At 40.9% G+C, this 57,671-nt stretch carries 40 protein-coding genes (2 of these 40 only partly in view); 16 read left to right on the top strand and 24 right to left on the bottom strand.

Translation table 11 applies throughout. The features are described from left to right. From HQN86_RS05910 to HQN86_RS05890, 5 genes are all read right to left on the bottom strand, one after another. Positions 1 to 1,441 carry the start of a SusC/RagA family TonB-linked outer membrane protein gene (locus tag HQN86_RS05910; protein WP_172660073.1) on the bottom strand. It extends 1,715 nt beyond the left edge of the window, so the window shows 1,441 of its 3,156 coding nt (coding positions 1–1,441); the start codon lies at positions 1,439 to 1,441; its stop codon lies off the left edge, out of view. Between the two features lie 194 nt (positions 1,442 to 1,635). Beyond that, a complete protein-coding gene (locus HQN86_RS05905; protein WP_172660072.1) occupies positions 1,636 to 2,388 on the bottom strand; it encodes an SDR family NAD(P)-dependent oxidoreductase in 753 nt (250 codons plus the stop codon). Positions 2,389 to 2,402: 14 nt separating this feature from the next. Then, positions 2,403 to 3,665, bottom strand: a complete 1,263-nt coding sequence (locus HQN86_RS05900) for an MFS transporter (RefSeq protein WP_172660071.1) — start codon at positions 3,663 to 3,665, stop codon at positions 2,403 to 2,405. A 19-nt stretch (positions 3,666 to 3,684) separates the two neighbouring features. Then, complete coding sequence (dgoD, locus tag HQN86_RS05895; protein ID WP_172660070.1) at positions 3,685 to 4,848, bottom strand: galactonate dehydratase; 1,164 nt, start codon at positions 4,846 to 4,848, stop codon at positions 3,685 to 3,687. Positions 4,849 to 5,010: 162 nt separating this feature from the next. After that, positions 5,011 to 5,694, bottom strand: coding sequence for a GntR family transcriptional regulator (locus tag HQN86_RS05890; RefSeq protein WP_172660069.1), 684 nt, complete (start codon positions 5,692 to 5,694; stop codon positions 5,011 to 5,013). Between the two features lie 243 nt (positions 5,695 to 5,937). Here HQN86_RS05890 and HQN86_RS05885 point away from each other — a divergent pair, with 243 nt between their 5' ends. Next, the gene (locus HQN86_RS05885; RefSeq protein WP_246269445.1) at positions 5,938 to 8,295 is read left to right on the top strand and encodes a mechanosensitive ion channel family protein; all 2,358 of its coding nucleotides are present in this window, start codon (positions 5,938 to 5,940) and stop codon (positions 8,293 to 8,295) included. A 12-nt stretch (positions 8,296 to 8,307) separates the two neighbouring features. On the opposite strand, the gene HQN86_RS05880 is transcribed toward HQN86_RS05885, so the two are convergent. Beyond that, positions 8,308 to 8,781, bottom strand: a complete 474-nt coding sequence (locus HQN86_RS05880; RefSeq protein ID WP_172660068.1) for a hypothetical protein — start codon at positions 8,779 to 8,781, stop codon at positions 8,308 to 8,310. Positions 8,782 to 8,787: 6 nt separating this feature from the next. Beyond that, a complete protein-coding gene (locus HQN86_RS05875) occupies positions 8,788 to 9,738 on the bottom strand; it encodes a cytochrome P460 family protein (RefSeq protein WP_172660067.1) in 951 nt (316 codons plus the stop codon). 203 nt (positions 9,739 to 9,941) lie between these two features. Between HQN86_RS05875 and HQN86_RS05870 the strand changes: the two genes are divergently transcribed. After that, positions 9,942 to 11,057: a LytR/AlgR family response regulator transcription factor gene (locus HQN86_RS05870; RefSeq protein ID WP_172660066.1), complete on the top strand. Its 1,116-nt coding sequence runs from the start codon at positions 9,942 to 9,944 to the stop codon at positions 11,055 to 11,057. A gap of 75 nt (positions 11,058 to 11,132) precedes the next feature. Here the strand turns inward: HQN86_RS05870 and HQN86_RS05865 are convergent, their stop codons facing one another. From HQN86_RS05865 to HQN86_RS05850, 4 genes are all read right to left on the bottom strand, one after another. Then, positions 11,133 to 12,482, bottom strand: a complete 1,350-nt coding sequence (locus HQN86_RS05865; protein WP_172660065.1) for a DUF3863 domain-containing protein — start codon at positions 12,480 to 12,482, stop codon at positions 11,133 to 11,135. Positions 12,483 to 12,565: 83 nt separating this feature from the next. Continuing rightward, entirely contained in the window at positions 12,566 to 14,257 is a 1,692-nt protein-coding gene (locus tag HQN86_RS05860; RefSeq protein ID WP_172660064.1) for a RagB/SusD family nutrient uptake outer membrane protein, read from the bottom strand. Between the two features lie 11 nt (positions 14,258 to 14,268). Continuing rightward, positions 14,269 to 17,652: a TonB-dependent receptor gene (locus HQN86_RS05855; protein WP_172660063.1), complete on the bottom strand. Its 3,384-nt coding sequence runs from the start codon at positions 17,650 to 17,652 to the stop codon at positions 14,269 to 14,271. A 234-nt stretch (positions 17,653 to 17,886) separates the two neighbouring features. After that, entirely contained in the window at positions 17,887 to 19,050 is a 1,164-nt protein-coding gene (locus HQN86_RS05850) for a FecR family protein (RefSeq protein ID WP_172660062.1), read from the bottom strand. A 240-nt stretch (positions 19,051 to 19,290) separates the two neighbouring features. Between HQN86_RS05850 and HQN86_RS05845 the strand changes: the two genes are divergently transcribed. After that, positions 19,291 to 19,881: an RNA polymerase sigma factor gene (locus HQN86_RS05845; protein WP_172660061.1), complete on the top strand. Its 591-nt coding sequence runs from the start codon at positions 19,291 to 19,293 to the stop codon at positions 19,879 to 19,881. A 184-nt stretch (positions 19,882 to 20,065) separates the two neighbouring features. Here HQN86_RS05845 and HQN86_RS05840 read toward each other — a convergent pair whose 3' ends face one another. After that, positions 20,066 to 21,574 carry a sulfatase family protein gene (locus HQN86_RS05840; RefSeq protein WP_172660060.1) on the bottom strand — a complete coding sequence of 503 codons (1,509 nt, stop codon included), beginning with the start codon at positions 21,572 to 21,574 and terminating at the stop codon, positions 20,066 to 20,068. 455 nt (positions 21,575 to 22,029) lie between these two features. Between HQN86_RS05840 and HQN86_RS05835 the strand changes: the two genes are divergently transcribed. From HQN86_RS05835 to HQN86_RS05820, 4 genes are read left to right on the top strand one after another with little or no spacing between them, the layout of a single operon-like run. Continuing rightward, on the top strand, positions 22,030 to 22,629 hold the full coding sequence (locus HQN86_RS05835) for a methyltransferase domain-containing protein (protein ID WP_172660059.1): 600 nt from the start codon (positions 22,030 to 22,032) through the stop codon (positions 22,627 to 22,629). Beyond that, complete coding sequence (locus tag HQN86_RS05830; protein ID WP_172660058.1) at positions 22,626 to 22,916, top strand: hypothetical protein; 291 nt, start codon at positions 22,626 to 22,628, stop codon at positions 22,914 to 22,916. The genes HQN86_RS05835 and HQN86_RS05830 overlap by 4 nt, the downstream gene beginning before the upstream one ends. 29 nt (positions 22,917 to 22,945) lie before the next feature. After that, entirely contained in the window at positions 22,946 to 23,653 is a 708-nt protein-coding gene (locus HQN86_RS05825; protein WP_172660057.1) for a Crp/Fnr family transcriptional regulator, read from the top strand. A 45-nt stretch (positions 23,654 to 23,698) separates the two neighbouring features. Next, positions 23,699 to 24,418, top strand: a complete 720-nt coding sequence (locus HQN86_RS05820) for a YoaK family protein (protein ID WP_172660056.1) — start codon at positions 23,699 to 23,701, stop codon at positions 24,416 to 24,418. A 171-nt stretch (positions 24,419 to 24,589) separates the two neighbouring features. Here the strand turns inward: HQN86_RS05820 and HQN86_RS05815 are convergent, their stop codons facing one another. From HQN86_RS05815 to HQN86_RS05765, 11 genes are all read right to left on the bottom strand, one after another. Then, positions 24,590 to 26,869, bottom strand: coding sequence for a S9 family peptidase (locus HQN86_RS05815; RefSeq protein ID WP_172660055.1), 2,280 nt, complete (start codon positions 26,867 to 26,869; stop codon positions 24,590 to 24,592). After that, entirely contained in the window at positions 26,859 to 28,277 is a 1,419-nt protein-coding gene (locus tag HQN86_RS05810; RefSeq protein WP_172660054.1) for an APC family permease, read from the bottom strand. The genes HQN86_RS05815 and HQN86_RS05810 overlap by 11 nt, the downstream gene beginning before the upstream one ends. Beyond that, complete coding sequence (locus HQN86_RS05805) at positions 28,274 to 30,040, bottom strand: DUF885 family protein (RefSeq protein ID WP_172660053.1); 1,767 nt, start codon at positions 30,038 to 30,040, stop codon at positions 28,274 to 28,276. The genes HQN86_RS05810 and HQN86_RS05805 overlap by 4 nt, the downstream gene beginning before the upstream one ends. A gap of 22 nt (positions 30,041 to 30,062) precedes the next feature. After that, the gene (locus tag HQN86_RS05800) at positions 30,063 to 30,965 is read right to left on the bottom strand and encodes an AraC family transcriptional regulator (protein ID WP_172660052.1); all 903 of its coding nucleotides are present in this window, start codon (positions 30,963 to 30,965) and stop codon (positions 30,063 to 30,065) included. Between the two features lie 189 nt (positions 30,966 to 31,154). After that, the gene (locus tag HQN86_RS05795) at positions 31,155 to 32,756 is read right to left on the bottom strand and encodes a RagB/SusD family nutrient uptake outer membrane protein (RefSeq protein WP_172660051.1); all 1,602 of its coding nucleotides are present in this window, start codon (positions 32,754 to 32,756) and stop codon (positions 31,155 to 31,157) included. Positions 32,757 to 32,768: 12 nt separating this feature from the next. Next, a complete protein-coding gene (locus HQN86_RS05790; protein WP_172660050.1) occupies positions 32,769 to 35,744 on the bottom strand; it encodes a SusC/RagA family TonB-linked outer membrane protein in 2,976 nt (991 codons plus the stop codon). Positions 35,745 to 35,903: 159 nt separating this feature from the next. Next, positions 35,904 to 37,301, bottom strand: coding sequence for an aminopeptidase P family protein (locus HQN86_RS05785; protein ID WP_172660049.1), 1,398 nt, complete (start codon positions 37,299 to 37,301; stop codon positions 35,904 to 35,906). Between the two features lie 29 nt (positions 37,302 to 37,330). Then, on the bottom strand, positions 37,331 to 39,718 hold the full coding sequence (locus HQN86_RS05780; protein ID WP_172660048.1) for a glycoside hydrolase family 127 protein: 2,388 nt from the start codon (positions 39,716 to 39,718) through the stop codon (positions 37,331 to 37,333). A gap of 115 nt (positions 39,719 to 39,833) precedes the next feature. Continuing rightward, a complete protein-coding gene (locus HQN86_RS05775; RefSeq protein WP_172660047.1) occupies positions 39,834 to 41,990 on the bottom strand; it encodes a family 43 glycosylhydrolase in 2,157 nt (718 codons plus the stop codon). A 19-nt stretch (positions 41,991 to 42,009) separates the two neighbouring features. Continuing rightward, positions 42,010 to 44,403, bottom strand: coding sequence for a glycoside hydrolase family 127 protein (locus tag HQN86_RS05770; RefSeq protein WP_172660046.1), 2,394 nt, complete (start codon positions 44,401 to 44,403; stop codon positions 42,010 to 42,012). A gap of 1 nt (position 44,404) precedes the next feature. After that, positions 44,405 to 46,387 carry an alpha-L-arabinofuranosidase C-terminal domain-containing protein gene (locus HQN86_RS05765; protein ID WP_172660045.1) on the bottom strand — a complete coding sequence of 661 codons (1,983 nt, stop codon included), beginning with the start codon at positions 46,385 to 46,387 and terminating at the stop codon, positions 44,405 to 44,407. 232 nt (positions 46,388 to 46,619) lie between these two features. On the opposite strand from HQN86_RS05765, the gene HQN86_RS05760 reads away from it, so the two are divergent. The 9 genes from HQN86_RS05760 to bla all read left to right on the top strand — a co-directional run bounded on the left by HQN86_RS05760 (position 46,620) and on the right by bla (position 57,222). Then, positions 46,620 to 47,327: an NUDIX hydrolase gene (locus HQN86_RS05760; RefSeq protein ID WP_172660044.1), complete on the top strand. Its 708-nt coding sequence runs from the start codon at positions 46,620 to 46,622 to the stop codon at positions 47,325 to 47,327. Between the two features lie 85 nt (positions 47,328 to 47,412). Then, positions 47,413 to 49,113: a ribulokinase gene (locus HQN86_RS05755; protein WP_172660043.1), complete on the top strand. Its 1,701-nt coding sequence runs from the start codon at positions 47,413 to 47,415 to the stop codon at positions 49,111 to 49,113. Continuing rightward, positions 49,110 to 49,808 (top strand): L-ribulose-5-phosphate 4-epimerase, encoded by a 699-nt coding sequence (locus HQN86_RS05750; RefSeq protein WP_172660042.1) that lies wholly within the window; start codon positions 49,110 to 49,112, stop codon positions 49,806 to 49,808. The genes HQN86_RS05755 and HQN86_RS05750 overlap by 4 nt, the downstream gene beginning before the upstream one ends. Beyond that, a complete protein-coding gene (locus HQN86_RS05745; RefSeq protein ID WP_172660041.1) occupies positions 49,798 to 51,153 on the top strand; it encodes a glycoside hydrolase family 27 protein in 1,356 nt (451 codons plus the stop codon). The genes HQN86_RS05750 and HQN86_RS05745 overlap by 11 nt, the downstream gene beginning before the upstream one ends. A gap of 16 nt (positions 51,154 to 51,169) precedes the next feature. After that, on the top strand, positions 51,170 to 52,660 hold the full coding sequence (araA, locus tag HQN86_RS05740; RefSeq protein ID WP_172660040.1) for an L-arabinose isomerase: 1,491 nt from the start codon (positions 51,170 to 51,172) through the stop codon (positions 52,658 to 52,660). A gap of 72 nt (positions 52,661 to 52,732) precedes the next feature. Beyond that, complete coding sequence (locus tag HQN86_RS05735) at positions 52,733 to 54,418, top strand: sodium/sugar symporter (protein WP_172660039.1); 1,686 nt, start codon at positions 52,733 to 52,735, stop codon at positions 54,416 to 54,418. Positions 54,419 to 54,552: 134 nt separating this feature from the next. Next, positions 54,553 to 55,320: a helix-turn-helix domain-containing protein gene (locus HQN86_RS05730; RefSeq protein WP_172660038.1), complete on the top strand. Its 768-nt coding sequence runs from the start codon at positions 54,553 to 54,555 to the stop codon at positions 55,318 to 55,320. Between the two features lie 83 nt (positions 55,321 to 55,403). Then, positions 55,404 to 56,312: a haloalkane dehalogenase gene (locus HQN86_RS05725; RefSeq protein WP_172660037.1), complete on the top strand. Its 909-nt coding sequence runs from the start codon at positions 55,404 to 55,406 to the stop codon at positions 56,310 to 56,312. Between the two features lie 46 nt (positions 56,313 to 56,358). Further along, positions 56,359 to 57,222, top strand: coding sequence for a subclass B3 metallo-beta-lactamase (bla, locus tag HQN86_RS05720; protein ID WP_172660036.1), 864 nt, complete (start codon positions 56,359 to 56,361; stop codon positions 57,220 to 57,222). Positions 57,223 to 57,249: 27 nt separating this feature from the next. Here bla and HQN86_RS05715 read toward each other — a convergent pair whose 3' ends face one another. Continuing rightward, positions 57,250 to 57,671 carry the end of an outer membrane beta-barrel family protein gene (locus HQN86_RS05715; protein WP_172660035.1) on the bottom strand. It continues 2,011 nt past the right edge of the window, so only the last 422 of its 2,433 coding nucleotides appear in the window; its start codon lies beyond the right edge, outside the window — the gene reads right to left on this strand; its stop codon occupies positions 57,250 to 57,252.

Here is a 57,671-nt window from a genome sequence, read left to right as displayed (position 1 = left end):
CTCTCTGCATATTATTGGTGATGCCGCCTGTAACTCTTAGGGTAAGAGATGGAATAATTTTGTATTCCGCATAGCCGTTCGCGATTAATCCTGTGATCAACCGGCGCCGAAGTTCATTTTTAGCAGAAATCACCGGATTAACCCTGTAATCAGCAATTACATTATAGTCGAAGCCCGGATCAAATAGTTCATCATCAAGATTGTTATCGTTACCACTTACAGGACGATAGCCCCATACTGCATAAAGCAGATTGGTACTGGCAGATTGGATTGGCGAGGCAGCATTAACTATACTTCCGTTAGATGCACTATAACTATAATTTAGGTTAACCCCAATTTTTAATTTTTGATTTACATTCTGATCAAGTGTAATTCGTCCCTGGTAACGTTTGAAATCGGAGTTTAAAACCACCCCATCCTGGCCAATGATGTTTCCTGAGATCGAATAACGTGTTTTATCAGACCCACCCCTTATTGAGATATCATGACTTTGCATGGGGGCATTCCGATAAATTTGGTCCTGAAAATTAATTCCCGTTACATTTTTATAGTCGTCAAGTGTTTTCCCATCGGCTAGATAGGTTGTGTTCGTATTTGCCGGATCAAGCTCTAACTGGTATTTTACAAATTCATAGGGACTCATTAAATCGATGGTTTTTGTATTTTTCTGAAAACCATAGTACCCATTGTAAGCAATCACCGGATCACCTATATTTCCTCTTTTGGTGGTAATAATGATTACTCCGTTTGCTCCTCTTGCCCCGTAGATGGCTGTGGCCGATGCATCTTTTAAAATATCGATAGCCGCAATATCTGCTGGATTTATGGAGTTATTGTTCGCATCTTCTAATGGAAAACCATCTACAACATATAATGGTGAGGTGTCTTGTGTGATTGAACCTGCTCCCCTTATCACAATATTATTTATTGACCCAGGCTGCCCATCGGCGCCTGAAACCTGAACACCAGCTACTCTTCCGGCCAGGGCCTCGTCAAATGATTTTACCGGTGCCTTCTCAAATTCATCCATTTTCACTTGCCCGACAGATCCGGTCAGGTCTTTTCGTGCGGTTGCACCATAGCCAATCACTACAATCTCATTCAATGCATTATCAAGACTTTTAAGAGCAAGGTTGATGATGTTCTTGCCGTTTAAAGGGATATCCCTTGATTGGTAACCAACGTACCTGAATGATAAAGTGGCATTTGCATTTGAAACTGTAATCACAAATTTGCCATCAGCATCGGTAGTGGCTCCGGTTTTAGTGTTTTTTTCAAATATGGTGACACCGAAGAGCGGTTCATTGTCAGACGAGGTTACTTTACCTGAAATGTTTTTGCTTTGCGCATTTCCAGCCGATGGTAAAGCCATTACCAATATCCAGGTAAAAATCACGCTGAAAGTAATGGTCCCACAAAGATTTAGTGGTTTGGTTAACATATTATATTTGGTTAGTGTAAAATCAATCCTATGTCTGATCCGGCAACAATTACAGACTCATATACAAACTTAATATAATTATATATTGTATACAATATATAATTATATTAATACAAATACTGCAATAAAACCACTAAAAAAAGATGATTATATTAATAATCAAATCGATATAGCACCATTTAGATAAAAAACCCTCAACGAAAATAAAGTCCCCCATTAATATCAATGGTTGCTCCCGTAATATAATTACCACCCTCACCTGCCAGGAAAGCGACTGCCAGGCCAATATCACGTGGCTGTCCAATACCCAAAGGTACATTCTCAGCAATTCTTACAATTCCTTCATTTCCATGTGTTTGGGTAAGTAAATCGGTTTCAATAATACCCGGGGCAATGCAATTTACTCTGATCCCTAATGGGGCACCAGTTCTGGCAAGTGTTTTTGTTAGTCCTAAAATTGCACTTTTACTGGCTGAATAATGTACATGGCCATATAGTGCCCCCTGTTGCCCAACCACTGAGCTAATATTAATGATCCTACCATCTTTCTGTTCTCTCATGATTTGCATAGCATACTTGGCGCACAAAAAACAACTCGTGAGATTGGTTCCTAAAACATGTTCCCAATCATCAAGACTGGTGTCAAAAATATCTTGGGCTTGAGATGTTCCTGCATTATTGACCAGGATATCTAGTTTGCCCGTGCTGTTTTTAGCAAATGAAAAGAGTGCTTCCACATCTTTTTCTCTACTTACATCCGCAGCTTTAAAGAATACCTTGCGGTTAAAAGCCCTTACCCCGTTCACTATTTCTTCAAGGTCTTCACTTTCAGCCAGGTCGTTAAGTATAATATCTGCTCCCTTTTCTGCCAGGGTTAGGGCTATACTTTTGCCAATCCCCCTTAAAGAACCTGTTATTAATGCAGTTTTTCCAGTTAATTCACTCATGATACTAATTAAATTTATTTTGCCTCTGCATCCACATGTATTTCTTTGGCAAGGGTAAATCTTAATGCAATAAAAATAAAAATGCTCCCCAGTAAATAAACAACGGAGAGCGCTGATAGACCACTTGACAATCCTAATGTAGGCTTTATCGTCCCTAAGATCCATGGTGCAAAAGCGCCTATTAAAAAAGCAAACATAATCATTGCGCCAGAAACAGATGCCCTTACTCCAGGTGCCGTGACCAAAAATAAAGATGCGTAAATATTGGAGTCATAAATGCCTCTGAAAAAACCAAAAAGACCCATACCTGTATACACCCAAATCAGCTCATTTGCTGATCCCAGCAGATAAATAAAAGGACTGCCCAACAATAATCCAAATGCTTGCAATTTTAATCTTGAACCAATATTGGTCTTCGCCAGGTAGTCAGAAAAGCGCCCGCCGGCCAGCACCCCCAAAAATGCAAAAACATGATGATAAAACATGGAGGAAAAGCCGGCGTTTGCTAGAGAGAGCTTGTATTTTTCATGTAAAAATGTTGGCGCCCAGGTTAGGTAGCCCACATTCACGAATATCATACAGGCAAATGCCATAGTCAGCAATACTGCTGTTTTCTTTTGAAATAATCCTTTTAAGCCGTCAAACACGGTCACCTTTTTCTTGATTACTAACGAATCAGTATCAGGTAAAATGTCTTTTTTAAACCTTACAACAAGTACAATGGAGAGTACAATTCCTATTCCTCCAAAAATGTAAAAAGCCACACTCCACCCAAACCTTTCTGCTATCAATGCGCCAATCAGTCCGCTCATGATAATCCCCGCATAAAGTGCAGTCTGATGTATGGCCATTGCAAACCCTGTTTTATCCTTATATGTATCACCTATAAGCGCGTTGGCCGCCGGAGCATAAAAAGATTCACTGCTTCCCACAATTCCTCTAAGTATTACCAGATGGATCAATCCTGCACTGAATCCGGTAAAAAAAGTGGCAACACTCCATAATAGCAGACTAAAAATGATCACTTTTTTCTTACTAAAAACATCACCAATATATCCGCTTAAAGGCACACATAATCCTATCGCCCAAATGAATACAGAAGCGATCATACCCAATTCAGCGTCTGTAAGCTGCAGACTTATTTTAATTTGCGGCAGGATCACATTAAATACCTGTCGGTCTGCCTGATTAAAGAAAAAGACCAGCCACAGCAGAATAATCAACTCCCAATTAAAGGATTTCAATTTTAAGTTACGTGGAGCGTTATATCTGATCATTTTTCATTTTAGAAAATTATTAAGCAAAATAGCCAATGGCATCTTGCGGTCTGATTTCAGTAAGCTTACCATTGTAATGCCTTAAGTCTCTTGGTTCATATGTATGCTCCTTGATTGCCTCTTCATTGATGTCTATTCCAAGACCTGGCAAATCGTTAATTTGCATCATTCCATTGGTAAATTCAATTTTTTCAGTACTTATTTTGTTTCGATAAGGTACATCACTGCTCATCGTTTCCAAAAAATGAAAGTTAGGTGTGGAAGCTGCAATATGCAAGGTTGCTGCATTTGCTACTGGTCCGCTAGGATTGTGAGGACAAAGCGGAATATAATAGCACTCAGCCATCGCAGCAATCTTTTTTAGTTCGGAGATACCCCCAGCATGGCTCACATCAGGTTGAATGAAATCTGCACAATCCTGATTTAGAAAACTTCGATAATCCCACCTGCTATATAGACGTTCCCCTGCTGCAATCGGAACTTTAGTTTTCTTTCTTAATTGTGCCAATCCTTCCATGTGGTCTGGTGGAATAGGCTCTTCGAACCAGGTAATGTCAAAATCTTCCAGGGCATGAGCTACCCTAATGGCTGTCGGCATGTTAAATCGTCCATGACCTTCAATTAAAATATCTATTTCTTTTCCAACAGCATTTGTAACAGCACCAATGCACTTCAAAGCGTAAGCAAATTCCTTTTTGGTCAGGTTCATGTAGGCCGAACCAAAAGGATCCCATTTAAGACCTTTAAAACCCTTTTTAACGGCTTCCTTAGCTTTTGCAGCAAATTCTTCGGGCGTTTTAGCCGGGGCAAACCATCCATTTGCATAACATGGAACAGCATCTCTTACTTTTCCGCCCAGTAACTGATAGACTGGCACCCCCAGATCTTTGCCTTTGATATCCCATAATGCCATATCAACGGCAGCCAGTGCGCTCATTAAAACTACCCCACCCCGCCAATAGGCATCGCGGTAGCAATCGTGCCAGATTGCTTCTATATGATGAGGGTCTTTACCTATTAAATATCTTTTAAGTTCATTTACCGCCTGCACAACAGTTAATTCCCTCATTTCCAGCGTTGCCTCACCTACTCCGTAAAGACCAGAATCTGTGATTACTTTCACAAACACCCAGTTTGTTCTGTAGGAATGGCAAATAAAGGTTTTAATTTCAGTGATCTTCATAATAATGTACTTATAATTTCTACCGGCAGCGTTTCATAATAATTCAAATTTAGTATATTGTATACAATATACAATATGAAAGTAAACATTTATAAATACCACAAAATAGCTGGCGTTTCATTAACAACATCCTAACTATCTTACCTCAGAAATGAATAAATCCTATTTTAATCTATCTCCTATCTGACGTAGAAGGTCGGCTTTGGCGTTAACGCAATGCCTGGCGGCTGCAGCTTCTACTTCTATGGGATTTCTGTTTTCCAAGGCGCTAATTATTGCACGATGTTCCTCTATAACCTCATTTGTCCGCTCTACACCAAAGCCATAAGTCAGGCGTAACGTATTGATCAACTGCCAGTGTTTTTCCAATATCTGCAAACCTTCAGCATTATTGGCCAATTCATAAATTGCAGAATGGAACCGTTTATTGAATTGTAAACAGCCGGTATAATCTTTCTTTGCTGCTGCTGTTTCATATCCTTTTTGCAGTTGATTGAGCTGCTTCAGATCCTTTTCCTTTAAGTTTTCTATACACTTAACCGTAAGATAAACTTCAATTAGCTGTCTGATCTCATAAATATTTTCTAAAAATTGTTGATCAACTTTTCTGACATGGGCTCCTTTATTTGGCTCAATGATCAGCAATCCTTCACCCTGCAATTGTTGCAATGCTTCTCTTATGGGCATCTGGCTTACTTTATACCGCTCAACCAACTCAGCGATCTTTAGCCTTTCTCCCGAAATAAAATAACCAGAAAGAATATCTTCTCTTAATTTTTCCCGTACCCTGGAATATGTCGGATCAGCTAACTGGTTTAATGAGTCGGATTGTATTTTATCTTTCAATGTTGCAAATTTTAAATGATGATCAAATATACAATATATATTATATACAATATACCAACTAACTGCGGCCATACTTGGCTAAAATATTTCTTCAGAAAAGTCTTCGGTAATGGTGCAGGAAACAATGAGGATTTTATATGGAATTCTTTTTTCTAACCTATTATCACAATTGTATTAACTATTTTTGACAATCCAAAGCATTTTTATATTCTGGATACATCTTCAATACTTCCTATGGATCAAATGACAATAAAAAATCCTTTTTCAATAGCAATTCACCTCACAATATCCCTGGTAATGGTCTTGTGCCTTTCCGTCTCTACTTTTGCACAGAAAAATAAGGCAATGGATAAAGGTCAGGACATTTCTATCCTTTCTGACTCTGCAACCTTGACAAAGGGCGATTATCTGATTCATTTAGAGAAGGTATTCGAAACGGTAAACAAAGTTCCCGTTACAGTTGGTTCTTTTAAGAAACTAAATCCCATAACGGCACATTTAACACAAGATGAGGCTGCTCTTGCCTTACTCAAAAATAGGCTTACACAAAGTGAAAGAATGTTGAATTTGCAAAACCTGCAAATGGATCAGACCTTACTTAAAGAACTTCAAACAAACAACAAAGATTGCCTGTCGGATCTGGATGAATACGAAAAAGAGTTAAGGGAATTAAAAACGGAAATTCTTAATCTACGCAAAGACACCGTGCTGATTAAACTTTTTACGCTGCCTTCTATGCGCATTATGTTTAAAGATCAATTTGCAGAGCTCCAGAAAAAACGTGTGGTAATGGACAGTCTGCTAAAGACAACAACATCGTCAATTAATAACCTGCAGGCGCGAACATCGGCCAATCTGATAAACATTAAGGAGTTAATGTATCTTACCGATAACCAACTTGGTGCAGTAAGTATAAAAGCTTTCGGAAAAGAACGACGTTACCTTTGGGAATCAGCAAGTGGTAAGACCAGGGGTGTTGGATTCCGCAAGTTTATTAATGGGGAACAGGAAATATCAGGCTATTATTTTGTATACACCCGCAGCAGCCGTTTTTTACTGTTCCTTACCTGTGCTACTTTCTTCTTCTGGGTATTTTTCAATTTCAGAAGCATGAAACAACGCGACCGGTTGGAAGCAGTTGACGATTTCTCTTTACTCAGTCCGCAACCCTATCTCATTACCTTTATCATGCTTTTTACGCTGGCGCCGATTTTTGACCTCATGGCCCCGGCACTTTATATCGAATCGGTACAGATCTTACTTGCAGTTTTGCTGACAGCATTTTTTCGTAAAAAACTATCGTCAAAATTATTTTACCCTTGGTGCATATTTGTACTGCTTCTTCTTGCACCTGTTTTTCTGCGTCTTTTAGGCATGCCACCAAGATATCAACGCTGGCTCCTTCTTTTCCTTAGTCTCAGTTCTACCATCTACGGCGTCAGTATTTTGAAGAAGATAGATGAGCAGGCAAAAAAATATAGAATGATACTCCTTACGGGATTTATCTATACCATATTTGCAGTCATTGCTACTTTATGCAATATTTTTGGTCGCTTCACACTTACCCAAATTTTTTATTCGACAGGTGTAAACTCCTTGTTAAATGCCATATCCTTAACCATTCTTGCGAAAGTATTGGTGGAGGCTTTTCTGCTTCAAATGAAAAGTAGCAGAATCCGCAAAGGCTATCCTGAGTATTTCGATTGGCACCCTGTTATCGCAGGCCTTAAAAGGCTAACCGGTGTGGGTGCTACAATTATCTGGTTTGTGATATTTACCACCAATCTTAATATTTTTAACGGTCTTTATGAATCTTTAATGGAGATCCTTAATGAAAAAAGAACTATAGGGAACTTCTCTTTTACCTTTGGCGGTATTGTACTCTTTTTAGGCATCATTTGGATTGCCAACTTTTTACAGAAGTACATTGCCTACTTCTTTGGAGATACCGGCGACGATGGAATAGAAGACAATAAAGGAGAGCGCTCGAAATTACTAATTACACGATTGGTACTACTCATTGGAGGATTCCTTATTGCTGTTGCAGCATCTGGATTGCCGATTGACAAAATCACCGTGATTCTTGGCGCCCTTGGTGTAGGTATCGGGCTAGGCTTACAGAATATCGTAAGCAATTTCGTATCGGGGATCATCCTTATTTTTGATAAAACTATCCGCATCGGAGATGTGGTAGAGCTAAGCAATAAAAAAGGAAGGGTTAAGGAAATCGGTGTCCGCGCCAGTACACTGCTTAGTGACGAAGGTGCAGAGATTATTATTCCCAACGGGGCCATTTTGTCGAACAATATCATCAATTGGACCCTTAGCAATAACCAAATGCGTATAGACATTTCTTTAACTATCGCTAAACCTTTCAATTCAACTGAAGTAGTACATCAGATCAGAGATATTATTACTAAAAATGATAACGTCTTTGTAAACAAGGAACCCGTAATTATGATCAGTCCTGTGAGTAAGGTAAACAGCAGCATAAAAATATATTTCTGGTGCAAGGATATTTCAAATGCAGATCTTACAAGAAATATAATCATTGCACAAATATTTGAGACCTTTGAAGAGAAAGAAATAGAAATTTTATAGTTCCTATCTGACCTATGGCGATATTGCCTGTTGAATGGATAAGACTTGCGACAGCCTTTGTATCTGATCCGAAGCCGGCACCAACCTTAGAGGGCTCCCCTTATAGAGTTCATATACCATTTCGCCACTTAGGCCGATCGAAACACGCTCGACCGAAAATACTTTCCCTGGCACACGGGCACCAAACCAGTGAGGATCTGCTTTTTGTTTCCAGGTAACATTGTACAGAATCGTGCCAGCCGGATAGCTATTCTCTTGCGTGTGCGTATGGCGTACGGCTAGCTCATTTCCATAAAGTGTAGACGTGGTACCGTTATCAGGACGAATGCTTGTTGTTAGAGCGGTTAGTAGTAAGGGATTTTCGGGTAGTCCCTGAACAGATCCAACTGAGGCTTCATCATTCAAACTGTCGCTACGTTCCGAACTGCAGCCTAATGCTAGCGCCAAACCGAATAAGATCATTCCTATAATTGATTTCCTTTTCATGATCGTTTAATTTTTAAAATTGAACAGGTCTATTGGCCTGGTAAATACATAATCATTATCTCGCTGAGGTTGATGACAGGAAACGCATTCGGTATCAAAATCCAAAGTCTTTCCGTAAGGCAGCAAATCGTCGCCTTTCCATCTTCCCCAGCCCCATCCTTTTGTTTTGGCATATTTACGGGCATCTTTTATCATGAACTCGACCTGTACAAATTTCCCGGCAGAAATACTTCCATCAGCATTTTGTTGCTGCTTCCAGGCAGTCTTCGCAAAAATACTCCCATCCGGCCATGGATCTGTTTTTTTTGACTGCAAGGCCTTTACGGCGGTTTCATTTGCAAAAATAATACGTAATGTTCCATTGTCGAAACGGTCCGTAGTACTTATTGCCTTCCAATTTCGGTAATCTGGAATATAAGCTATCCCGTTAGGAGATGGTTTAACTTCCCGCTCTGGCTTAACACCCACAGCCGTTATTTCTTTAGGGTTGTTTGGCGCAACTTTACCTTGTTTAGCTCCGTAAGAAATGGAAAGTAGGTAACGTTTTAATGTTTCAATCTCATTTTCATCCACCTTAGCCTGAGGATGAACGGCAGTATAGCTTGGCAGTGGCATCTCTCCGGACAAGATCTTATTGAGCGCATAGTAAAGCGCAGCACTTTGCTGCGCGGTAGCCAGCGAATCCCAATTCGAAAAATCGAGCGCTTTTCTACCGTTTCTGATATGCGAAGCGACCAGAAAATTCACAGGAGTAATCTTGTCATACCAGTGTAGCCGCGTTTCACTAGAATGGCAATCAAAGCAAGCAGTCTGCAAGATTCCGTTTACTTCTCTGGACACACCACCTAGCTGCTTGCCCACGCCATATGCCGAGCCTGTGGTTTCTTTTGGCCTTATAAATTGCAGGCATACTAAGGCAAGTGCGATACAAATAATAATTTTCCATTTACGTTTCATATACTACTTATATTAGATAATGATGAAACAAAACTACTCTCTACGAGCTGATTGAACCAATGTTTTCCTGTTAAAGGGAATTATTAGCCGGTAAAGCCGATTTTTTTTCTTTGAATAAGTCCATATTTTTAGGACATTCGGCTTACACAAATTTATAGTTCACACACCCCTTCTTGTACGTGAACTTTACTCAAGCATCCCAAATGAATAAGACCCGACTGCATATTTACGTTTTCATAACCGTTACTGCCACGGTATTGTTGATCAGTTTTTTCTCTTTCCGCTATCTTTACCAGGTTGCCAGTGAAAAACTTTGGACCAGCAAGATGGAATCTGGGAAACGTGAAAGCAGGGAGATTGGCAGATTACTGGAACAACAGCTGCTCATTGGAATTGAAAAGCCACAAGTGATACGGAACCTGCAGCAGAGTATCGAGAATACCGACGTGCAAAGCGAATTCATCTGTATGTATGATAAGAACTGCATCGAACTTTGCCATCCCAATCCGGCGCTTATAGGGCAAAAAATTGAACAAAACAACTCCCAACTTGATCTGGGTGAAGGAAAAAATTCTATTTCCTTTAGCGAGGTCATCAGTTCTCAGAAAAAGCTCGGTGGTATCAGAAACTTTCCCAAAAGCCAACACAGAAGCTCGGAAATCGTAAATGTGTACCCCGTAAAAGGCAGCGACTGGATTGTAGCTTCCCATGCAAATATCGAGGTAATGCACCAGGAACTTTCCGATCTATATAAGCAGTTTAGCATTGGTTTTCTGCTTAGTACCCTGATCATTATTACGTGTTGCCTATTGCTGATAAGAAGGATTTACAGCAAGCATGAACAGGCCTTGGAAGACGAAATCGCAGGCCTTAATGAAAAGATCAACAGCCTGAGTACACTCGACCTGCAACTCAATACCTTGCAGGAAAAACTGCAGGATCAGATACTGGTTCAGCACCCTGAACGAGAAAAGGAAAACGGTCGGAAAAGGATTATCACCTACCATAAAGATGAACTTATACACCTGGATGTGTCCGAGATCGCCTATTTCTTTTTAGACGGGAGTACCGTTCTTATATTTACTTTCGACAACAAGCAGTTCTCTACCAATATAAGCCTTGACGAACTGATGAAGCAGTTGGACAACGATATCTTCTACCGAGCAAACAGACAGTTCATCATCAACATGAGGTCAATCAAAACTATTTTCGTATACGGTAAAAATCAGTTGCGAATAGTTACAGATCCTAAGACCAGCGAACCGGTCATCATCAGCAAGAACAAAGTTGCAGAATTCAAAAAATGGTTAGATCGCTAGGCTTCTTTTCAGAAGTGTTTACATATCAACACTTCTGAAAATTTAGCTTTCTGTGTATCACCCTGTATGTTTAAATTACAACCCTTTTAATAAATTTGGGTATCGTTTTTTTATAATCAAATTTGATTTTTCCGGCAGCTTATTCAACGGAACGGGCTTATCCTGCGGACGGGTTTGTTTTTGATTAATATCGCCCATTAAGCTCCACTTTCTCGTCATTCCAATTGGCTCCCTTGCATTCAAATCGTAACGGGTAAAGTCAACTACCAACTTCGGGCTATTAAGTTTCCAGTCCCTAAGCAATGCCAGCCTGAAATCCTTGTTCATAAACCAACTAATCTCAAGATTGGCATCCGAACCACCAATTCCTGACCCTTTTTCTACAAAGCGATAGTTGAAATCGTTGCTTTTGTAATGGGATCTCCATAGTAAACCAAACTCTCCCTGGGTAATCACTTTTGTATCCGGCCAGCGTTTTTTTACACTGCTTAGCCAATCCTTCAACCGGGCAGCATCATAAGGAAGAGACAATTCCCAGCAATTAGTAACCCAACCAAACCCATTCAATTCAAAGCCCTTATCAAAATGGATAGCAGTAGCATGAAGCATTTCTTTCAGGCCGATCTCGTTTCCGTGCTTACCTAATGTTTCTATAGGTCCAACTCCCATACGGCTGTTAAAACCTTCTGCAAAACCTTGTCGTCTGGCGGCTAAAAAATCCACAGTCCACCCGTCCAGATTAACTACATCAATAAAATCGCTCTTACCTTGTGCAGGTTTGCAAAAATGCTCTTTTGAAGGATAAAAGGGATAAGAAACAGAACCATCGCCATCCTGGTTATCAATCGCAAACTGACTCCAGATGTTGCCCTGGCAAACATGTATATTTTCTTTTTCAGCTAGGTATTGTTGGTTTTTTGCAGAAAGGAAACCCGCTACTATACTAAGCGGGCGGTAGCTGTTGCCTACCATCCGGCTTACAAGTGCAAGTCCGTCATGCAGGTCCTTATTTACTTGCTCAGTAGTATTATAAGCATTTGCAAAATAAGCACCGGGGATAAACGTTATCTCGTCACCATATTCACGGTGATAGCCAACAACGAGTTTCCGGATTTCTTTATAATTCTCTGTGCTGTCATTCAGCGCCAGCCAGCTAAACGCCCAGGTCATCTTGGCTCCAGGAAAACCCTCTTCCACGGCTTTTCTGAAAGCAATAACTTTTTCAGGTGTATGTAAAGCCCGCTCATCCTCGCCAACACTCCGATCCCGTGATACTTCAATCTGGTTTACCCTTATTATAGTATTAAAAGTTAAAAATCGATGGCCCATAAGCCCTCCAGAAGCTGATTTCTTTGCTTGCTGTCCAAATGCCAAAGACATCAGGCAGATAACCAAGAAGTTTAATAAACTCACTTTTTTGAACATATAATTTATTTTTTAATTCATTTAATCATTATTGTATAAAAAGCCAGCCGACAACAGTCGGCCAGCTCGAGCGTAAAATCATCCTACCAGCCAGGGTTCTGTTCTAATTTGTGGCCATTAGCCTGATAAAAGGCGACCTCTTTAGTCGGAAGCGGCTGAAGATAATCCTTATTTGGATCGAATTTTCGGCTTTTTTCAGCAATCAGAAAACCATTTGCATCTACCTTACTCAGGTAGCTTGGATCGCTGTAAGGTGCTTTCCCAGCCCAGTCAGAACCAGTAATTTTAATTCCTTTAACATCCTGTGGCAATTCAGTCTCAGCAGTTTTCCATCTGCGCAAGTCATCGTACCTGAATCCTTCCAAAGTGAGTTCAACAGTTCTTTCCCTCCTGATCTCATTTCTCATATTAAGGTTATTGGTAGCCACAAAAGTGTTGGTCAAATGCGGCATACCCGCACGATCTCTGAGCTTATTAATCGAAAGATCAAGATCACCGTCGCTTATTGCTCCTGCTTTTTCAAAAACTGCTTCTGCATAAATAAGCAACACTTCTGCATAGCGGATAAGGTGGCGATCAAAGTCAAATATACTGGCATCTCCATTTTGTCCGGAATTATTGGCCACTGGGTCTTCCGACATATATTTATAGAGTATATATCCTGTATTGAAATTACGTTGCGGCTTATCAGGCCAGTTGGCAATCTTATTTACGGGAAAGAAAACCCTGTTGGTTAACGTTCCCGGAATGATCATCGTCATGGTCATCCTGGGATCCCTGTCCTGAAATTCAGAAACAAAAGTGCCGTAACCTTTGAAAACCGTTCCTGGAGCTGTGATGGGCAATCCATTCTTATCTAAATAAAGGTCAACCATCTTTCTGGTCGGGTTATAACCGTTCCCATCATACTGATATGGAATATCATGTCCCAGGATATTTCGGGCATATCTCCTGTCCAAAATCGATTCCCTGGAGTCGTCGCCATCTTCCAAAAATAAGTAACGATAGCTTTGCGCGCCCTTGCCTGTGTACAAACCATATGTACCACTGTTCATGATCTCCCTTGAAGCAGCAATCGCAGCATCAATATATTTTGTAGCATTGCCATCAGCCCTGAATTTCCCCCATGTCCCCTCAAATAATGCCACACGTGCAGTTAAAGCAAGCGTCGCACCTTGGGTAATCCTACCAACATCCACAGAAGCGAGAGCCGATTGCATAGGTAGATCAGCTTTGGCCTCCTGTAAATCTTTAAGAATGAAATCAACAGTTTCCGTTCTGCTTGACCTGGGAGTAAATAAAGCCGGATCATCAGTTGCCAAGACTTTTGTAATTAATGGCACTCCACCATATAGCCTCAGTAACTTCCAGTAGTACCATGCCCTGAAGAATTTGGCTTCTGCCACATATCTTTTTATTTCAGCATCTGTACTTGCCGATCCTTTTTCAATGATGTTGTTCGATGACCGAATATAGCCATAGCTGTCTGTCCAGAGTACCACTGACTCTGCAGGCTGCAGGTTTCCGTTACTTACCGAATTTGGAAAATTAAATGCTATATCTGATTCAGTATCCTCAAAGCCAAAACGGTCAAGTCCGTTATATAGATTATTTGCAGCCAGCTTAAAATCTGCACCCGTTTTCCAGAATGTAGCATCAGTGATACTGTCCTCCGAAACCAGGTTAAGGTCTTTTTTGCATCCGTTTAAAAGCGCAGCAAGGATAAACACACCTGCAATTAATAATTTCCTATGATTAATATATTTAAGTTTCATAAAGCTTGCGTTTAAAATTTAACAGTAAGACCCAGCGAATACACTTTATTGAAAGGATAAGTTCCCTCATTCCTGAAGCCATCCTCCGGATCAAAGTTCCCTCCAAATGTTCCTTTTGAAATGGTAAAAAGATCCTGACCGCTGAAGAATATTCTGGCAGTTTTCATTTTTAAACTGTTGGCAACACTGGCCGGCAGGTTATACCCCAGGGTAATCACCTTAAACCTTAAATAGGCTACATTCTGCATCGTGAGAGATGAAGCGCGATAATCATAACTTCTGATGTCATCATAACCTACACCACCAGGAAGATATCGTGGAAATTTAGCATCCGTTCTCTCTGGCGTCCAGGTCTTTCCATTGTAGTAAGAAAGCGAAGGCCAGTAAAATGTATTTGGGGTAGCAATGTTACCCTCATACCTTACATCTCTCTTTCCTACGCCCTGCAAAAACACCTGAAGGTCTAATTGTTTAAATCCTATGCTAATGTTAGAAGAAAAGGTATACCTGGGAATCAGGTTACCGAGATAAACCATATCACCATTAAGACCCTTTGATTTGTCGCCAAAAGCAGTCAACTTTCCATCCCCATCAACATCACGATACATTACATCACCAATGGCTACGCGGGCAGGAACACCCGTAAGCTTTTTGTAGTTATCCAGCTGTTCCTGATTTTGAATGATACCCTCGTACACATAACCAAAATAAGACCAGATGCCATAACCTTGTCTGAATTTATTAAGACCTTCCTGATAATTGTCCAGATTTTTCAGTTCCACCAACTTGTTCTTGCTGTCACTAAGCTGTAGCGATACGCTGTAACGAAAAGCACCCACTTGGTCTTTCCAGGTGACTGAGGTTTCAAATCCCTTGGTGACCAACTTTCCCTGGTTTGAGGAAGGTGCGGTACCGCCATAAGTTGCAGGAACAGCAATGTCAACCAACATATCATTATTCGTTTTATTATAATAATCAAACGAAAAATTAAGTTTGGAACTAAGTAGTGCCACATCGATACCTATATTTTTATTTTCAATTGTTTCCCAGGTTCTATCTGTAGACGCTGGATTAGCATTGGCCCCGGTTAACCCCGAATTTGGACTACCTATAGGATAATTTCCACCAATGGAGATCAAGGGTATGTAATCATACAGACCCAACAGCCCAATTTCCTGGTTACCCATTTTACCCCAGGATGCCCTGAGCTTTAACAGATCAAAAGTATTGAGTGACTTGATAAAACTTTCTTCAGATAAATTGTAGGCCAGTGCAGCTGATGGGAATACCGCACTCCAGCGCTTATCCGGTGAGAATTTAGAACTACCGTCAGCACGTGCCGTAAGGTCTAAAACCAGTTTATCCCTGAAAGAGTAACTGAACCTGCCAAAGTACGAGCCTAGTGCCTGATTGCTTAGTCTACCAGTAAAGTTTGCATAAGCAGCTTTCGTTCTGTCAGCAAGATTTAAGGTAAAGATGTCATTGCCTATAAAATTATAACCATAGGTTGTCTGGCCTTCGATTTTGGTTTTTTCAATCGATCCTCCCCCCGTAAAGTTTATTCTATGATCAGCCCCCAGCTGCCTGTTATAGTCAAGGTATACCTGATACAATTGATTTAATGTTTTCAGATTAAGATAAGAGGCGGAATTCGGTGTGTTTCTGATGTCCTGAATGTCACCCACATAATTGTACCTTGTAAAGGTCCTGTTGGTACCATTGTCATTGAGGTAATCCAGTCTTATAGCTGCCTGTCCGATTAATTTAAGTCCCTCTAGAAGGGTGTAATCAGCTTTAAAATTGGTAGCAAACCTGGAGGAGCTTCCACGCTGAGTGCCTGCCTCTTCCAGTGACTGCGCCGGATTTTCATACCCTTGGTAGCCATAGAACTGCCCATTTGGGTTGCGCACCGGCTGATATGGGAACTGGCGGGTAACATTGGTCAGCGCATTTCCAAGCATAGTTGGTGTAATGGTAGACTTATTCTCAAAACTGGTTCTTGTTTCAAAGTTGAACTTAGGGGTCAGTCGAAAATCATAGTTGAGTCGAAGGTTATACCTTTCCGAATTGTTTTCTCCGAACCGGAGTGATCCTTCATCTTTATTGTAGCCCATAGATACTACATAATTATTGTTTTCCCCGCCACCTGATATGGAAAGGTTATGTAGTTGCTGAGTAGAATTTTTATAGATTTCTTTGTTCCAGTCCGTATAACCATAAAAACCAGGATAGCTAGTGATTCCATAATTCCAGCCACCATCAAGTTCTGGTGCTGCATTGGCCCTGATTTTATCAAATACCTCTTGTGGAAACCCATTGATACCAGCGTTACGAAGGCCCTCATCCATAAATTCAGCATATTCCAGCGTGTTCTGAATCTTCCTAAGGTAAGTCGGCGTTTTCAGACCTACTGTACCACTATAGGTAATTTCCGGTTTTCCGCTTTTTCCTTTTTTTGTGGTTACAATGATCACTCCATCTGCCGCGCGCGCGCCGTAAATGGCCGCAGAAGCATCTTTTAGCACAGAGATTTCAGCAATGTCATTTGGATTGATGTTATCAATATCACCAGGGATACCGTCAATCAACATCAGAGGATTACTTTCGTTTACTGAAGAATAGCCACGGATTTTAATGCCGTAGCTTTGATTTCCAGGTTGTCCGCTACCCTTAGTAATTGTCAATCCGGGTACAGTACCCTGCAATGCATCCAGGCTATTGTTAAGCGGGCGATTCTCAAATACATCAGACTTGACCGTTGAAATGGCACCAGTGATTGCCCCTTTAACTCTTGTACCATAGCCCACAACAACAACCTCATTCAGGCTGGTGTTCATCTTACTCATTTTAATCTCGATAGATTGTTGACCGCTAATGGATATCTTTTCGGTACGATAACCTAAATAGGAAATCACCAAAACAAAATTTGGCTCGGGATGGCTGATGGTAAAATTACCATCCTTATCAGTTACCGCCCCTGTCTTTGTTCCTTCAACCATGATTGACACCCCTATCAGCGTTTCATTTGTGGCAGAATCCCTGACAACCCCCTTAAGCACCTGCCATTTTTCAACAGCTGGCCAGAGCGTATTATCCCAACGCCTTTTAGCTGTAATCAGTACCGTTTTATTTCTGATTTTATAGTCAAACGGTTGTTTTTCAAAACAAAGATCCAGAACCTTTTTCAGATCGAGATTTTTAATATCCAGAGTAACCGGTTTAGCATTTTTTAGCGTGGCATTGTTGTAAAGGAAATCAAAATCTGTCTGCTTCTTAAGCTCGGAGATGACATCCGTTATCTGTGCGTTCTGAACAGATATACTTATTTTCTGCGCAAAGCTTTCGGCCCTGAGCTGAAAAACACTAAAAAACAATAACATATAGGTTAGTCTCATCTTTAGGGATATTAGTCGAAACATACAGGAATCCCTCCTGAAAACTATTTCAGTATTTTTTTTATACATTTGGTTGGTTGGTTTTTTAAATTATTCGTTTAGTTTGATCAGACCTCCGCTCCAGTTCACTCTGGCATACCAAGGGCGGCTCAAACGTCCTTGGTTCTTGGTGTCCTAATTTTTCATTAGTAATTACACATCTTACTCCTTTCTTTAGCTTTAGTTATATAAAATTTATTGGCTACTACTGACAATGATATTTCGGTTGGTAACCTGAAAACGGACACCCCCAAGTTCCTGTAGGTTTGCAAGGAGCTCAGACAGGTTTGCATTTCTGGAGAAAGTACCTCCAAACCGGTCATTCCCTAAGCGATTGTTATAGGTAATATCTACATTATACCAACGGCTGATAGTCTTCATCACACTTTTAATATCCTGGTTGTCAAACAAAAAATAACCGTTTTTCCAGGCAATTGCCTGATCGGTTTTGACATAAGCGATTTCAATATCTTTTCCGCTTTCTTTAAGATTCGATTGCTGACCGGGTAGCAGCATTTTGGCTTGACCGGTGGACAACTTACTAATACGAACACTGCCCTGCAATAAGGTGGTGGCAATATCAGCATCCCCTGGATATCCTTTTACGTTAAAATGAGTCCCCAATACACTTACCAACTGATCTCCGGTTTGTACCTTAAAAGGCTGTCGCTTATTATGAGCTACCTCAAAGTAAGCCTCTCCGGTTAAACGTACCTGACGATCTTTCCCATTAGAAGTAATTGGAAAGTAAAGTGTAGATTCAGAATTCATCCAAACATTAGTTCCATCAGGCAGCTTTACCTTATACTGCCCTCCTCTTGGTACATATAAGGTATGATAGGCCATTTTATCTGATGTAACTACCGGATTTTTTTCATTATGGTAGACCAAACTTCCGCTATCCGTTTTAGTAATCAAAACCCCATTCTTGTGGAAAATCGCTCCATTATTACTTTCATCAAGAATAATTTTTGTTCCATCAGCGAGTGTTAGCACTGCTTTGTTCTTTCCTGGCGGTATCGGAACCTGCGCTAGTTCAGCAGGAATCTCTGAGCGGCCGGGGAAAAACTTGTAAAACAAAAGTCCTGTACCAAGCAAAATCAAAATCGCGGCGGCTGATACTTTCCACGACCAGCTAGACAGCTGATGTCTCTTTTGTATATTTTTCCTTTTGTTAAAATTACGATACAACTCTTCTGTCAACTGCTCCTCACCTCCTGCCTGGTTAATCCAATGCTCAATCTGCCCATTGCCAGCACCTAATTTTTCGTACCAGTCATTAAGTTCCTCCAACTCCTCCTCAGTACAGCTGGAAGCCTGATATCGTTCAAATAAATATTGTAACCTTTCGCTATCCATAAATGATCTATCGGGGTGTGCTTATAATGGTAAGACGTACGAAAATTATCCAACCGTTATCCCTTCTTTATTTTTTTTTAGATTCATGTATCACTTGGCTGATTTACCCAATGACAGGGCAGGATAGTAAAGGACAGTTATGATAATTATGTTGCTTATTTTCGTATTAATGGATACAGGCATCTTTCGCCTGCACTGATAATTAATTTTTGAGGATTTTCGTTGACCAAATATAGAGTTATGCCTGTGGAGCTTAGTGATGCAGAATTGATATTGCTATGGCAGAATGGAGCGGATAATGCTTTTGAAGTGCTATACAAAAGGTATGCTGTCGGTTTGCTGTCGGCTGCATTGAGCAAAACCCGGAGCAGAGAGTTATCTGAGGAAATTATTCAGGAAACTTTTTTGACATTATTTACCAGGAAAAAAACGGCCAATCAAATTATCAACCTTTCTGCATTTCTGTATACCATTGTTAAACATAAGATCATAGATCATTACCGAAGAGAAAAACTGTTAAAAAGGTATGAGGAACATAGCTCTCATATTTTTACAGAAACAGACAATTCCACTTTACAGACAATTGAATCCAAAGAACTGGAACAACAGCTGATATTTCAGATAGAAAAGCTCCCGTTAAGATGCAGAAGCGTTTTTAACCTTAGCCGCAACCATCATCTCACGAACAAAGAAATCGCTTCAGAGTTGCATATTTCCGAAAACACCGTTGAACAGCACATGCGAAAGGCACTGAGACTTCTTCGAAGTTATTTCTTTGGTCACACAGAAAGAATTATCATTTTTTGCCTATTTGTACTCTCTCTTTTTTAGCTTTTAAATCTGTAAACGTATTTCAGTATAGGACAGGGGCACCCGCTTAGCTATTGCTCACGAGATTGGTTCGCAGTTACGTCGCATCATCTTCGGGGTTGATTCGGTTGCAACCGAACGAACCCCGAAGATGATCCTGAGCAATTGTTAAGCAATTGCGAAAGCAATAGCTTAACATACTTTCTCAGGGTTTATCTTTTATAGTCGTCAATAAACCCTTAAGCATTTTCACTTTATCTGGATATTTGGCAGCAAGATTATTTTTCTCTGCCTCATCAGTTTTCAGGTTATACAGCTGCGCCTCTTTTAAACTGCCCATTTCTATGCCCACCAGCTTGTTATAGGCTGGCCCATCACCAGGCTCAATATACTTCCAGCCATCTTTTACTATCGAAAGCGTATTTGCATGTTCTATCAAGACAGACCTTCCCTTTTTAGATTGACCAAGAAATACATCAATGGTATTTTCGCTGTCAGGTGCATCTCCTGCGGGTATCGGCTGGCCGAGCAGTGCTGAGAATGAGGCTAATAAATCAATCTGGCTTACAGTAGCTGCAGAAACCTGTTGTGGCTTTATTTTTCCTGGCCAGCTTACAATAAATGGCACTCTGGTTCCAGCTTCCAATATGCTGTATTTCCCACCCCTAAAAGCACCTGTAGGTGTATGGCCATTTAGTTTGGTCACTGCTTCGTCCTCATAACCATCATCCAGGACGGGGCCATTATCACTTGAAAAAATAATCATGGTATTTTTGTCCAGTCCAGCTTCCTTTAACTGTTTAATAATCTCTCCCACGGTCCAGTCCAACTGTAAAATAGCGTCTCCGCGTAAACCTAAACCACTTTTACCACGAAACATTGTTGCAGGCATCCGTGGTACATGAGGCTCGGTTAAAGCAAAATATAAAAAGAAGGGATCTTTTTGATTTTTTTGAATAAAATCCTTGGCCTTGATTAAAAAGGTTGAAGAAACCTCCTCATCCACCCAGCGTGCAAGTTTTCCTCCACTCATGTAACCAATACGGCCAATCCCGTTCACAATCGTATTGTTATGGCCCTGCCCTGGCGAAGATTGCAATTTTAACAACTCCGGATGTTCTTTACCCGTTGGCTCATCACCCACTTTCTCTACATAATTAACACTTATCGGATCTTTAGGATCCAATGCAACCACATTATGATTTTCCAGGAAAACAGTAGGGACACGATCGGCTGTAGCCGGAAAGATAAAGGAATAACCAAAACCAACCTCATTTGGTCCAGGCTTAATTTCATTATTCCAATCTTTCGCAACGGCATCACCAAGTCCCAGATGCCATTTACCCACAATACCAGTTTGGTAGCCTGCTTTTTTAAAGAGATTAGGTAAGGTAGTTTTATCGGTAGGTATAATTAATGCGGCATCTCCCGGCAAAATGCCAGTTCCTTTTTTACGCCATGGATACTCACCGGTCATTAAAGCATAACGTGAAGGTGTGCATGTGGCCGAAGTACAATGTCCATCAGTAAAACGGATACCAGATGCAGCAAGTTTATCTAAATTTGGTGTCTTTATTCGGGTAGCACCATAACAACTCAAATCGCCGTAGCCAAGGTCATCAGCATATATATAGATAACATTTGGCTTCTCTCCTCTTTGGGCAAAACTTAAATTAGCCATGAGGGACAATAGAATAACTAATATTTTTTTCATTTTTATTATTTTAGGTCGGGGTTGATAGCACGCTTATACTTTCCCCCCGCCCAAATTACAAAATATTAGATAACGTTCTTTACATCAATAAATCTAGAATTGATATTTAATGTTTCTTTTTCCAGCGCTGAAAAATGTTTAAGCGGGTTAACCATTAGATAAGAAGGCCTTTCTAGGGCGTCTCCAAGGCTTTGATAGGGTAATTAGCCCTACTAAGACCCTAGCAAGGCCCTATAAACGCCCTATCAACGCCCTATCAACACACAAATGTCGGAAGTCTTGTCACGTCCTGATATGGCTATAAGACAAACCCATATATAGGCTTTGATGCTAGAAAGAGTAATCAATCCCATGCAATCCTACTTCAAATAATGACTTTTATCATTTTTTTTAGTGATCTTTTGTTGTGGAATCCATTGACTCCTTGCCTTAAATTCGCCATAACAAATTAAGACATGAGCACTTCAACTCTTTCTACAACACACTATTCAAACGACGAGATCTATGATAGCCAGCTATCTCCTAGAATGAAGAAGCTCTCCCGTATTCATTGGAGCCCTGTGGATGTAATTATGGCCTCCGCAGCCTTTCTCAGTGATAAACCAAATAGCAAGATCATTGATATTGGCAGTGGTATCGGAAAATTTTGTATTACTGCTGCCCAGCGTTATCCAGATTGTGATTTCTATGGTATTGAACAACGAAGGGATCTCCATGAAATTGCGCTGATGTCCAGGAAAAACAGTCCTTCTGAACTCAATATACACTTCATGCATGGTAATTTCACTGAGCTCGATTTCAGTAATTATAATGGCCTGTACTTTTTCAATTCCTTTGCTGAAAACCTGTACACCTATGGACGAATTGATAATTCTATACAGTATTCAGCAAGTTTGTATAATTATTACGCCAATATCTTTTACAAAATACTAGATAACAAACCAAGTGGAACAAGACTGGTAACTTACCATGGAAGTGATGCAGAGATACCCGCAGATTATCAGTTAATAGAGGCGAGTTTTAACCAATATCTTAAGATGTATATCAAAGAATGACCTATTCCATTAATAAAAAGATGACAATAAATGAGATGGTAGACTCCTTGATTTACCAGATCTCAAGCATGCAAAACTATGCTCAAGTGGAATCTGTGATACTGGATATTTCCAGGATAGCGGCAGTCCATGGTTTACCCGTATCTCAATGCTTCAGTAAATTGGAAATCACTATAGAAGAACTTTCTCCAATGGATTTAACAAGTACACAATGGAGTTGCTTTCGCTATGCTCTGATTTGTCTGCGCGAAAAAGCAAGTATTTTAAGGAAATACAGGCGGTATTAAGAGCACTTTATTATGCTAACTTTGTACACATGAGTTTGGAAGGTCTTTTCCCGATTGAAAAATGGTTGTTCTCTACCCGTTCAGTCCTTAATATGCTTAATGAGCAAGATTATATCTTTTTAATAGGCAAACAGGATATTCAGAAATATAGAAAAGGTGAAATTATATTCAAGGAAGGGATGATGCCCTCCGGACTTTACTATATCCATTCAGGAAAAGTTAAAAAGTATAAAAAAGGGGCTACTGGCAAAGAGCAGATCATTTATGTGGCTAATAAGGGAGAACTAATTGGATATCATGCCATTTTATCTGAAGAACGGCATCAGGATTCAGCTGCAGTGCTTGAAGAAAGTTTAATCAGCTTTATACCAAAAGAAGATTTCTTTGAAATTCTTCAACGTAACCCACAGTTTGCTACGAGTCTATTAAAGGCATTGAGCCATGAGTTTACCGTATTCGTAAACAATATTTCAGCATTTTCCGACGCCTCAGCGGCTGAAAGACTCGCAATTGCACTGATTGTATTCAGAGAAAAATCAAAAGCCGGCCTTTCCTATGGAGAGACAATTGTAATAGATATATCCAGAAGTGATCTTGCTGGTATAGCAGGTATAGCTAAAGAAAATGTAATTAGACTATTGAAGGAGTTTAAAGCTGAGGGTATGATTAAAACACAAGGTCGGAAAATCTGGATACAGGATATTGAAAAACTCGTTCGGAGATCTAATAGAAGTTAAGCCCGGCAAAATTGACCAGGCTAATTCGCAAAAAACTATCCACCTATGCTCAGACATACAGGACAAAAAAGAACCTTTAATCATAATCTCAGACTTGCTATCTTGCTTTGTCTAAATGCAGGATTTATTAACGGTGCTGGCTTTCTGGCATTCAGAGTATTAACGACAAATGTAACAGGACATGCTGCATTATTTGCAGTTAACCTTGCTGAAGCAGATTTTAGAGCCGCAGGTATTGTTGCACTCTGGTTTTTGTTGTTTTTAACAGGAGCATTTACTTCAGGTATATGCATAGAAGCGATTGGAAGAGAAAAATCTTCAGCCTACCTACTACCTATCGGGATCATTATAGCGATATTAGCAACTGTTACCATTTCCTGCCATAGCTACAATAGTTCTCTACATGAAACTGAATATTTTGCAGGCAGTTTACTATTTGCCATGGGTATGCAGAATGCATTGGTCTCGATGATCTCTGGTTCGGTAGTGAGGACCACCCATCTTACAGGGATGTTTACTGATCTGGGGACAGATCTCTCTATCGCCGTTATTCAACCTTTGAAATTAACTGCAAGGATACAACGGCGCATCTTGCTTAGAGTGGTCATTATTACTTCCTTTCTCTTTGGTGGAGTTATGGGTACATTTTTATTCCTGCAATATCAATTTGACGCGTTTCTAATGCCCATTTTTTTTCTAATGACTGCCTTATTCTATGATTATTTCCGCTTTCACGTTATTCGTGTGATGCGTCGTTACAAATAACAATTAAACGTATGCATAAATGCAATCGATCCTAAGGGATCCAGTACGTAAATCATGAATTTACCTACAATAGTAGGTGTAGTTCTAGTCTTCAAAGAAATGAGTTCTATAATATTAACAACTGGTTAAGCTATATTAACATAGTTAGCTCTTAAAATGGAGCATATGCAATTAATTAATCACAACATTACGTTTGGGTGGCTCGGCGTGCAGTAAATGCTTTACAAAAAAATCTCTTTTTCTTCGCCTTCCGTATGCACCACCATCACTGTGCCCCATTCCAGGTATAGATAGTAATTCAAAATCTTTGTTTGCTTTGATTAAGGCATCAGCCAAGCGGTAAGTAGATTCAGGTGGCACATTTTCGTCGGCCTCGCCAACAATCAGAAACAAATCACCTTGTAATTTTGCTGCATTAGTGATATTGGACTGCTCATCGTAATGAGGGCCAACCGGATAACCCATCCATTGCTCATTCCACCATTGCTTATCTATCCTGTTATCATGACATCCGCAAGCCGATACCGCAGCTTTATAAAATTCTGGATGGAACAGCAAAGCGCCCGTTGAATTTTGCCCCCCAGCTGAAGTGCCATAAATACCCACTCTGCTGATATCTGCGTTAGGATATTTTTGTGCCATTGCCTTTATCCATAAAATACGATCCGGAAATCCTGCATCAGCCAGATTTTTCCAACATACGTCGTGAAAAGCTTTTGAGCGGTTTGCAGTACCCATACCATCCATCTGCACAACAATAAAACCCAGTTCAGCAAGGCTCTGCATTTCGCTATAAGGCGTAAAATTCTTGGGTACAAAGCTATCCTGAGGGCCTGCGTAAATATATTCAATAACGGGATACGTCTTGCTGTTGTCCATTTTCGATGGTCGCCATACTACTCCCCAAATATCTGTTTTGGCATCTCTTCCTTTAGCAACAAATACCTCAGGTAATTTAAGCCCTGCTTCTGTAAAACCAGTGGTAGTACCCCGCTCTAATTCCATGATGCTTTTGGCATCTGCAGTTCTTTTAACAACAGTTACTGGCGCAACATTGATCTGTGAATAGGTATCCACATAGTAGTTTCTGTCGGGAGAAAATACTACCCGGTGATTGCCCTGCTCAAGATTGAGTGCTATCCTATTTTTACCGTTAAAATTAACCCTGTACTGATGTAAAAAATAAGGGTCCTCTTTTTTATTCACACCACTGGCAGTAAACCATATCTCCCTTTTCTCCACGTCAACGCTATCAATATCACGTACTACAAAATCCCCCTTTGTAACCTGAAATTGTTTCCCCGTTAGTATATTTACCAGATAAATATGGCGATAACCGTCTTGCTCGCTTGTCCAAATTACTTCATTGGTTTTGGGCAAATAGCGTGTGTAAATGCGATCTTCATAAATAAAAGTTTTTGCCTTCTCATCTATAATATTCCTGGTTTTCCCCGTTTGTACATCAACTTCAATCACTCTAAAACGCTGGTGGCCACGATCTACTTTTTCATAGAGATAATACCTGTTGTCATTATTCCGCCAATGCAAAGGTTGTGGTTCAAAAAAATCGATTTGCTCTGTATCTACCTTTATTATCTTCTTAGTTGCAATATTGAAAATAAAAGGCTCGTAACTGGTGAAGGCGTCCCCCGGCTGCGCATACTCATGTGATTTTAACTGTCCTCTGGTTGTTCCTGTTACTGCGCTCAGCACATAATAAACACTATCTATCTTCTTTGGATTCACCAGGTATCCTATAACATTTTTGCTATCGGGCGACCAACTGAATTCAGCATAAGGTCTTTTTTCTGTCCCGTCCGTTGTTAACTGGGTTTCTGCTTTACTTTCGGTATCTGTTACAAAAAGATTCCCGGCCTTTAAGCTGAGAACGTTTTTTCCATCCGGGGATAAGAAGCGCGAAGGAGTCCCCTCCCATCTCGATCTTTTTCTTTGTAATGGTTTCCTTGGATCATAATTAACAAAGCTGGTATCTTTAGCTTGTTTGAAACTGTAATCGTCCAAATTAATTTCAAGCCATTTCCCATTTAACTTGAGTGTTAACAGGGTTCCCGAATTGCCAAAAATAAGCCTATCAAATTTTAGTTTTGTAGCTTCCTGCACTTTATCAAAGAACTTATTTGCTATCGTGGCAACTCTGGTATGATCAAAAGCCGGTTTATGTACACTTTCTGTTATATCAGCATAAATAAACTCCCAGTTGCGATCGGCTAAGTTTCTTTTGTACCAAAACGAGTGTCCGTCTGCGTTCCAAAATGGAATTATTTCATTATTTACGGCTACCTTTCTCAACGCACTATCCAGCTGTCCAGCCTGAGAATAGGCTCGTTCCATCTCAGCACCTGATGGACTAAAGGGTTGTAATTGATTTTGTTGAGCTTTGGAACTGAAGGCAATAACTATTAAAAAAAGATAGATACTACTAATTTTCATGTTTATTATTTTTTAATTTTCCAATCACAAAGTAAACCGGAATACCAATCAACGTGATGATCAATCCTGGCCAGGTGAAACGGGGTTTATATAGGATCAGGAGGACGCAAAAAGCTAACCCCATAATGATATAAATAAGTGGCAAAATCGGATAGCCAAAAGCCTTGTATGGACGTTCAATATCAGGGCGCTTTTTTCTGAGAATAAAAATACCTCCAATTGTAAGCATGTAAAACATCACCACAACAAAGGAGATCATATCAAGCAGATCACCATATCTGCCGCTAAGGCACCATAATGAAGCCACCAAACACTGGATCCAAAGACCAAAGGCAGGTACAGCATTTCTGTTTAAGGCACCCACTTTCTTAAAAAAAAGGCCGTCTTTAGCCATAGAATAATAAACCCTGGCGCCTGCCATAATCAATCCATTATTACATCCAAAGGTAGACACCATGATCATTAGCGCAATAATAACAGTGCCCGATGATCCGAATATAACCTGCGAGGCAGAGACAGCAACCCTGTCTTTATCTGCATGTGCCATGTCGCTGAGCGAAAGTACACCGGTATACATGATATTGGTCAAAATATATAATATGGTGACCATGACCGTACCAAGTGCAAGGCTCAACCCAACATTTCTTTTTGGATTCCTGATCTCACCCGCAACAAAGGTGACATTATGCCAGGAGTCGCTACTAAAAATAGAGCCCACCATAGCAGCGGCAATCGCACCAAAAGCAGCCATTGTAGTATAAGAGCCTACGGCCGACGATCCGGCCAGTGGTTTCAACTCCCAGGCATCTTTCCAGTTACTCTGCCAGATATCTTTTTGCAGAAAAAACAAACCGAATACAATCAAACCGAAAAGGCTCAATAGTTTGGCCATCGTAAAAACTGTTTGTATGGACTTGCCTGCATTAACACCCCGGCTGTTTACGTAAGTTAAAATAATGATAACAACTATTGCGAGCAGCTGTGCCGGCGAAACATGTAAAAACCCAAGATCAATAGCTATATGATCTTCACTAAGCTGAGGTAATAAATAAGCTGTGAACTTTGCAAAAGCCACACCAACTGCAGCAATAGTAGCGGTTTGAATAACCGTAAAAAAACTCCAGCCATATAAGAAACTTATTAATGGATTGTATGCCTCTTTTAAATACACATATTGTCCACCAGCTTTCGGAAACATAGCGCTTAATTCGCCATAACTTAAAGCTGCAGTTAGTGTCATAAACCCAGTTATCAGCCATACCACCATTAACCAACCCGAGCTCCCTACATTCCTGGTAATATCTGCACTTACAATAAATATTCCTGATCCGATCATACTGCCGGCAACCAGCATCGTGGCATCAATTAACCTGAGTGAAGATTTAAATCCGGTGGGTTCTTGTTTCATAATTTGTAGAATCTCCATTGGGTTGTAAAATCTCTTTTTAATGGCTGACCGGTTAATGTTGCCCTCACCATTTCCATCGGAATCAGGTTCTCTTTCATCACCCGTTCATGAAATTCATTATAACTCATTTTTCCGCTTTCTACGAGTTCGTTTTTTAAAGCCATCAATTGTAGCCCGCCAATCATATAGGCGACCTGATATAAAGGACTATAGCCACCTTCAAATGACCTCCTGACTTCTCCCTCTGCATTGGCAGGCTCATGACCCACCCGATTAACAAGAAAGTCGACACACTGCCCCGGAGTCCATTTACCTAAGTGATAATTTAGCGAAAATATAATCCTTGCGCAGCGATGCATCCTCCAGAACAGCATACCGATACGCTCTTCGGGGCTTTTAGCAAAACCTCTGTCATACAAAAGAAGTTCCCAATAAAGGGTCCATCCCTCAATTCCAAAGGGCGTAGTAAAAAGTTCCCTGTAATTCTTGTAGCGGCTATTCATATAATACTGCAAATGATGACCTGGGAGTAATTCATGTTGTACGGTACCTCTTGAAAAATATGGATTGTTACCACGCATACTCATCAACTTATCGCCTTCATTCATTGTATTTGTTGGATACGATACACTAATTTCTCTTCCTCCTGTAAAAAACGGATTGACCAGCTGTCTTTCAGCCGACATCATGACCATCCCCCATGTTTCCTCTGCAAGGGCAGGAATTTTAATTAAATTATGTTCCTTTATGAAATCAAGCGCTTCTTTCTGTAGTTGCACAATTAGTTCAGGCTGTTTACCGGGAGCAACAAAGCTTTCTTTGACTTTCTCCTGGGCTTTTTTCCAATCTTTTCCAAAACCCATATCCGCCGAAGCTTTTAATAACTCCTGATCACAAAATGCAAACTCTTTTTCTGCAATTTTAACGAGTTCTTCTGGTGTGTAGGGGATCATTTCTGCACTTAATTGCCTGATAAGTTCTGTTTGCCCAATTGGGGTTCCTTTTATTCCGTAGTCACTGTCCTTTTGAAGGGACTCCTTAATGGGTTTCCCAGAAAATAATGATGCATAATTAGTTAAAGCGACGGTTAATGCATCATAAGGTTTAGGCACCCACCAATCGAATAATGGATCATATCCTTTATAAAATTCGTAAAAACCTCTTAGTCTCGTTTTCAAACCAGAAATTGCTTCATTTGCAGTTCCTGATAATTTCTTATTCAATGTTGTCTCTTTTGATAAGGATGCATTTGAAGCCTCCACTACTTTCAGTATTGCCTTAAGCTTTGTGGCCACAGCCTGCCAATCCATTGCCTTCCCCCTTCGTCTTTCCTTTTCTAATGCATAGATATCCTGAGCAAAGGGAATATATTTGAGAATAGCCTGATCGTTAATTTCCGCATTCTCCAATTGACCAATTTCTTTACCGATCTCCTTTTTTAGCAACAGATAATCAACCTTACCATAAATACTAAAAGAATCAAAATCCAGATGTTCCAGCCCTTTAAGGTATTCCTTATGGACTGCAAGCAATCGCTCCCTTTGCTCAGGCGAATAATAAACATGCTCGACTTCGGGATAAGTACCTTCTATAATATATGGTGAATAGAAATCATGAATGGCTTTTACATCCCTTTGGTAAGTAATGATTGTGGTTCCCATCTCGCTGGTTTGCTCGTATAGAGCAGAGGCCATTTTTTCCTGCGCAAAAAGGGGCGATGGCAATAAACACATAATTAAGAGTCTGTATAAATGTTTTTTCATAAGCATAGTCATATTTGCCTTATTATACTGCGATAAGACCTACTCTACTTACATTATTATAGGCATCTATGTATGCACGCGGCGACTGACCTATAATACTCTTGAAAACACGATTAAAGTTTGTAATACTATTAAATCCAGCTTTATAGGCGACTCCCGAGATACAATCCGGTTTTTCACCTGATACGAGGCTTTTACATGCATCATTTATCCTCACTTCGTTTAAAAAAGAAATGAAAGTATGTCCGGTATGTTTTTTAAAGTACCTGCAAAATGCCTGTGGGGTCATATAAGCAGCATTTGCCACATCTTCAAGATCAATCTGATTGTTATAATTACGCATAATAAAATTGATAATATTACTCAACCTCATTCCCTCACGTTCTGAAAGATTTGAAGAATAAAAGTCCGAACAAAGCTCCTCGGCACTTCCCCCAATATCCAGGAGTAATTCAAACAGATTCAAAAAATTAAATAGTACATCGGTTCCAGATGCCTGATGAACTTCAAGCATCTTTGATGCAAACTGTTTCTTGTATTTCTCAGGGATTTTAAACCCATGCTTATTATTCCTCAAAAAAGAACTCGCTGCTTTTAATTCAGGTAGATTAAATAAACCAGCTAATACTCCTGAAGGATTGAAATAAATAGAACATGCCTTGATACTTTTACTTTCTTCACCCATAAAATATTCGGGGTTACTTTTAAATAAATGGGGAAGATTAGCTCCTATTAAAAAAAGATCTCCGGAACGAAATGCGTGCATGTTATTACCTGCTATCAATGTACCTTCACCACGCTCAACCCAAGTTATCTGCCACTCGTCATGCCTGTGAAGATATTGATAGAAATGAGGTAATTCAATTTGTTCAGATATCACACTCTTGTCATTCGGTACAAGTAAAGTAAATGGGAGTACTTTCATGGTCGGTTGTTTAGGTGGTGGATTAAGTTGGTTGATTAGTTGTTGAGTGTTAATATACAAATGTTAACACTTAGCTGATTACAAGCATGTTAAATTGGTTAAGATATGGTGACACATTGCTAATATACGTCAAAGTAACGCTTATTAAAAAGCACAAATCTTTTCTATTATTCACCTTATGAATACAGCCTAATAACCAGGATTCTGCTTCAAATTGGGATTTTTTGCCAACTCGTCTTGCGGTATTGGAAATAGTGTGCGTGTTTGTGCCTGTGGGTGCGGAGAATGGTTGAACCACCGCTTGGTTTGGAATACGCCGAAACGGATCAGATCCTGCCTGCGATGAGCTTCTGCTGCAAACTCCCAACCTAGTTCATCTAAAAATCGACCATAAACAATATCTGCGCCTCCATTCACCACAGATACTTTTCCATCAGGTGCCTGTAATCCATACTGATAGTTGCTACCTTTTAAAAGATCTGCGCCGGTGACTGTTGCTTTTCCCGGATTATCTTTGAAAGCACGCTTCCTGATCTCAGTTACAATTAAAGCAGCCTCATTTGATTTGCCCGTCCTTAACAGTGCTTCTGCCTTCATCATCAAAACATCTCCATATCTTAAAAATGGAAAATCGTTATCCATAGCTCCCGTGGCTTTAGGTTTAATTACATACTTACCTATTCGAAAGCCCTGGTTACTGGCTGCAACAATTCCATCAGTTCCACCCATACCAGGAACAAATTTCACGTAATTGATCATCACCTGACCAGAAGTAGGGTTTATCTGTGGGCCCTGTATCCAGGAATCTTTCATACGACTGTCATCGGCATCATAAGTATCGATAAATTGTGGTACTGCACAATTCCCACCCCATGGCTGGGCGGTCATCTGGTATACACTCTGACTTAGTGGATCAAGGGTTTTTAAATGAATCTGATTTCCTACTCCATAAATTTCATCATATGGAATGGCAAATATGATCTCTTTTGAGTTCTGGTTAGTGTAAGTAAATACATCGCTGTAATTATTATCTAACTGGTACTTATTGCTGTTTATCACATCATCGGCTTCCTTAATACATTTTTCGTATTCAGGTGTTCCCACATAGATTTCCGAATTGAGGTATATTTTAGCAAGAAGCGCCTTTGCTCCCCATTTATTCATTCTTCCATAAGTAGTGGCAGCATCTTCACTAAGCACAGGCAATACTTCATTTAATTCTTTTAATACAAATGCATACACTTCGGCCCTTGTATTTTGTTTAGGCAAAGAAACGTCCTTAAAGCTTGTAACTATTGGAACATTGCCATGATTGTCCAATAATAGATAATAAGCAAGTGCGCGCACAGCCCTAAGCTCTGCAACTGCGCTTTCTTTAATCGCTTCTAACTTGAGTGTACCTTCTTCAATCTGTGAGAGTATCATGTTGCATTTTGTGATACTCGAATAGGCATTTTGCCAGGTATTAAAGGGCTGATATTCCTGGGTAGTCCAGGTATGCTGATGCATTCGGCGATATGTTCCGGCATCATCCCAACCATTAGGGCGAACCGGTGTAATGATACAGTCGGCAGCTTCTTCCTGCAAATCAAAATATCCCTGCCATCCGCACATAACCGTTCTTAAAGAAGCGTAGGTAGGCGCCAGAATAGATGGGAGATCTTTCTCTGAGGGATTGAATTTAGATGGAAGGACTTCGGAATACACTTCCTCATCCAATTTAGTACAGGAAATGATAACGCCAGAAACTAGCGTTGCGATTATTATATATTGGAAAATTTTCTTTTTCATGATATTTATAACTTAAAATGAAACATTAAGTCCGGCAGTAAAAGTCCGTGTAGTAGGATAAGTATCCCGGTGTTCAATTCCAGGTGCAAAAGTGAAATCACCTGAATAGCTTACCCCTTCGGGATCAAGACCTTTATACTTTGTGATGGTAAATAGATTAAGTCCGGAAACATAGATTCTGAGGTTACTTATCTTTTTGATAAAATCTTTAGGTAAGGTATAACCAAGTGTGATGTTGTCAATTTTAATGTAATCGCCTTTTTCAATGTAATGGCTAACATAAACCAGGTCTGTATTGAGTTGTTTACCATATACCGGATCATATGCGGTTTTTAATACGTTATAGGCCTTGTTAACAGGGTTTTCATAATACATTCTTTGCATATTCAGTACATCGTGACCAAAGGCTCCCCTAATGTTTACCTGCAGATCAAAGTTCTTAATCTGAAAAGAGTTATTCCAGCCCATCAGGTATTTAGGAATTCCGTTCCCATAATACTGACGGTCCTCGGCAGTCGATTCTGCAATGGGTATAACTTGTCCATCCTTGTTCTCTACCAACCATTTCCCATTGTCATCTACCCCTACACTTTTAAGTACAAAGAATTGGCCAATGGGGCCACCAACTTTTACACGATGGGTTGATGACTGAATAGGCTCGCCAGTGTAACCTGCATCAAAAAATTCAGTAGTTACGTCAAACTGTTTATTAGACAAATCAACCAATTTGTTTTTATTAGTCGAATAGGTAATGTTGGTGTTCCATTTCAGCATTTTGCTGTCTACTGCTTTAATATTTAAAAGTGCTTCAAATCCTGAATTTTTCATTGTTCCCGCATTAAGGAACATGTTACCGGTTAAATATGGAGGAACAGGCACGGGGAAATTATAAAGCAGGTCTTCTACATTCCGTGTATAATAGTCGAGGGATCCGGTAACCCTGCTTTCAAATAAACCAAAGTCGACACCAACATTATATTCTTTCTTTTTCTCCCATCGCAAATCCGGATTAAAGTTTCTTGTTGGAACAAATCCCTGAACCCATTTACCATTAATAAATGCACCTTCGTTATAAGTAAAATCATAACTGCTCTGAGACATATAGGGTTCATTCGCAATTGTTCCTGTAACACCATAGCCTGCCCTTAACTTCAAGTCTGATACTACTGCAATATCCCGCATGAAATTCTCTTTGTTTACTCTCCAGCCAATAGAGGCAGCCGGGAAAGTTCCCCATTGATTGTTCACACCAAATTTTGACGATCCCTCTCTTCTTACACTTGCCATAAAAAGATATTTTTCATCCCAGTTATAAGTAAGACGTCCAAAAAAACCGGCAAGCTGCCATTTACTTTTGAAACTGGTCATTTCCGCCAGTCCTCTTTTTAATGCGGAACCAGCTTCCAATTGATTCCAGGTATATGCATCTGTAGGAAAATCAAAATTATAAGCACTGAAGTTTTCAAAAGTTGCATCTTGCCAGCTATAGCCACCAAGCAATGTAAAATTGTGGTTATTGATGCTCTTTGCATAATTAGCCGTTAACTCAATCAGGTTTTCTTTATTAGAATAAGTAGACCGTGAAGCAGTTCCGTTCAACTGACTTTTGGTTGTATTTACGTGATCGAAAGTAGTACTATTACCATTCAGATTATTGTTTTGTACATTAGAAGCTAGTATTTTTAGGCTTAGATCCTTTATCGGGCGATAGTCAAGACTTCCGCTAACCCGCATCTCCCGAAAAGTATTGTCGTTTGTTGCCTCATTAATTCTGGAAAGGGGGTTATCGTAAAAATAAACTGCTCTTTCCTGCCATTTTCCGTCCTCAGTTAAAATTCTGTCTGTAGGATTACGTATCATCGCCTGTCTGTAAGCATATCCATCGGCTCCTCCCTGAGTGGAGGATGTTGTTCGGTTGATCACCTGAATATTGGTTTTTAACTTATCATCAAACATGGCATGATTTAAATCGGCCCGAATGGTAAGTCGTTCCTGACCGGTACGCAAAAATATGCCCTCCCAGTTTCGATAGTTTACTGACCCGGTTAAGTTTGTAGTTCCGGTACCACCAAAAAAACTTATGTTATGGTTCTGACTTACCGGATTTTGTAAAATCTCATCCAGCCAATCGGTATTACTTCCAAAATCTGTATAATTCTTACCCTCGGCAATTAATCGCCTGTAATCATCAGCGGTCATCAGTTCGGGCCTTCTTGCAATTTTTTGAACGTTTACATAATTTGTATATTCAATTGTTGCCTTTGATTTACCTCGATTTTTCCGCGTAGTGATCAGGATTACACCGCCAGTTGCACGTGTTCCATATATCGCTGCAGCTGAACCATCTTTTAAGACATCTATTGATTCAATATCTTCGGGAGAAACTGTATTTAAACTTCCCGGAATTCCATCTACCAGGACTAAAGGTTCAGAAGATCCATTGATGGAATTCAACCCCCTCAGATTGATTTGTGTGCTGGCAGTGGGATCGCCAGAAGGCGTTGTAATCCTGAGCCCGGCAACTTTACCCTGAACGAGCTGTGCGGCATCTCTTACTGCTCCTTTTGTGAAATCCTCGGATTTTACCGTGGCGATGGAACTGGTTACCTCTCCTCTTTTTTGGGTACCATAACCCACTACCACAACTTCATTTAGCCCTCTGCTTTCCGGCTCCAGCTTTACATTGACTGTGTTTTGTCCATTGAGTGAAACCTCCTGAAGTTTATACCCGAGATAACTAAATACAAGCTGCGCATTGGCATTAGAAACCTTAAGGATAAAACTACCTTTATTGTCTGTACTTGACGCATTTGTTGTACCTTTTTCATTGACAGAAACACCAACCAGCGTAGTTCCGTCTGCAGAATCATAAACTGTTCCTTTTATTGTAATTGCATTTTGGGCATACAATTGACAGGGAAGAAGGAAGAGCAAAAGAAACCATAATCCATTACTACGGTGTTTGTAACACTCATTTTTTGCTTTCATACTTAAACCTAGTTTAGTTAATTGACTGATATATTTAACTCGGTTAAAGTTAGAAGCAAATAAATGAGGATAGTTTTCGTATTTTATCAGGTATCAATCCATTTTTACCCCGTTTGTGGCCTTGGATTTAAATAAGTGTTTTTTTTGGTAGCTTCTTAATTAAAAGGCGGAATCCCTGATGTCTTCAATTTCTGAAACAGTATTTGCCAGATGTTTACCCAGCATGCGGGCTCCTCCCTCCTCGATCACAAAATCATCTTCAATCCTGACACCTCCAAAATTCCGGAACTTTTCTACAGCTGGGTAGTTTATAAAATCTGAGAACAAACCTGAAGCGGTATAGCGGTCAATTAATTCTTTATTAAAATAAATCCCCGGCTCAACTGTGACCACATAACCTGGATGTAGCTCCTTGCCCATCCGCAAGGACTTTAGGCCGAACTGACTGGTATTTTTTTTCAACTTATCCGAATAACCCACATATTGTTCACCAAGATCTTCCATATCGTGAACATCAAGTCCCATCATATGCCCGGTACCACATTGAAAGAATAAAGTGTGTGCTCCAGCGGCTACTGCATCTTCGACATTCCCTTTCATTAATCCCAATGCTTTCAGACCGAGAGTTAAGCTCTTGCAAGCCTGAAAATGGATGTCAAGATACCTTGTGCCTGGCGAGAGCATTGCTGAGGCATCCCGATAAGCCTGCAATACAATTTCATAAATATCTTTTTGTTCAATGGTAAATCGTTTGGAAACGGGGAAAGTACGGGTAAGATCACTTGCATAACCACCTGCCGTTTCCACGCCCGAATCGTTAAGTACGAGTTGCCCCTCCTTTAATCGATTGCCCTGATAATGGTTGTGCAGGATCTCTCCATTTACCGTTAATATAATCGGGTAGGCCAGGTTACCTCCGGAAGCCAGGGCTGCCTGATGGATGGCTGCTGCAACTTCTCTTTCGTACATTCCAGGTCTGGTGGCCTGCATCACGTTCAGGTGTATATCTGCAGATACTGATGCTGCCTTATCTATCTCAATGAGTTCTTCCTCCGACTTCACAGACCTTTGTGAAACAACAGCTTTCACAAATTCAACCGAAGAAGCCGTATTCAATTCCTCAATATCAATCTTTAACAGGGCAGCCAGCTTGATCTCATTATCTGCACGATAAGGAGGTAAGAAATGAACACTTCTACCCCTATGTTCTGCCTGCTCAACATAACTTTTAAGTGCACCAGGTATCTGGACTTCATCTATTCCGCATTTTTCACACTTGCTCTTTAATGACTCTTGCCTTCCCATCCACACTAGTTCATCTAAAGTCATTTCTGCTCCAAAAATGATTTCCCTGTTTTCATCAATATCTATGATCGCCGAAAGCGTTGGCACATTGATTCCAAAATAATACAGGAAAGTACTATCCTGTCTAAAGTGATAAGTATTATCTCTGTAATTCATCGGGCTTTCGTTGTTGCCCATGAAAAGTAGAATCCCGTTGTTAAATTTAGATTTGAGAACTTGTCTCCTTTTAATATAGATTGATTTATTAAACATAAGATGATATTTGATTAACTACCAATTAATCATTTTACTTTCCACTCATGAATACCCGAAGATTGTTCTATCGGCAGCTGAACTTCAAGTTTCAAGGCTTTGGTATTTACCGGTTTAAATTTAAGAAAATTAAACTGGTCCTTAGCGATTCCCGAATCACTTAATATTTCAACAGGTATCCAGGCGCCGTCTTTCAAATATAATACCTTATATGAAAGCGGAATCCGGCAACCGCCCCATGGCCCATCGTCATACCAATAAACTCCGGATTCTGAAACGGTTTGGTTTTCAGAAAAATCATATTGCACATATTCGGTGGTGTTCTTTTTTGGCCACCAATGCAAATAGGGATAATTGGTATCCTTTGAATCGGCAGGTTCATATTGATCTTTGATTGCCCCCAATAAACGCGGGTTATCTAATGAAGAACTCACCTTACTTAAAGAGGCAATAGTTGGTGCTGGCTGTGGTCTGGCTGAGGAAGCCTCATAAGGAATCCAAACGGTCATATCACTTGATCCGCGATTTGCCCAGGCATAATATGGAATTGCAGTAACCTTTTGTTTTACCTGAATTAATTCATCGGAACTCACTTGTCTTTTAGTACCTGTTCCTTCAACTGAGATCTCCTGGATTTCGTTTAATTTTTCTTTATTAAATGCTGTAGTAGTTTTGGCATCTTTATCGACCATGATATTTTGAACCAGCCCGTCTTTGTTGTCTTGCCCCTCAAGGCAGTATACAATTGGTCCACGCTGAAAAGCAAATCTGCCAACATCATCTTTTACCTTCGCATTGGCAATCACCTTCTGAACTTCCATTGGCAGATCGAGTATAAGTTGATCTCCTTTTTTCCATTGACGTGCTACAACGGCATAACCCTTGATCATTTTATAAACTGCAGGTTTTCCGTTCAGCAGTAATTTGAAGGACGATTTAGCCTGATCCATATAGGTATACAAATCACCCGGTACAGGCGACTGAGCAGCCCATCCCGGAATCCGAATATTGAGGGCAAATGTGGATGATTTCTCGGGGTTGATGATGATCTCCACTTTTCCGTTCCATGGATACCCTGTTGTTTGAGTAAGTGTGACTTTAGTTGCTTTAAGATTTACCTCAGCCGTATTACTCATAAATAAGTTCACATAGAGGTCATTGTTGTTCTGTGCATAAACATAGCCTGGTACAGAGGGCAAAAAACGGGTCATATTAGAAATACAGCATGCACAGGCAAACCAGGCACTGCGCTGATGTTGGTGCATAGAAGCCAGGGGATTGGGGTAAAAGAAACGATCGCCACTTAAAGATACACCTGAAAGTAAGCCATTGTAAAGTGTTCTTTCTAAAACATCCATGTATTTGGCATCACCATGTAACTGGAACATTCTGCTGTTCCAGTAGATATTAGCGATGGCTGCACAAGTTTCTGCATAGGCAGACATATTTGGCAGTTGATAAGCCTCCCCAAATGCCTCTCCTGCACCAGTAGCTCCAATACCGCCGGTGATGTACAGTTTTTTATAAACCACGTCTTCCCAGATTTTATCTATAGCGTTAAGATAGTTCTGATCGCCGGTCAATGCGGCAACATCAGCCATCCCGGTGTACATATAAGTTGCCCTTACTGCATGTCCAACAGCAGTACGCTGGTCTATAACTTTGGCATTTGCCTGGTTATATGCATCACCCTTAGGACCCCTTACATCCAGGAAAAACTTGGCAAGATCCAGATATTTCTGATTGCCCGTAATGCGATAAAGACGAACAAGACCTATTTCAACTATCTGATGACCCGGATAGATCTGGAGTTTGCCGGGGCCGAAATCTTTGACCAGCAAATCAGCATTCTTGAGGGCAATATCAAGTAAAGTTTTTTTTCCTGTTGCCTCATAATAGGCTGCTGCCGACTCAAATAAATGGCCTGAGTTGTACAGTTCATGACTCAGTTCCTCTTCCTTTTCCCATCGTTTACTTCCTATCCATTCATGAGGTTTCTTTGCATTTGCCGTACGAAAAGTAAATAAGTAGCCGTCCTTTTCCTGTGCCTTGCCAATTATAGTAATCAGCGAATCTATATAATGCTCCAGGGCCGGATCTTTCTTCACCTGCATCGCATATGAGGCACCCTCAATTACTTTGTATACATCCGTATCATCAAACGTAAATTGAGAAAGCTTACCTTCCATTTCATGTGCAGCCATTAAAAAGTTGTCTATCCTTCCATTATCTTCACATTTTTGCAATGTATAAGGGATTGTGACTGTTGCGTTAACTTGCATTTTTGGAGCCCAGAATTGGTCGTTTACATGGACATGCGTAAAAGCCACAGGCTGTATAGGGTAATCTTTCTTCTGCTGCGCGCTGGCAGGTAGAACAGCGATTCCGACAGCCAGTATCAGGAGTGATGATTTCATTTTAATATACTTAAATTCTCAAAAAACCGGTTATGGCAACTTATTTTCCTTCAAAAATAGGCTTATTACCAAGTACTAATGAGGCATTTATTAACAGTTATTAGATGAAATTTAACTATTTAACTAATCTAATCCCCTTCAATGTAGGCTGTACCACTTTTATATTACCCTCGGCATCAAACTCCATTTTATCGATACACACTTCACGGTTATAACCTGCAGACTGCCCCATGCTCAATCCTGCCGGACGAGTAAAGCGATGGTAAACAATATACCATTCATCCTTACCCGGCACCTGAATAACAGAATTGTGTCCGGTAGCGTAAATGGCCTGTGATTCGTCTTTAGAAAGAATCAGGTTATTTTCCGGCAAACTGATTTTACCTGTTGGCGAATCGGAAACACCATACCTAACACCATAGTCTGCATCTCTCGTATCATTCTGCGACCATAAAAAATAGTATTTTCCATTTCTGTAGAAAACTTCAGTGCCTTCCCTGAAAGTTTTATCTGGAGTGATGACTTTAATTGATGAAGAGTCTATCGATATCATATCTTCATTCAACAAAGCTACAGCCATATAACCATTACCCCAATACAAATAACTTTTGCCTGTTTTAGGATCGGTAAATACATCGGGATCGATCTCTTGCCCACCTTTTATTCCTGCAGGCTTACCTGCAATCAGCGCCTTACCGCTATCCTTAAAAGGACCAGATGGGTCTTCAGAAACAGCAACCCCTATTTTTTGTGCAGCGGTAAAATAGTAATAGTATTTGTAGCTATTACCTACCTTCTTTTCTGCGATGGTAGGTGCCCATGCATTTTTCTTAGCCCAACTTACGTCTTTGAGTAAATCGACAATCACCCCTTCATCTTTCCAGTCCACAAGGTCAGGGGAAGAGAAGGTTTTAAAATAAGTTCCTGACCAGTCATGAAAACCGTCGCTGGTAGGGTATAAATGGTATTTTTTAGTTTTCTTAGAATATAGGATTTCGGGGTCTGCATAGTAACCATTCAATACTGGATTCAGATCGATAGCAGCCGTAACTTCATACACAAGGGGCTTATGCCCCGGCAATGTGATTTTTACTTTAACAGGTCCTTTCGTAAAGTCAAAAGGTCCTTTCGGACTAATGCTCATACCAGGAAACAGCACAAATTCCGGATCGAAAGACCTCAATGAAGTCCCGTTTTTTACCGGAAGGTAAACCTTTGAGTTTAGGGTATCGATCACAATGTTATTTTTCTTAATCGCCGGTGATTGTCCAGACCCCATTACATCCGCTCGGGTGTACCATTTTTTTAATAGGACTGCCGCTTCTGCAGTTGTGATTGGCAATACAGTGCCATGGCGCGGGTGAAAGTTCATCCTTACTTCATGATCAACCACTGTAAATTGCTTGAAATCTTTAGTCTTTGTAAACTGATAGCGTCCCTTAGTGTATACATCATACATCAAGATATACCCCTCTCCATTATTGAGTTTAAATACCCCCGCACCTTCTACCGGATCTTTAGTTTGTTGTACTGTACCAGGACGCGCCACATAACCTTCTTTTAACTTATCAGACACTGCCACCCGAATTCCTTTTTCACTGTCTTCGGTTTTGTAAAACAAGTGGTATTTCCCCTGGTCGAAGACGATGTCTCCATCAATGCAGGGACCATTTGTCGGGCTGAAGAAGAGTTGTTTTGGCTCAGTCTCCAGATCCGTAAAATCCTTATTAGCATACGCCCAATAAATGATATCAGGACCTGCTCCATGTTTCATCGACCAATAGATCATATACTTGTCTGCTTCTTTATCGTATATAGTTTGAGGTGCCCATACACGTAATAAGCTGTCCTGATTAGGGAAACGTTTCTGGATATTGACAATACTTGAAGTCCAGTTAACCAGATCGGCAGATTTCAACAATACCATTGCCCTATTAGAATCCCAACCTTTTGCAGCCACCATATCGGTAACCACCATATAGAAGGTCTTACCATCGGCTCCACGCAAAATGTGCGGATCACGTACACCTCCGGTAGAACTTATTACTGCCGAACTGATCACAGGTTTATCAGCATTTAGCGCACGGTAGGTATAACCATCGTTGCTTAAGGCAAACCTGATGGATTCCTCCGTTCCGTTATTTCCTGTAAAATAGGTAAAAAGGTAAGCCGTTTTTTTCGATTGCTGGGCAGAGGTGGTCCTTAAATTTATGATAAGCACCATGGTACCGAGCACCAGTGCGCGTAGACAATAACTGATTTGTATATTCATTTGTGGTTCATTTATGTTATTATTTTTTCACCAACCGCAATTCGTAGATGCCCGCGGTCTCTGAGCCATCCTCTGCAACAAATTTAACTCTTAATTTTGAAGAAGACGTTTTTAGCATTTCCTGAGGAATGATGTAGTCTACCTCATAAAATTTGTCGCCCACGCTACCGTCCAGGCTCACTGAAGCCAGCAATTGGTCGTTCATCAATATCTTAAATCTCCGGTTCTTATCCCCTCCGTAGTAGGTCAGTCGCAGACAGTGGGCTTCCTTATTTTGGTCTGTCAGTTCATAGCTGAACCAACCTTTGGCAGTACGCCAGTGTCGATCCTGGAACACCCCATTACTAGTCTGCTCTGCTTTAAAAAAATGATCAGACTCCGGTTGTTGTTCGCCCGGAAACACCATATCTATAGTAACGCGGGCAAGTTCATCGGCAATCCGTTGTTGTTCAGCCATTTTCTTCTTTAAAGCCTCCAACCCTGCTTTCGTTTCCACCTGCCAGTAGACAACATACCTGGAATCGTGAAGCTTGTAAAAAGGTGTCAGTTCCAACGTCTTGTATTGCTCGGGATAAATAAGATCGGATGCTGTAAATGTCAAAGCTTTGCCCTTCACCGGCTTGATCAACGAATCCTTATTCTGTCCATCATGAACAAACATCGGCATGTCCTGCAAGGGATATTGTTTTCCTGATGCAATATGCCCCATCCGGCTTTCATCAGCAAATAAACCCTTTAAATTGGCAGTATCTGTTTTGGCAGCAAGCAGAACAGGCCCATGCAGCACCGCCGCATAGTTCGATCCATCCGGCAGTTGTTCGGTATAAGTCTTCATCGGAAGCAACAGTTCCACCCGATCGCCCTTTTTCCAGGCCCTTGTGAGAGAAATATAGCCCCCTGGCGTTGCATTAGCAGCCACTGCTTTTCCATTCACCAACACCTGCATCGCTCCTTCCGGAACCCATACAGGATACCTGACTTTCAAGGTAAAACGGCTCGCTTTTCCGCTGGTCATCGTAAAAGTTGTTTTTTCTGATTCCGGAAATTGAGTCTGCTGCTCAAAACTTAGTCCTTTCTCTTTCCAGTTTAAACTGGAAGGGATAAATAGATTCAGGTACAGTATATCATCCTGAAACGCATAGATCAACTCATTGTATTTGGCATGATTTTCTAAACCTGAGCCTACGCAACACCAAAAACTCGTTTCAGGCTGGGAATACACCCGGTAATGTCCAGGTCTCATAGGAGTGAAATAGACAAATCCTCCTTTGTCTGGATGTTGTGAGGATAAAATATGGTTGTAAACGGTACGTTCGTAATAATCTATATAACCAGCAAGCCCCTCTGACTCATAAAATAGTTTTGTAAGTTTGAGCATATTGTAGCTGTTACAAGTTTCTGGTCCTTCTACACTATTGATCATTCCCGAAAAGTCGTTTAGTGGATTAAAGTGTTCCCTCACACTATTACCTCCGTTCGCTACTGTCCGATGGTGTACCACTTCATTCCAAAAGAACGAAGCTGCTTTTTGGTAAATACTATCTTTATTCAGATCAGCTATGCGCTTGAATCCGATTACCTTTGGTATTTGTGTATTGGCATGAATCCCATTCAACTGATCTTTACCCTGAGCCAATGGATCCAGGATGGAATGATCGGAAAACTGATAAGCCAATTTTAGGTATTTCTGATCTCCAGTGATTTCGTATACATCGGCCAGTACTTCATTGATGCCCCCATGCTCGGACTTCAGCATTTGCTGAATCTGCTGGTCATTCAATTTAGAAGTTAACCAAACAAACCAATCGCTGTATTTGATCAGCATTTTTTTTGCATCAACATCGCCTGTATACAGATAAGCATCACGCAATCCGGCAAGTATCTTATGGATATTGTAAAGTGGTACCCATTTACCATTGAGGCTAAAAGTTCCGGCGTCTATTTTTCCCCGGGCTATTTCTTCCCATAGTTTGACGCTGCCAGGCACCCCGCCGATGTAGCCTGTTGGACTCGCATCCTGACATTTCTTTAGTTGCGACAGCATATATTTGAGCCGCTTTTCTATCCTTTGATCGCCAGTAGCGGCATACATCAGCGACAGTGCAGTCAAATAATGTCCACCTATATGTCCATCCAACCCGGTATTTTCCCAATTAGGATAACTTTGTACATATGGCTTTAATCCTGCTTCTCTCAGATAAGGCATCAATAACCGGTCGACATCCAGTGCCAGCATATAATGCAGGTCTCTCTCTTGTGCTTGCTTAAAAACACCATTCAGCAACCTTACCTCTTGTGATTTAAACAGCTTGAAAGGATACTTTTGCTGTGCAGGTAACAGGCTCCAGGAAATACTAAGCGACAAGCAGACACCATACTTCAAAAACCTTCGAATTGTTTGCTTACCAGTCATTTTATTTATAACTAACCTTCAACATGACAAATGAATTTGCAGGCAATTTCAGTGCGGCAGTTTTCCCTTTTAATTTGAGTGCAGCTTGTGTAGGAGCAATCGCTAAGGGTTTATCGATCGTGTTTTGATCAGTCAAATGGCCTTTTAATACAGTCAACTGAGCCTCACTTCCTACTAATTTTAAACCCTCAAAAGAAACTTGCTTGTTCTGTTCAGTATCTCTGGTGTTGACCAGCTTCACGATCAGTTCTTTCTTCATACTGTCGACCACTGCCGATACATACAAACCATCCAGACCAGAAACTGACTTTCCTGCTGCTAATGCAGAAGCAACCTGAGTCCCTTTGTTGGTAGAAAACAACTTTTGAACGTAGTAATTTGGTGTACCGTAAATATTCATATTGTCTACCCAAATTAAGTCAGGAGCCCACTGCCAACCTTCTGTATTAGCAAACAAAGGCGCATAAGAAGCCATATTTACTACGGCGGCATTACGCTCCAGCCCAGTCATAAAGGCTGCTTCGGCAATTGCCGCCTGCCAGATGTTTCGGTTACTTCCTGTAGTTTTTCCATCTATATGAGCAGCGTACTCACCTGCAAAAACCTTTGCTCCCTTACGATCGTAGCTGTCGTATCGGGAAGCATTTTTCAGAAACCATTCAGGAGAACGGTAATAATGTTCATCTATGATATCTGCCCCCATTGTACGCAGTTCTTTGTCCAGAAAATGAAACCGATCACTATCAGGATCTGTACCCGAACTGTAAATCAGGTTTATCTTTGGATATTTTGCTTTGATGGCCTTTTGAAAGGCTTTGGCGCGTTCAATATACTGCGGCCCCCAATTCTCATTGCCTACACCCAAATACTTCAAATTAAAAGGTTCAGCATGCCCCATTGATGCCCGGACCTTACCCCATTCCGATGAAGCATCACCATTAGCAAACTCAATCAGATCCAAAGCATCCTGTACATAAGGATCCAGCTGATCCAAAGGAACTACTTCGGCAGTATTGAATTGACATGCCATTCCACAGTTCAGAATTGGCAATGGCTCAGCCCCTATATCTTCTGCCAATTGGAAATATTCAAAAAAGCCCAGTCCAAAGGTTTGAAAGTAATCAGGTGAAGGGCGATGTGCGAACTCCGTATTCCAGCGATTCATGATTAACTGACGCTCCTCTATTGGCCCTATTGTTTTCTTCCACTGATACCTGTTGGCCAGATCGGTTCCTTCTACAATACAACCACCCGGAAAGCGGATGAAACCTGGCTTCATGTCTGCCAACATCTGTATCATATCTGCACGCATGCCTTTCTTACGACCCTTCCAGGTATCTGCAGGAAATAAAGAAATCATATCCATATCCAATACCCCATTCCCTTCAAACCAAATGTTCATCTTAGCTTTTGCTGCTGTAGTACCAGCTTTAAAATTCACCTCTTGTTTCGCCCATTTCCCTGATATATCAGTCGGTTTTAATACACCAGTTCCTAATATATTATTCTGTTCATCTACCAATTCTACATGCAATGTGATTCCTGGACTCTGCTGTCTGTACATCAGGGAAAACTCATATTCAAGGTCTTTTTTTATACTCATCCCACCTTTGAATCCCTCATTGGTTAAACCGGCCTGTCCTTTTGCAGCATCTTTTATAGTCGCTCTAAGAAATCTTGGATTAGCGAGCTGAGCATCTTGTCTGTTCAGCACAAGCAGGTCGCCCTCTTTGATCTTATCGCCTTTTACAGACCACCCCATCAATGGCTTTAAAAATTCAAAAGACCGGTTCTTTACCATTTCGGCATAGATCCCACCATCGGCTCCCATGTTAATGTCTTCAAAGAAAACGCCCCACATAGTTGGTGATATTTTTCCCTCAGACTTAGCCGCATTGACCACAATAACATCATCTTGTTGTGCACTCGCCCTAAAAAAAGTCCCCGCAATGAGCAGAGCGATTAAATTGCTTTTGTATTTCATCTTAACCGAAATTGAAAAAAATTTATACTTGGTTATCATATCTTGTTTATCAGATTGTCTTCACTGAAGAAGTCCCGGGATTTTCAGCTCAGTTAAGGGCTAATGTAGGAATTTTAAATTAAACGTCAAATTAACGATTATTAATTTTGTAGCTTTGATTATTATTTTTATAAATTGCTTTCATAACTCAAAAAAACCAAGTAAACTACTTTTGACAAACGATCCCCTCAACATGATAACCTATTCTGACCAAGTGCGCGTTCTGGTTGCAGTCGACTGCATCATCTTTGGCTTTGACGGCGACCAACTACAAATTTTATTGATTAAAAGAGGATTTCAACCAGCAAAAGATCAATGGAGCTTAATGGGTGGCTTTGTCGGAAAGAAAGAAACCCTGGACGGTGCAGCCGAACGCATCCTGTTTGAACTTACAGGACTAAAGGATGTTTATCTGGAACAGCTGAGCGCTTATGGAAACCCGGAACGAGACCCAATTGAACGTACCGTATCAGTAGCTTACTTTGCATTAATAGACATCAATACTTACAAAACACAGATCAGCGACAGGTATCATGCCGAATGGTTCCTCATCAATGAAGCCCCATCGCTTATCTTTGACCACAACAACATGGTTGAGGAAGCCCAAAAAAGGATCCGTTATAAAGCCGCACTTCACCCAATACTGTTTGAGCTAATGCCTACCAAATTCACCATCCCGCAATTACAGAATTTATATGAACAGGTTTATAATGCCAAAATTGACAACCGGAATTTTATCCGCAAAGTCAACTCTACGGACTTACTAATCAAACTTACTGAAAAAGACAAGTCCAGTTCCAAACGTGGGGCTTTTTACTACACTCTGGATAAAACCAAATACAAAGCTAAATTCCAATCTTTTTTAAATTTCATACCGAACCCAGAGAATCTTATTAGCTGATAATCAAAATAATGTGAAATAAATTTCATAATAATTTTCTTTTGTTAAAAAAATAAACGTTAATTAGACGTTTATTGTAGTTACTATGAATTTAACCAAATATGTCATCGGTATAGATTACGGATCGGATTCTGTTCGTTCGGTAATTGTTAATACCGAAAATGGAGCAGAGGTATCCTCTTCAGTTTATTATTATAAAAGGTGGCAAAAAAACCTCTACTGTAAGCCATCATTAAATCAGTTCAGACAGCATCCACTTGACTACATCGAGGGATTGGAGCATACCATTAAAGAGTGTATCGCAAAAGCGGGTGGTGCAGCAATAGCAGATTCCATAAAAGGAATTGCCGTAGATACTACTGGCTCTACTCCGGTAGCGGTTGACAAAACCGGAACACCCCTTGCCCTCACTCCTGGCTTTGAAGAAAATCCAAATGCCATGTTTGTATTGTGGAAAGATCATACAGGAATCAAAGAAGCAGCGCAGATTAATGAGCATGCCACAAAATTTAAAACAAACTATCTTAAATATGTGGGAGGAATCTACTCTTCAGAATGGTTCTGGGCAAAACTGCTTCATGTGTTAAGAGAAGATCCTGCTGTTCGTGACGCGACCTTTTCATGGGTAGAGCATTGTGACTGGATCCCTTTCTTGCTAACTGGAGGCGATGACGTCAGAAAAATGAAAAGGAGCCGCTGTGCAGCGGGACATAAAGCCCTTTGGGCAGAAGAGTTTAACGGCCTTCCGCCAGATGATTTTTTTAGCAAATTAGACCCCCTATTGTCTGGATTTACTGAAAAACTATTTCAGGACACCTATACTTCAGACGAACCTGCTGGAAGATTAAGTGAGGAATGGGCCGAGAGATTAGGATTATCAACAGATGTAGTTGTTGGTGTAGGTGCTTTTGACGCACACATGGGTGCCGTTGGTGGACAGATATTACCATATCACCTTTGCAAAATCATGGGGACAAGTACCTGCGATATTCTTGTTGCCCCCTTGCAAGACCTGGAAGGCAAATTGGTAAAAGGCATTTGCGGACAGGTAAATGGCTCAGTTATACCGGGAACAATAGGACTTGAAGCTGGTCAATCGGCCTTTGGTGATGTATATGCATGGTTCAAAAACTTAATCAGCTGGCCATTGAATCATCTGCTCACTGAATCTGCTTTAATCGATCAGGCTACAGCCGTTGCTTTAAAAGATGAGCTGGAAGCAAAAATTATTTCCCGTCTAAGCGAACAAGCTGAACAATTAGGCGACGAAGATTACGCAGAGCTCGCCGTGGACTGGTTAAATGGAAGACGAACGCCTGATGCCAACCAGGAACTTAAAGGAGCCATAGCCGGTTTAAGTCTGGGAACCGACGCGCCAAAATTTTTCCGAGCCTTAGCTGCAGCAACCTGTTTTGGGGCAAAGAGTATCGTTGATAGGTTCGAAGACCAGGGTGTACCTGTAAAAGGAATAATTGGTATAGGAGGAGTAGCCCAAAAATCACCTTACATCATGCAGATGATGGCCGATGTATTAGAAATGCCAATAAAAATTCATCGATTTGAGCACACCTGCGCACTCGGAGCGGCCATGTTTGCTGCAGTAGCAGCCGGTATCCATCCAAATATTGAAACTGCAATGGAAGCAATGGGAACAGGATTCGAAGCAGAATACCAGCCCAATCTGAATAAACGAAGAATGTATCGCCAGCATTACCAGGAATATCTGGCTTTAGGTAGATATCTGGAGAAGTACAATAAGAGAGAAATCAAACCTTATGTATCATGAGCATTTATAAAATAATACGTGAAACTGCCTATGAGGCTAACATGGAATTACCAAGGCTAGGTCTTGTGTTGTTCACTTTTGGAAATGTTAGCGCGGCCGACAGAGATGAAGGTGTTTTCGCTATCAAACCAAGCGGAGTGCCATACAAAGATCTTTCACCAGATAAAATGGTTATCGTTGATTTTGACGGAAATACTGTTGAAGGAACGCTCAGACCATCCTCTGATACCAAAACCCACGCTGTGTTATACAAACATTGGGAAGGAATCAATGGCATTGTACATACCCATTCAACCTATGCCACGTCCTGGGCACAGGCACAAATGGATATACCTATTTTTGGTACTACCCATGCCGATCACCTCACTGTGGATGTACCCTGTGCACCACCAATGAGTGATGAGATGATTAAAGGAAACTACGAATACGAAACAGGCTTTCAGATCATTAATCACTTTACTGAGCTCGGTTATAGTCATCATGAGGTTGAAATGATACTAGTGGGAAATCATGCTCCGTTTACCTGGGGTAAGACAGCAGAAAAAGCGGTATACAATAGTGCAGTACTGGAATCAATTGCACATATGGCCTTGCTAACAAGGCAAATCAATATGCACTCACCAAAATTAAAAGATGCATTAATAAAAAAGCATTTTGAACGTAAGCATGGTCCGGACAGTTATTATGGTCAGTAAAAAAATAACATTAACAGGGGTACTCCTGATTGGAGCCCTGATAGGCGTAAATGCACAGCAAAAAGACTTTCATGATTGGGCTAAGACACCTCCTATGGGATGGAACAGCTGGGATTGCTTTGGCCCCACTGTAGTGGAATCTGAGGTGAAAAGCAATGCAGATTATATGTCTAAAAATCTGAAAGCTTTTGGATGGGAGTATGTGGTGGTAGACATTCGCTGGTATGTTGGAAACGACAAAGCGCATGGTTATAATGAGACGGATCCAGACTATGTACTGGATGAATACGGCAGATTTCAACCAGCAGTAAACCGCTTCCCTTCAGCAGCAAGCGGTAAAGGGTTTAAGCCCCTTGCCGACTACATTCATAAAAAGGGGTTGAAATTTGGTATTCACATCATGCGGGGCATTCCGGTAGAGGCGGTAAAACGTAATCTGCCAATCATGGGGAGTAAGGCTACCGCCAAAGACATTTACAGCACAGATCTGCAATGTAAGTGGCTACATGACATGTACACTGTAGTGGCCGGACGTGATGGAGCACAAGAATATTACAACTCGCTATTTAAGCTATATGCATCGTGGGGTGTAGATTTCATTAAGGTGGATGACCTTTCCAGACCTTACCATACCGGAGAGGTAGAAATGATCCGTAAAGCAATCGCACTCACAGGTAGAAAGATCGTACTGAGTACTTCGCCCGGAGAAACACCTATGGCAAGTGCTTCCCATGTGCAAGGTCATGCCAATATGTGGCGCACAGTAGACGATTTTTGGGACAACTGGCCTATGTTGAAAGATCATTTTGATGTATTTGAGCGATGGAACAAATATCGCGCACCTGGTGCCTGGCCTGATGGAGACATGCTTCCTCTTGGGAAAATTGGAATTCGCGCAGAACGAGGAAATCCAAGAATGACGGCATTTACCAAAGATGAGCAATACACACTGATGACACTGTGGACGATATTCCGTTCCCCATTGATGTTTGGAGGTGACCTGCCAAGCAATGACGCCTTTACCCTTTCCCTATTAAACAACACAGAGGTGCTCAATATCCTAAACAACAGCACCAATAACAAACAATTGTTTCGTAATGAGGATGGAATCTGCTGGGTGGCAGATGATCCAAAAACTGGAGATAAATACGTCGCTTTGTTTAACCCGGGTGATGGCAATGAAGCAGCAAACATTTCTGTAAACTTGAATGACCTTGGATTTACCGGGGTCTGCAAAGTGAGAGATCTTTGGAGCAAGAGTAATAAGGGTAGGGCCAAAGGAACATATACAGCAACAATCAATAAACATGGAGCAGGTCTGTTCCGTATTTCAGCAATTAAGTAAAACACAGTATTAAGATATGATAAACTTAAAAGAATTAGAAATTTGGTTCATCACGGGTAGTCAGCACCTGTATGGAGAGGAGACGTTAAAGCAAGTAGCTGATCACGCAAAGCAAGTGGCATCCTCACTAGACGCTGCTCCGCAAATTCCCGTTAAAGTTGTTTATAAACCAATAGTAAAAACACCTGACGAGATATTTGAAACCTTGCAACAGGCCAACTTAACTACCAATTGCATTGGTGTAATCACATGGATGCATACTTTCTCACCTGCAAAAATGTGGATAAGAGGACTGAATATTCTTCAGAAGCCTTTATTACACCTACACACTCAATTCAACAGAGACATTCCCTGGGATACCATTGATATGGATTTCATGAACCTGAACCAGAGTGCACATGGAGATCGTGAATTTGGCTTTATTGTAACCAGGATGCGCAAAGATCGAAAAGTAGTGGTTGGACATTGGCAGGATCAGGAAGTATTAAGTGAAATTGATACCTGGACACGAGCCGCAGCTGGCTGGCATGACTGGCAAGGTGCTAAATTTGCGCGCTTTGGAGACAATATGCGCTATGTAGCCGTTACAGATGGCGACAAAGTAGAGGCTGAGCTCAAATTTGGCTTCCAGGTCAACACCTACGGCATCGGTGACCTTGTAGCCGTTATCAACAGCATTCCAGAGGAAGCTATCCAGGAGCTGTTAACAGAATATGAAGCAACCTACGTTATGGCAACTGACCTCCAGCGTGGCGGAGATAGACATGGTTCTGTTTATGAAGCTGCAAAGATAGAACTGGGTCTTAAGAAATTCCTGGAAGACGGCGGCTTTAAAGGCTTTAGTGATACCTTTGAAGATCTGCACGGTATGATTCAGCTACCGGGTATTGCTGCACAGCGATTAATGGCGGCAGGATATGGATTTGCCGGAGAAGGCGATTGGAAAACCGCTGCACTAGTACGTGCTTGTAAAGTAATGGGTGCCGGATTACCTGGGGCAAACGCCTTTATGGAGGACTATACCTACCACTTTGACCCTGCTAATTCAATGGTATTGGGCTCTCACATGCTGGAAGTAGATGCATCGTTGGCCAACGAAAAACCAAGACTTGAAGTACATCCCCTTGGTATCGGCGGGAAAGCAGATCCTGCCAGACTAGTATTCACTGTAGCCGGTGGAAATGCACTCAATGCTTCAATTATCGATATGGGTAACCGCTTTAGACTACTCGTAAACGAGGTAGAAGCAGTGGAACCCAAGCATAAGTTACCAAAGCTCCCTGTAGCACAGGTTTTATGGAAGCCGCTCCCTGATATGAAGACTGGCTGTGCAGCCTGGATCTACGCCGGAGGTGCACACCATACTGCATACAGTCAGAATCTGACAACAGCGCATTTACTGGATTTTGCAAACATTGCAGGTATAGAATACGTAAACATTGGAGCTGATACCAGGATCAACCAGTTCAGAAACGAACTTCAATGGAATGAAATCTTTTATAAATAAGGAAGATGTGCCGGATAAACGTAATTTACCGGCACATTAACCATTTGCTCAAACCAACCAAATAAGACCAATATGAACAACAATTTAGTAACTACAGATTATGTAGTTTTCATCATCTACTTTTTAATCGTCTCCGGTTATGGATATTTTATCTATCGCCAGCGTAAAAAGAATGAGCATGATGCCAAAGCATTCTTTCTAGCAGAAGGAACACTCACCTGGTGGGCTATTGGGGCCTCCCTTATTGCCTCCAACATTTCTGCCGAGCAATTTATTGGAATGAGTGGTGAGGGTTTTTTTCTTGGTATTGCAGTGGCCGCATACGAGTGGATTGCAGCAATCGCACTTATTATTGTAGCCGTATGGTTCATCCCGGTCTATCTTAAGAACAAGATCTACACCATGCCTCAATTTCTAAAGACCAGGTACAATGAGTCGGTAGCATTAATCATGGCCATTTTCTGGCTGTTTTTATATGTGTTTGTAAACCTAACGTCCATTCTTTATTTGGGTGCAGTGGCCATTAACGGGCTCACAGGTGGAGATTACCTGCATGTGATTATGATCGGGCTTGCGGTATTTGCACTGATCATCTCTTTAGGGGGAATGAAAGTAGTTGCCTATACCGACGTAATCCAGGTGGCGGTATTGATTTTTGGTGGATTAGTAACCACATACATCGCACTGACTGTTGTGGGCGAGAAGTTCGGTGTTGGAGCAAATGCCATTGCCGGTTTCAATGTTTTAATGGAACAGGCTCCAGAGCATTTCAAAATGATCATCCCTAAACCTACCGCAGAATCCACCCAAAATGAGATCAGCAAATACCTGACTTTCCCGGGACTAGCTTCTTACGTAGCTGGTATCTGGATCATCAACCTCAATTATTGGGGATGTAACCAGTATATCACTCAGCGCGCACTTGGTGCAGATCTGCAAACCGCAAGAACGGGAATACTTTTCGCTGGCCTTTTGAAGCTGATGATGCCATTGATCGTGATGTTGCCGGGTATTGCAGCCTATGTATTGTACAAAGGCGGGCACCTGCCTCAATTGATCGGTGGCAAAGATGGTGCATATTCAGCCATTCTTACCTTTTTACCTACAGGTCTTAAAGGGCTATCCGTAGCTGCACTTACCGCAGCTATTGTAGCCTCACTTGCTGGTAAAGTAAACAGTATCTCCACAATCTTTACACTCGATATTTATGCAAAATATTTCAAGAAAGGTACAGAAGAAAAGAACCTCGTATTAGTTGGCAGATCAACAGTATTTATAGGTATGATTCTGGCAGTTCTCTTTACCTGGAACGATTTATTAGGCATTGGTGGTGAAGGTGGTTTTACTTTCATTCAGAAATATACTGGCTTCATTAGTCCGGGTGTATTTGCCATGTTTATTCTTGGTATGTTCTGGAAAAGAACCACTGGTAGTGCGGCCATCGCCGGGGTATTGGCAGGTTTCCTGTTTTCGGTATTCTTTAACGAAATGGCACCGAGTCTGCTGGGTAACGATACTTTCTTATATACGGCCTACCCTAATGGCAAAGGTGGTTTTGAAATTCCATTCCATATCTGCATGGGTCTTTCTTTCTTCTTTACTATGGCCATTATGATTGTAATGAGTTTGGCTGGTCCTAAAGTAAATCCTAAAGCATTTGAACTGGATAAATCCATGTTCAAAGTTTCTCCATCTACATTGGCTCTGATTGTGATAACGCTCCTGATCATTGCTGCATTATATGTAAAATTCTGGTAGGTTATACTAAGCTGGCCATGTAACTTTATAAAATGAGGGAGTATCATAAATTATGATACTCCCTCATTTTATAAAGTTACATCGATCCGTAATAAGATCCAGGCAAAGAGTTATATTTGGTTATAGCAAACGTAATGAAAGTTCATCAATTTCTTCCATCCGATGTGCTTAAGCCTTTTGTAAACCGCTTTTTGGTTACAGAAAGTGAAGGTGATTTAACCAGGCAATTATTACCTGGTACCGCCCCTGTTATGGCATTACGTTTTAAAGGCGCAATATACCTAAACAATAGCCACAATAATCTGGGATTTGGGATTACTGGAATGTCTAAAGTTGCACGCCCGGTATACTATACCTCCGGCTCAGCAGTACTACTGGTGCTTTTCAATGAAGGCGGTGCCACAGCTTTTATAAACACTCCCCTAAACGAATTTTTGGGGCTGACCACAAATCTCGACACCGTATTTCCCATTGGACAGGTTCAGCGACTTGAAGAAAACCTGGAAACGATTCAAACGCATGCCGAACGTATAGCCGCAGTAGAAACCTTTCTGATCACACAACTTAAAAGAAATGGTAAAGATCCTATGATCAGTAAGGCTGTTGATATCATCAAATCCACAAGCGGTAATTATAAAATAAAAGATCTTGCCGCTACACTGAACATCAACATCGATTCTTTCGAAAAGCGTTTCCGCAGCCAGATAGGTACCTCTCCTAAACACTTCTCATCCATCATCAGAATCCGTTCCGTCATCAGCACTTACCAATCTCATCAAAATCTTACTGCAGTTTCACAGGAAACTGGATTCTTCGATCAAGCCCATTTCAATAGGGATTTCAAGACATTTACAGGCGAAAGCCCTGGTCAGTTCTTTAAAAAAGGCCTCCCGAAATGGTGAATCCCGAAATAGGATAAAACTTGATTTTGTACAATTTTTGATTTTCAGTGTAGCATAATTTTGTATTATTAAATTACCAGCACATGAAACATTTACCTTTAATTATCGCTATTACCAGCGCCCTCACATCACAGGCATCCGAAAAAAAACACGTCACCGTACTTGGAAAAGATATCGCTTATATAGAAACCGGAACTGGTGATCCTATTGTATTTTTACACGGCAATCCCACTTCATCTTATGTATGGAGAAACATCATTCCACAGGTATCCAACTTAGGGCGCTGTATCGCTCCTGATCTAATTGGGATGGGCGATTCAGAAAAGATTTCAGATCCGAAATCACACACTTTCGCCGAAAACAGTCGATATCTGGATGCTTTCTACGAAAAACTTGGAATTAAAAAGAACATAACATTTGTAGTTCATGATTGGGGTTCAGCATTGGCATTCGACTGGGCAAGCAGACATCCTAATGCCGTTAAAGGGATCGCGTTTATGGAATCTATTACCGTTCCCTACAAATGGGAACAGATGCCTCCAAAAGGAAAGGAAATCTTTCAGGCCCTACGCTCTCCTGAAGGTGAAAAAATGATACTCGAGGAAAACTCATTTCTTGAAGTTAACATCCCCTTATCGCACATAAATCCACTAACAAAAGAAGAACACGATGAATACCGCAGGCCCTTTGTTGTACCTGGAGAATCACGGCGACCAATGCTATCCTGGGCACGTCAACTCCCCTTTGATGCAGAACCAAATGCATTTACATCTGTAGCTACCAGGTATACGGCTTGGCTAAAGAAAAGCGCGGTACCAAAACTGTATATCGAGGCGAATCCCGGTATGAGCTCTCCCGATGCAAAACAGTTTTGCAACAGTCTGCCCAATACCACAAAAGTTGTCGTAAAGGGTCTTCATTATCCACAAGAAGACTCTCCAGTTCAGGTAGGTGCAGCTTTAGTGGCATGGCTTCAGGCTATTGGACTATGATGCTTTCAGAAGTATTTCCCATATATTAGCTTTAAAATCATTTCCTATGTTTAGACACTATTTCAATACTCTTACGGTTATTTTATTTTTTAGTTCTTTTCTTGCAACAGCTCAACAGGTAAAAGAACCAAAAGATACGCCAATAGAATGGTCTAAATCTTATCAGCCTTTTCGCATTGCCGGCAATTTATATTATGTGGGCACAGAAGATCTGGCCTGCTATCTCATTGTGACCCCAAAAGGGAATATCCTCATTAATACCGGGCTTGCCACTTCTCTGTCAGTGATTAAGGCAAATGTTGAAACCTTGGGTTTCAAATTTAATGATATCAAGATATTACTGACCACGCAGGCACACTATGACCATATGGGAGCTATGTCGGCAATTAAAAAAGCAACCGGAGCTAAATTTATGGTGGATGAAAAGGACGCCGCGGTTGCAGCGGATGGGGGCAGTTCAGATTATGCATTAGGAGGTCATGGACCTACTTATGAACCAATAAAAACTGATCGTTTATTGCATAATGGTGATACCGTGGGTTTGGATGATATGAAGCTGGTTATGCTCCATCATCCAGGTCATACAAAGGGTTCTTGTAGCTTCTTGTTCGATGTAAAAGACAAAGACCGGATTTATAAGGTCTTAATTGCCAATATGCCTACAATCGTGACGGAGAAAAAATTCTCCGAAGTAACTTCCTATCCTGAAATCGCTAAGGACTATGCTTATACAATAGGCGCCATGAAAAAGCTCACATTCGATATCTGGCTTTCCTCTCATGCCAGCCAGTTTGGGCTTCATAAGAAGCACAAAGCCGGTGGCGCTTATAATCCTAATGCTTTTATTGACAGGAAAGGATATGATAAAGTACTCCGGGATTTAGAAATTCAATTTTCCAAAAAAGACTGATTTTCGACCCGATAAGAAATTGGTGTTTTATTTCCCTCCCAGTCTTTTTTGTTCCGCGTCAAGCCCTGTCTGTCTGCTTCGTTCAGACTTAACACTGGTTTTTCCGAAACGATAGGTGAAAGTTAGCCTCACATTGGTCGAAGTACCCCATTGCTCAAGGTTATATACATTACCAGCCAGTGTGCTAAATACCCTGCCCCTCTGACTATGAAAAATATCACCAACTCCGAGTTTCAAATTACCATTCTGGTTTGGAAAACTGTAACGCAGGCCTGCATCAGCGGTCAGCATACTTTTCACTTTAAATCCTCCATCTATCTGTGCCGTACTGGCATATACTGAAGCGTCTGCACTGAAGAGCTTGTTTAGTGTAAAATTGTTCTGAGTATACAAACTGGCACTGAATTGCTTCGAATTAAGATCTGTTCCGTTAAGATCCGGTGCCTGGA

Source organism: Pedobacter panaciterrae (assembly GCF_013204795.1).
Taxonomy (GTDB): domain Bacteria; phylum Bacteroidota; class Bacteroidia; order Sphingobacteriales; family Sphingobacteriaceae; genus Pedobacter; species Pedobacter panaciterrae.
Note: the sequence above shows the minus strand (reverse complement) of the source record. Positions and strands in the feature narration are given on the sequence as shown.

What these genes read in the sequence shown, in the direction of transcription:
- HQN86_RS05805 (WP_172660053.1), bottom strand. Translation starts at nt 30,040, where the DNA reads ATGAAAAAACATTTATACAGACTCTTAATTATGTGTTTATTGCCATCG.
- HQN86_RS05845 (WP_172660061.1), top strand. Translation starts at nt 19,291, where the DNA reads ATGCCTGTGGAGCTTAGTGATGCAGAATTGATATTGCTATGGCAGAAT.
- HQN86_RS05795 (WP_172660051.1), bottom strand. Translation starts at nt 32,756, where the DNA reads ATGAAAAAGAAAATTTTCCAATATATAATAATCGCAACGCTAGTTTCT.
- HQN86_RS05880 (WP_172660068.1), bottom strand. Translation starts at nt 8,781, where the DNA reads ATGAAAAGGAAATCAATTATAGGAATGATCTTATTCGGTTTGGCGCTA.
- araA (WP_172660040.1), top strand. Translation starts at nt 51,170, where the DNA reads ATGATAAACTTAAAAGAATTAGAAATTTGGTTCATCACGGGTAGTCAG.
- HQN86_RS05865 (WP_172660065.1), bottom strand. Translation starts at nt 12,482, where the DNA reads ATGTTCAAAAAAGTGAGTTTATTAAACTTCTTGGTTATCTGCCTGATG.
- HQN86_RS05900 (WP_172660071.1), bottom strand. Translation starts at nt 3,665, where the DNA reads ATGATCAGATATAACGCTCCACGTAACTTAAAATTGAAATCCTTTAAT.
- HQN86_RS05745 (WP_172660041.1), top strand. Translation starts at nt 49,798, where the DNA reads ATGGTCAGTAAAAAAATAACATTAACAGGGGTACTCCTGATTGGAGCC.
- HQN86_RS05780 (WP_172660048.1), bottom strand. Translation starts at nt 39,718, where the DNA reads ATGAAATCATCACTCCTGATACTGGCTGTCGGAATCGCTGTTCTACCT.
- HQN86_RS05730 (WP_172660038.1), top strand. Translation starts at nt 54,553, where the DNA reads ATGAAAGTTCATCAATTTCTTCCATCCGATGTGCTTAAGCCTTTTGTA.
- HQN86_RS05870 (WP_172660066.1), top strand. Translation starts at nt 9,942, where the DNA reads ATGAATAAGACCCGACTGCATATTTACGTTTTCATAACCGTTACTGCC.
- HQN86_RS05725 (WP_172660037.1), top strand. Translation starts at nt 55,404, where the DNA reads ATGAAACATTTACCTTTAATTATCGCTATTACCAGCGCCCTCACATCA.
- bla (WP_172660036.1), top strand. Translation starts at nt 56,359, where the DNA reads ATGTTTAGACACTATTTCAATACTCTTACGGTTATTTTATTTTTTAGT.
- HQN86_RS05750 (WP_172660042.1), top strand. Translation starts at nt 49,110, where the DNA reads ATGAGCATTTATAAAATAATACGTGAAACTGCCTATGAGGCTAACATG.
- HQN86_RS05835 (WP_172660059.1), top strand. Translation starts at nt 22,030, where the DNA reads ATGAGCACTTCAACTCTTTCTACAACACACTATTCAAACGACGAGATC.
- dgoD (WP_172660070.1), bottom strand. Translation starts at nt 4,848, where the DNA reads ATGAAGATCACTGAAATTAAAACCTTTATTTGCCATTCCTACAGAACA.
- HQN86_RS05875 (WP_172660067.1), bottom strand. Translation starts at nt 9,738, where the DNA reads ATGAAACGTAAATGGAAAATTATTATTTGTATCGCACTTGCCTTAGTA.
- HQN86_RS05800 (WP_172660052.1), bottom strand. Translation starts at nt 30,965, where the DNA reads ATGAAAGTACTCCCATTTACTTTACTTGTACCGAATGACAAGAGTGTG.
- HQN86_RS05905 (WP_172660072.1), bottom strand. Translation starts at nt 2,388, where the DNA reads ATGAGTGAATTAACTGGAAAAACTGCATTAATAACAGGTTCTTTAAGG.
- HQN86_RS05885 (WP_246269445.1), top strand. Translation starts at nt 5,938, where the DNA reads ATGACAATAAAAAATCCTTTTTCAATAGCAATTCACCTCACAATATCC.
- HQN86_RS05840 (WP_172660060.1), bottom strand. Translation starts at nt 21,574, where the DNA reads ATGAAAAAAATATTAGTTATTCTATTGTCCCTCATGGCTAATTTAAGT.
- HQN86_RS05790 (WP_172660050.1), bottom strand. Translation starts at nt 35,744, where the DNA reads ATGAAAGCAAAAAATGAGTGTTACAAACACCGTAGTAATGGATTATGG.
- HQN86_RS05770 (WP_172660046.1), bottom strand. Translation starts at nt 44,403, where the DNA reads ATGACTGGTAAGCAAACAATTCGAAGGTTTTTGAAGTATGGTGTCTGC.
- HQN86_RS05760 (WP_172660044.1), top strand. Translation starts at nt 46,620, where the DNA reads ATGATAACCTATTCTGACCAAGTGCGCGTTCTGGTTGCAGTCGACTGC.
- HQN86_RS05815 (WP_172660055.1), bottom strand. Translation starts at nt 26,869, where the DNA reads ATGAAAATTAGTAGTATCTATCTTTTTTTAATAGTTATTGCCTTCAGT.
- HQN86_RS05755 (WP_172660043.1), top strand. Translation starts at nt 47,413, where the DNA reads ATGAATTTAACCAAATATGTCATCGGTATAGATTACGGATCGGATTCT.
- HQN86_RS05785 (WP_172660049.1), bottom strand. Translation starts at nt 37,301, where the DNA reads ATGTTTAATAAATCAATCTATATTAAAAGGAGACAAGTTCTCAAATCT.
- HQN86_RS05775 (WP_172660047.1), bottom strand. Translation starts at nt 41,990, where the DNA reads ATGAATATACAAATCAGTTATTGTCTACGCGCACTGGTGCTCGGTACC.
- HQN86_RS05820 (WP_172660056.1), top strand. Translation starts at nt 23,699, where the DNA reads ATGCTCAGACATACAGGACAAAAAAGAACCTTTAATCATAATCTCAGA.
- HQN86_RS05850 (WP_172660062.1), bottom strand. Translation starts at nt 19,050, where the DNA reads ATGGATAGCGAAAGGTTACAATATTTATTTGAACGATATCAGGCTTCC.
- HQN86_RS05735 (WP_172660039.1), top strand. Translation starts at nt 52,733, where the DNA reads ATGAACAACAATTTAGTAACTACAGATTATGTAGTTTTCATCATCTAC.
- HQN86_RS05810 (WP_172660054.1), bottom strand. Translation starts at nt 28,277, where the DNA reads ATGAAACAAGAACCCACCGGATTTAAATCTTCACTCAGGTTAATTGAT.
- HQN86_RS05860 (WP_172660064.1), bottom strand. Translation starts at nt 14,257, where the DNA reads ATGAAACTTAAATATATTAATCATAGGAAATTATTAATTGCAGGTGTG.
- HQN86_RS05830 (WP_172660058.1), top strand. Translation starts at nt 22,626, where the DNA reads ATGACCTATTCCATTAATAAAAAGATGACAATAAATGAGATGGTAGAC.
- HQN86_RS05855 (WP_172660063.1), bottom strand. Translation starts at nt 17,652, where the DNA reads ATGAGACTAACCTATATGTTATTGTTTTTTAGTGTTTTTCAGCTCAGG.
- HQN86_RS05825 (WP_172660057.1), top strand. Translation starts at nt 22,946, where the DNA reads ATGAGTTTGGAAGGTCTTTTCCCGATTGAAAAATGGTTGTTCTCTACC.
- HQN86_RS05765 (WP_172660045.1), bottom strand. Translation starts at nt 46,387, where the DNA reads ATGAAATACAAAAGCAATTTAATCGCTCTGCTCATTGCGGGGACTTTT.